Raw genomic sequence first — 56,613 nt, 5'->3', positions numbered from 1 at the left:
GGCTCGGTGGTGATCACCGGCGGGTGCGTGACGTTAACATCGCCTCACGGGCGCATTCAAGTGCATCCCTCCTCATTCCTTTCTAGTGAGTGGTGGGGCGCGGGTAGTGTGGGGCCGGTTTCCCGGTTTGGACGGGCCGGATATTGCTGGTAGAGGGCGTGGAAAGCGGGGGTGACCGGCGTGTTGGTGGGGCGGCGCGGGCGCAGGCCGGCGGGCAGCGGGGTGCAGTTGACGTTCGAGGTCATCGCCGAAGCCGTGCGCGAGCGGATCCGCTCGGGTGGGCTGCGGCCGGGGGACGCGCTGCCGACGCAGGCCGTGCTGATGCAGGAGTTCGGTGCGTCGAGCCTGACCGTGCAGAAGGCCATGGCCCTGCTGAAGCAGGACGGATGGGCGGTCTCCCGCCCCGGGAAGGGCCGACCCTTCACGTGCGTCGCGCAGGCTCACCGAGGGCGCTGGCCGGCACCGCCTCCAGTGGAGAGCTGGACCCCCCGGCGGCCCACCCTCGCGGCGGCCCCCTCCCCGCCCGGCCTCCGCGCTGCCGCACCGGCGGGGCACCGGCACCGCCCCGATGTCCGACGCCAGCGGGGGTGAACCTCTGCCGATCCAGCTGTCCGAGGCCGCGGGGCCGTCCTACACTGCTCGCGTGACCGCTGCATACGACTACGAGGACATGCACCACCTGGTGGACCGGCTTACCCCGACCCAGGTGCGTCGCCTGCGCCTGCTCGTCACCCAGGATGAGGAACTGTCCCAGGTCGTCCAGTCACTGCCGGCAGTCGACGCGAACGAGGGCGAGGAGTCGGTCCCGGCCGGGCTGCTGGCCCTGATCGGCAGCGTGAATGGCCCAGAGGATCTGGCTGAACGGCACGACGACTACATCCGTGAGCGGATGCGCGAGCGCTTCGGCGACTCGGAGTGATCGCCACGGTCTTGGACACCGGACCCCTGACTGCGGCGTTCAACGCGGCCGACCGGCGTCACCCAGAGTGTGCCTCCCTGCTGACGTCACTGACCGGCCGCCGTCTGCTGCCTAGCCCGGTCATGACCGAGGTCTGCTGGCTCCTGGAGCGCTGGCCCCAGGTCGAAGCGGCGTTTCTCGCCGAGGTCGCACGGGGAACATTCGAGCTGGTCCACCTCACTCCCACCGACCTGACGCGCATGGGTGAGCTGGTCCTCCAGTACGCCGACTTCCCGCTCGGCGGGGTCGACGCCTCGGTCATCGCGGTGGCCGAGCGCTTCGGCGTGGACCGGGTAGCCACCCTCGACCGGCGGCATTTCAGCGTCGTCAAGCCCGCCCATGTCCCCGCGCTGACACTCCTGCCGTAGCCCGATCAGTGGTCTATACCGCTGACGGCAGTACTGACGGCAACAAACGCGGACGTCAGGGCACAGCCATGGACGCCAGCGGAGCCCGAAACCGCCGATGACCTGCGAAAACGCAGGTAGAGGGTGCCGCGTAGCACACGTACTATGTGCTGGCGGGGGCAACTCCGGTCCTAGTTCATAACACCGGCGGCAGCGGCCACATGTGCGATATCACCGCGACAGCTCCTGACGGGAGCACGCGTGTCGATGTGAAGCTGGAGAGCGGTGACATGACTCCGGAGGAGGCTGCTCTCGGCTATCCCAATAATTCCGCATTCACGCACACGGAGCACCGGTTCTCGCGTATGGCAGGTGCCTCTACAGGGCCGAAGGTCTCACTTCCGAACGATCCGTTCGCGGGTAAGTACCCGTTGAGTCCTGGTGACGCGGTGACGATGCAAGGCCAGCTTCCGCCCTGCTCAAGATGTAGGGGGGCGATGAACCGCATGGTCAGGGAACTGGGAGTGTCGGTTACGTATACATTCGACGGCGTCAAGGGCGCCGGAACATGGAAGGCTAGGGGCTAGGGGTGAGACTGACCGCCACAGAGGTCGGGTTCTTTGAGGACTACGAGGATGAGGAGGCCCTTGAGGTAGGCGTCAGCGCGATCGACGATGCTGGCGCTCGGAGATCATTCTCGATCCAGCGATCCACCTATGAGCCAGACGAGCAGGAAGTGCAGTCTGGAATGGACTCCTACAACATCTCGAATGAGCAGGGGTTCACGGTTTACGGCTGTCTGCGGCGCGTGCAGCTTAACGGAACACTGCTGTCCCTGGAGTTCACGGCTGAAGACGCGGAGATTCTTGAAATCTCGGCTCTCGTGGAAGTGGACTTGCGCGATTCGGGCGTCGATATCACGAATCTGTCTACGAAGCTTAGCGAGATCTTGGACTGGGGGTCCCCCGAGAAGCGGCCAGAACTGATCGGACTGAACGTTTCCGAGTAGCCGTCTGGTGAGCGATTTTCTCGTCATACGCTGACGCTGGCCATTCAGATCAATGCATATGGGCCCCGCCCGGAAGGACTTCCGGGCGGGGCCCATATGGCGTTTGACGGCAACGTCAGCGGACGACGGCCTCGGAGGGCGGGCCGTCGGGGTCGTTGTCCGTCGGGCTGAGGGCGTTGCCGAGGGTGTCGATGGCTTGGCGTTGAAGGCGGAGTCGCACGTGGGCGTAGACGCCGGCGGTGACGCCGATGTGGGCGTGGCCGAGGAGTTCCTTGAGCACTACGAGGTCGACCCCCTGTTCCAGGAGCAGGGTGGCAGTCGAGTGGCGGAGGTCGTGGAAGCGGATGCGTCGGAGGCCGGCCCGGTCGAGGAAGCTGCGGAAGCGGCGGGTGAGGTTGGCGGGGTCGAGGGGCCGACCCATCGGCGTGGTGAAGACGAGGCCGCTGTCCTGCCAGGCTGACCCTGCTGTCTCTCGCTCCTTGTCCTGCTGCTGTTTGTGCTCCTTGAGGGAGTGCAGGCATTCGGTCGAGAGCGCGATACGGCGCTCGGACGCTCGGGTCTTGGTGGGGAGATGAGTGAGGCCGCCGGTGCGGGTGCGCTGGAGTGAGCGACAGATGGTGGCGGTGCCGGTGTTGAGGTCGAGGTCTTCCCAGTGGAGGCCGAGGAGTTCGCCTTTGCGGAGTCCGGTACGGAGCGCGAGTTCGTACAGCGCGTGGAGCCGGTCGCCGCAGGCCGCGTCGAGGAACTGGCGGGCCTCCGTTGCCGTGAGGGGCTGGAAGTGCCTGGGCCGGGGTGCGGTGGTCTTGACGTTCCGGGCGACGCTGCGGGGCAGTTCGTCTTCGCGGACGGCATGTTCGAGGGCAGACTTGAGGACCGAGTGCACGTGGGTCACGGTCAAGGCGGACAGCCGTTTCTGGCAGCACTCGCCGACCGCGCAGCACCTCTTCCGCTGGGCGTCGAGTACCTGGGTGCAGCACTGGCAGGTGGTGCGGAGCCGGTCGAGGAAGGTGCGTACGTCCTTGGCGGTGAGCCGCGCGACTTTCTTGGTGCCGAGGCCGGGGATGAGGTGGAGGCGGACGCAGGAGGCGTAGCGGGTGTGGGTGTTCTCGCGGAGCCGGTGGACGGCGACGCTGCCGAGCCAATGGGTGAGGTAGTCGCCGACGGTGCTGTCGGCGGTGGCGACGGGTAGCCCGCGGTTGCTGTCGGCGATCTTCTCGGCGAGTTTGTCGGCCGCCTGCTTGCGGGTGGTGCCGTAGACGCGGACGCGTTTGCTGGTGCCGTTGGCGGCGAGGACGTAGCCGGCGGCTTCCCAGCGGCCGTCCTTGCGCTGGTAGATGGTGCCTTCGCCGTTGGCGCGGGCCTTCTTGCGCTTGGGGGCGGTCATCGGGCGGCCTCTTCCAGGTGGCGCTGGACGTAGTCAGCGAAGGCGGGGGCGGGGATGCGGCGGGCGCGACCGATGGCCAGGGAGGCCGTCTGCGGCGGTGGAGATCGACACGATCGGCGGCGACGCCGAAGCCGCCGATCAGGCCTTGGCCTTCCTTGCCTTGGAAAGCCGGGTCAAGAAGGTCCACCAGGCGAGCGGATTCCGCGGGAGATCGCATACCTCGTCGTAGGCGGCGAGTTCGGCACCGAGGTGCCCGTCCCTGTGCAACCGGCAACCATGCCCCGGACGTGCCCACGCAGGAGTTTCCAGCAACTGCCGGGCCCGCCGACCTGCCCACAGGGTCGAACGCGCCCTGAAACGGATCGAAGTGCTCGAAGAACGTGTGGGGCGCCTGAAACGCGGCGATCCCGCGCGGGATGCCGACTGAGACGCTCCGGAAACATGCGAAATCCCCGGATCAGCCGTAGCCTCCCAGGGATTTCTGCTGTGTGGCCCGCTCCGGTCACGATGCGGCAGGCATCCGGCCGGAACAGGAGTTCGCGACGGGCAGGTCAGTCACGCTGGACTGGCTGCGGGGAGTCCAGCCGGTCGTCCTCGTCGTCCGGCTTGTCGAGGGCATCGAGGGCATCGAGGTCTTCGTAGGCCCGTGCGGGCAGGCGTGCGCCTCGGCTCACCGCGATCCGGTGGAGGTTCGTCAGCGCCTCTGTCAACTGGACTGCTAGCAGGTGCAGTTCGCCCGGCGTCCACTGGCGCCCGTCGAGAACGCGCTGTGCCTCCTGAACGAGTTCACCAGCCAGGCCGAGTTGGGCCGACTCCACGTTGTCAGCGAGGCGTGACAGGTATCCGGTCCCGTCGCCCGTGAGATAGCACGGTTTTCCTTCCGGCCCGGCCCAGGGCAACAGGCGTGCCTGATTCGTCAGGCTCATCAAGCCCCGGCCTCCACGCTGTGGATCAGCCGGGGTCCGGTGTCGATGCCGTGCACGGCCAGCCACAGTGCGCGCCGTGGTGCCCGGCGGCGCTGCTGCTGCTGCTGCTGCTGCCGCTCGTGCGCGACCAGGTACGGGCGGTCCAGTCCGATGTCCTCACCACGCAGCACGGGGGCAGCGGGTACGCGAGGTGGACATGCGGTCGATGCCTCCGCACCGGGACTGGTGGAACGGTGATCCGGTGCGCGGTGGCGGCCTGGTGCGGGCCAGAGCGGCCATAGCAGCGGCTCGAAGATACGGGCGATACAGTGCGGCACGTCGGCGCTCCTTGTCAGCGTTGGCCACACCCCCGGACCGTTCGCCCGGTCGCGGGGGTCCTGACTGAGCGTCAGCCTGCTGACTTGCGATGCACAGCAGTTGCACCGAAGGGTGCAACTCCTCTTGCCGGGAACCTGCTATATCCCAACCCACTCCGCGTACTGCGCCAGCGAACTGTTACGCGCCCGTTCCTGCCGCTTGAGGGCGAGCACGGTGTCCCGCACGGTCGGGTGGTAGCGGGTCTGCTGCGGGGCGATGCGCCGAGCCTGGTGCAGGCAGTCCAGCGCTTCCTCCGGGTGGCAGGCCCAGGCATGGGAGCGGCCGAGGTCCATCCAGTGGTGCCCGGCCCGGGAACGGGTCCAGCCCCGCGGGATGCGCACATCCTCGGCGAGTTCGATCGCGCGCCCGAAGTCGTTCATCTCCGAGGCGATGGCCACGGCGTGCACGCCTACGTTCACGGGCCCCCAGGTGACGCCGAAATCGGGCAACTCGCCCGTGGTCCGGGCCAGAGAGCGGGCCTCGGCGAGGCGGGCGTCTGCCTGGTCCCGGTCCTTCATCCGACCCGCGATCACTGCAGCCCGCAGATGCAGCATGCCCCGCATGGCCTCAATGCCTGCCGAGCGGCGTGCATCCTGCCCGTCGAGATCCCGCAGAGCCCGGTCGACCACCCGCAGGCCCACGTCGTACCGGCCGGACGACATCGTGGTCTGCGCGCGGAGGAAGGCATGCATGGCGGCCAGTCCCGGCTCGTCGGCGCGCGGCGCGGTCCACGCCAGCCGGTCCAGCGCGACGGTGGCCAGATCGATGAAGCCGAGCTTCCACGCAACGGTGAACACGCACCTGAACGACTCCGCCAGACACTCGTAGGCCAGCCGCTGCTCTTCCCCGGTACTGGTGTGCACCGCCTGCACCGACTCGTCGATCAACCAGGGCAGATCGCGCACGATGTCCGTGTACTGCGCCTGGCGGCGCTGCTCAAGGGCCCGCTGGACATCGGCCCGGATTAACTCGGCCGGACGTGCAGCCGTCTCCCAGTCGAGAGCGACATCCCAGTTCTCCAGCCCCTCACGGATCGGCTGGATCAAGGCGTCCATGCGGTCGCGCCGCAACTCCTCGGCGTATGGCTGTCCGAGCAGATCGGACGTGGAGACACCCAGCGCACGAGCACAGACAGCAACAAGTGCCGGGGAGGCGGGCTTCTGACCGCACTCGACCTTTGACAGCAGCGACTTGGACACATGGGCGCGCATCGCCAGCCCTTGCTGCGTCAGGCTGCGCTGTTTCCGGATACGGGCGATCCGAGCGCCGGTGTGCTCTTCGATGCTCTGCGGCACGGCGAACTCCGTTCTGCGGCAACACTCAGACGGTACCCCTGCCACCCGGTCCCGGACCGACCGAACAACGATCATCCCCGCTAGCCGCACGACCACACCTGCCAGTCCGACGCTTCGAACCACATTCCAGCCGAACGACCAGTCGGCGGCCACGGCATACCGCCAAGGCGGGATGCGCCTAAACTTTCTACGGTCTTCAAGGCGGCCCGCTGGCACGGCCCGCGCGGCACGGCCGCCCACCCGGCCCGCCCTCGGCTTCGCCACCGCGGGCTGGCCAGCGATCAGGCCGCGCAGAAACGTGCAGCGGACGGCCAGAAGCGCGAGCCCCTGCTGTTGTCGGCCGACGGTCCGTCCGGGAGTTCGTCCTTCGCGTTCAACGGTGACGGGGCGATGACGTCGCGCAGGGACGCGTCGGGCACGTCGACGTACGGCTACGACACTGAACCGTTCCGGGTTCGGTAGAGACTCTTGATTGTGGCTGTGACCTGCTGTTTTGGTTGTTCTGGTAGTGGGTGGTTTCGTATTCGGCGGGTGGGGCGTGGCCGATGTCACCGTGGAGTCGGCGGTGGTTGTACCAATCGACGTACTCAGCGGTGGCCAACTCGACTTCGCTCAGGGCTTTCCAGGGCCGCTGCGGCTTGATGAGCTCGGTTTTGTAGAGACCGATGGTCGACTGGTGGCGGAGGCGCTGCGGGCGGCGTTGCTCGCGATCGGTGAGGCGCCCGACTGCGGCAGTATTCGCGAAGATCTCTACCAGCTGGGCCGACGGCTGCGCGACGCCATGCTCTCCAGGCCCGGAACCGCCCTGCTTTCCGTGCTTCACGAGTGCGACTCGAGCGTCTCCGGACGCTTCCAGGCCGTGATCTTCCAAGGCGTGATCCAGCCGTCCACCGAGCTCTTTCGGAAGGTCGTGAGCCGGGGTGTCGAGCGGGGTGACGTCCGTTCCGATGCGACGAGCGAGTCGGCCCTGGACATGATCCTCGCGATGATGGTGTACCGCAGCAAGGTGTGCGGTAGCGAATGGCCGGATGCATACATCGCCGAATTGATTAATCAGATCATGGTTCCGCTGCTCCGGCCTTCCGGCAGCTGAACGCAACTGGTGGCAGCCGGACCGTGAGGTTCTGTCGGAGCGGCGCCACGGGCCGCACGACGGTCAGGCGCCCCGGGGTGTTCGTGGCGTCTCTGTCGGCGTACCCTGACTGGCGCCATGCCGTACGAACCACCCACGCACACCGTCGAGCGCTCACTGCGCGCTACCACTGGTGCCAAGACCGTCGCCGGTGTCGACGAGGTCGGACGCGGAGCGTGGGCCGGACCGGTCACCGTGTGCGCGGCTGTCACCGGCCTCCGCAAGCCCCCCGCCGGACTCACCGACTCCAAGCTGATCAGCCCGAAGCGCCGCGCCGAGCTGGCGCCGCTGCTCCAGGACTGGGTCACGGCCTACGGCCTCGGTGACGCCTCCCCGCAGGAGATCGACGAGCTCGGGATGACCGCGGCTCTGCGCCTCGCCGCCGTACGCGCCCTCGAAGCGCTGCCCGTGCGCCCCGACGCAGTGATCCTCGACGGCAAACACGACTACCTGGGAAAGCCCTGGACGGTCCGAACCGTCATCAAGGGCGACCGGTCCTGCATCGCGGTCGCGGCTGCCTCGGTGATCGCGAAGGTCCACAGGGACACGATGATGGCCGAACTGGGCGCGGAATCGGGGGAGTATGCCGCTTTCGCGTTCGATGCGAACGCCGGCTACCCGTCCCCCGTGCACAGGGCCGCTCTGGAGGCGCTGGGGCCCACGCCCCTGCACCGCCTCTCGTGGTCCTACCTCGACGCGCTGCCCAGGTGGCAGCACCTGAAGAAGATCCGCATCTCCGCCGAGGCGGCTGCACTGGAAAGCGGGGGCCAACTCGGCTTCGACTTCTGATCGCGCATTTGTGCCTACCCGCCGACGCCCTCTGCGCCGGCGTTTGATAGACAACCACCCATGCCTCTCATCCCCGAGGAGCCTCAGATTCACGAGAGCGCCCAGGGTCCCCGCGTCACTCCGGCCGCAGGCCGCACCGCGCCGACCCCCCGTCCCGTACCCGGCCCGCGTTCCGCGGCCACGCCGCGCCCCGGTCGTCCGGGTCCTGGCCCTGCGAGGCCCGCGCCCCCGGCGCAGCGCCCGCACCCCACCTCCGGTCAGCCTCAGGCGGCCCGGTCGGAGACTCGTTCCGCGCCGCAGTTCCAGTTGATCCCGGCCTCGGCCGGCAGTGCGCTCGACGCCGCCGACGAGGCCGTCGATCTGCTGCTCGACTCCGGACGCGCTCCGGGCGACATCCTGGTGCTCACCACCGGTGAGCAGCACCCTTGGGCGGTGCACGAACTTTCCTTCGGAGAAGCCGCCTACTGGGCCCAGCACGATGCGGGCGACGACGTCTTCTTCGCCGGTGCCGTGGGCGCGGACCGGGTGAAGGCCCGCCCCGTGGTGATCGTCGCGGTCAACGGTGACCTCGATGACGCCACCGCCCGTGTGCTGCCTCTCGCGAGGGAGCGAGCCGGAGCCTTGCTGGTCGTCTGCGGTGACCCGCAGCGGATCAACGCCGTGCTCGGCGCCGGCGTCTGAGCCGAACGACGCGCACGGCCGTGGTGACCCGGCTGCCCGACGGGGTGGCCGGGCCCACGACCCGGGTCAGCGGGCCGCGGTACGTCGCAGTGCCTCCGCCGCACCGCCGCCGGTGCGCAGCGGGAACAGATCATGTTCGGCAACCGTGTCGGCGAGAGCCACAGGCGTCGATATGGAGTTGGGCCGACGGCCGCCCCGGCCCTCGCCCAGCACCTGCCACCCGCCCCGCGTCAGCGTGATGTACGCGCCGCACCGCAGGCCGTGCAGCGTGCAGGCATCCCGAAGACCCCACATCCACGCCCCGTCCTCCTCCGTCCACCGCTCGTCACCCTCGCGGCAGTAGAGCAGCACCGCGGTGCGGACGGGTGTGCGGCGGCGCAGATCGTGCGGGATGACCCGGCGCAAATGCGCCAGCAGTGCGTTCCGGAACTCCCAGCCGTCCGCGGAGACGGAGCGACGGGCGAACGAGGCGCTGGCCGTGAGGCGTTCCTCATGGTCGAGTACGGCGACGACAGCGGTCTGCGGGGTCGGCCGGTGCCGGGTGTGCAGGCCGCTGACCACCTCGCGCGGGCTGCGTAGCAACGGTATGCCCGCGGCGGCCCACTCGGCCGGTTCGAGCATTCTGGCAAGGCGGTTGGCGGAGTCGGCGGACACCGCGGACGCCGACATCGAAGTGGCTGCGGACGGAGCGAATCCGAACGTCACGATCCTCCCTTCGCATACGCGCCCACGGTGCGGGCAGGGTTGGGTGGGGCGCACCGCGGCACAGCCCTTCCGGGCCGCGAAAGGACCGTGCGGGGAGCGAGCTCAATTCTTCCTGGCGTATCGGCAGGCGGCAACGAGCAATTGGCGCGGCTGATGGAAATCGGCCGGAATGACACGGATATCCCTGCCCAAACCGTGGACGGATGACGCCCCTGTCACGCCTGAACGGCGAGGACCAGCGGAAACACCCCCTCCGCACCGGCCTTGCGCAGCAGCCGCGCCGCCCAGATCGCCTCGTTCTCCTTGCCCGGGAGCAGCGGTACCTCGGCGCGCTCGACGCCCCGGCCCGCGCGGCCCACCTGCTGGTAGCAGGCGATGGGGGAGGAGGGAGAGCCGAGGTGCACGACGAAGCCGAGGTCGGGTTTCTCGAATCCCATGCCGAGCGCGGACGGGCAGATCGGCGAGCGTGGTCCGCAGCCGTCGGTAGTCGGGTCGGAAGTCGTGGCCCCAGTAGGAGATTCAGTGCGCCTCGTCGACCACGAGCAGCCCGGTGGCTGCGGCGGGGCGGGGCAGGACCTGGTCCCGGAAGTCGGGATTGTTGAGCCTTTCGGGGCTGCGGGACTGGGAAGGCATTCGAATTCCAGGCGAGTTTGGGGCTTTGACCTGCGTAAATGCGCCGATCGAGGGCGCTCAGGGCCGAGCGCTCGGCCCTGAACGCCGCCGATCCGTGCGTGGCAGGCGCACCCTTCGTAAGCCCTTTGCCACGCTGGGTGGATTCGCTGATTGTCAGTGCTATCGGGTTGCATGGGGGCCATGAACAACCTGGAGCTGCGTACTGAAGCGGATGCCATCCTCGCTGAGCTGGTCGGTGCCCCGGGGGGTTCGGCGCAGCTGCGGGAGGACCAGTGGCAGGCGGTGGCGGCTCTTGTGGAGGAGCGCCGGCGGGCGCTGGTGGTGCAGCGCACCGGCTGGGGCAAGTCGGCGGTGTACTTCGTGGCCACCGCTCTCCTGCGGCGTCGTGGCTCGGGTCCCACGGTGATCATCTCGCCGCTGCTGGCGCTGATGCGTAACCAGGTCGAGTCGGCGGCGCGGGCCGGTATCCACGCGCGCACCATCAACTCGGCCAATCCGGAAGAGTGGGAGACGATCTACGGAGAGGTGGAGCGCGGCGAGACCGACGTTCTTCTTGTGAGCCCGGAACGTCTGAATTCCGTGGATTTTCGCGATCAGGTGCTGCCGAAGCTTGCGGCCACGACTGGTCTGCTGGTGGTCGACGAGGCGCACTGTATTTCCGACTGGGGTCACGACTTCCGGCCCGACTACCGGCGGCTGCGGGCGATGCTGGCCGAGCTGCCCGCAGGCGTGCCGGTGCTCGCCACGACGGCGACCGCCAACGCGCGCGTGACCGCGGACGTGGCCGAACAGCTGGGCACCGGTGCCGGCGAGGCCCTGGTGCTCCGCGGCCCGCTGGAGAGGGAAAGCCTTCGGCTGGGTGTGGTGCAGCTGCCGGATGCCGCGCACCGCCTGGCCTGGCTTGCTGAGCATCTGGACGACCTGCAGGGCTCGGGGATCATCTACACCCTCACTGTCGCCGCGGCCGAGGAGGCCACCGCTTTTCTGCGGCAGCGCGGCTTCCGCGTCGCCTCATACACGGGGAAGACGGAGAACGCCGACCGGCTGCAGGCCGAGGTCGACCTGCAGGAGAACCGAGTGAAGGCACTGGTCGCGACCTCGGCGCTGGGCATGGGCTATGACAAGCCAGACCTGGGGTTCGTGGTGCACATGGGGTCGCCCTCCTCGCCGATCGCCTACTACCAGCAGGTGGGGCGTGCAGGCCGCGGTGTGGCCCACGCCGATGTGCTGTTGCTGCCGGGCAAGGAGGACGAGGCCATCTGGCGATACTTCGCCGACACCGCCTTCCCTCCCGAGGCGCAGGTTCGTCAGACACTCTCGGCCCTCGCCGGTGCGGGACGGCCGCTGTCCGTGCCCGCCCTGGAGGCGGCGGTGGACCTTCGGCGCAGCCGGCTGGAGTCGATGCTGAAGGTGCTGGATGTCGACGGCGCGGTCAAGCGGGTGAAGGGCGGCTGGGCGGCCACGGGAGCCGAGTGGGTGTACGAGGCTGAACGCTACGCGTGGGTCGCCAAGCAGCGGGCGGCCGAGCAGCAGGCCATGCGTGACTACGCGGGCACATCCCAGTGCCGCATGGAGTTTCTGCGCCAGCAGTTGGACGACGAAGGGGCTGCCCCCTGTGGCCGCTGCGACAACTGCGCGGGCGCCTGGGCCGATCCCTCTGTCTCGATGGAGACGCTGACGGGCGCGACGAAGGAACTGGACCGCCCCGGGGTGGAGGTTGAGCCGCGCCGGATGTGGCCGACGGGGATGCCCGCACTGGGCATCGACCTCAAGGGGCGCATCCCGGCCAAGGAACAGTGCTCCACCGGGCGTGCCCTGGGCCGGCTCTCGGACATCGGCTGGGGCAACCGACTGCGCCCGCTGCTGGCGGAGAGCGCGCCCGATGGACGGGTCCCCGACGATGTCCTGCGGGCCGCGGTGGCGGTCCTCGCCGATTGGGCGCGCTCCCCAGGTGGCTGGGCGCCGAACGTCCCGGATGCCTCTGCCCGGCCGGTAGGAGTGGTCGCTGTACCGTCCTTGACCCGGCCTCAACTGGTCGGCTCTCTTGCTCAAGGAATCGCGTCCATCGGCCGCCTGCCCTTCCTGGGGACCTTGACGCACACCGGGCCGAGCGGCGCGCACGCGGCACGCCGCAGCAACTCCGCCCAACGCCTCAGAACGCTGTCCGGCGCCTTCACCGTGCCTGCGGACCTGGCCAGTGCCCTGGCCGGCTGTCCCGGCCCTGTCCTGCTCGTGGACGACTACACCGACTCCGGCTGGACCCTCGCAGTCGCTGCCCGCCTGCTCCGCCAGGCAGGCAGCGAAGAGATCCTGCCGCTGGTCCTCGCCGCAGCGGGCTGACATCGCCTGTTCGGTTCATGCCACCAACTCGTTGCCATGAACGGCGGTGGGCCACACTCGGGCCGGGCCTTTACCCGGCGTACAGTCCGACTCGTCCGCCGCTACCGGCTGTGCCTCCGGAAGGGCCTCCGGTCTGTGCCGGAGACCCTTCCGGGTCTTTCATCAGCTTGCTGCTTCAGGCGTTGCTCCGGTCCTGGTCGAGCCCGTGGCCTCAACAGGTCGGCGTCCTGCACCGGTGGCAGACGTCATGTCAGAGGACCGGGACGCTGTTCCAGGGGCGGACGGCCTCGATCGCTGCTGCAGCGCGGAACACCGTGGCGTCGTCGTAGGTACGTCCGACGACCTGCACCCCTGTCGGTACTCCGGTCGAGGCGAAACCGGACGGCACGCTCAGGACCGGGCAGCGGCTGGCGATGTTGAACACCGTGGTCATTGCGGATTCCAGATAGAAGTCCAGCTCGACGCCGTTGATCACCACCTTGGTCGAGAGGTAGTCGTCATCCGCCTTGAGCGCTGGGATGGCGCTCGTCGGGCACAGCAGGACGTCGTAGCGGTCCAGCAGGGCGCCGAGCGTTGTTTGCACCGCAGCCTCGGTCTCAAGGCCCTGCAGGAAGCTGCCGGGCTCGCGGACGGCCTCGGCGGCCCGCCGGGCGAAGTCGAGCGCGTACGTGGTGAGCTGGTCGCCGTGCTCGGCGGCGACCGACGCGATGTAGGGGCCGAAGATGGAGCCGAAGTGGATCATCGCTGCCCGCATCACGTCCGCCCGCATGATGGGGACCTCTACCTCCTCGACGATGGCTCCGGCCGCGCGCAGCGCCTCCGCGACCGCGCGGGTGTTGGCCTCGACCTCGGGTTCGACCGGCCAGTCCCCGAGGGTGACCGAAAGCGCCACCCGCAGGCCTTCGGCGCCCTTGAACCGCTCGGGCAGGACGAGCTTGGGCCGCAGCGAGACCGCGTCCAACGGGTGGGGTCCCGCGATGACGTTCTCCAGCAGGGCGCAGTCTCCGACGGTGCGCGCCATCGGACCGTCGTGGCAGTACGTGTCGAGGTTGAACGGCGTCATCGCCGGCACGCGCCCGTACGGCGGCTTGAATCCGACCGTGCCCGTGTACGAAGCGGGGATGCGGATCGAGCCGCCGATGTCGGAACCGGTCGCGAGCGTCGCCTCACCCGCCGCGAGCGCGGCGCCTGCGCCGCCCGAGGAGCCGCCCGGAGTGAACTCCAGGTTCCAGGGGTTGCGGGTGACGCCCCACAGCCGTGACTGCGTGTACCCCGCGCAACTGAACTCCGGGGTCGTGGTCCGGGCGTGCACGATGCCGCCGGCAGCCTGGACCCGCTCGATCACCGGGTGCGTCTGCTCGGCGATCTCGTCTTGGTACGCCAGGGAGCCGTCCGTAATGCGGCGGCCCGCGATGGGCTGCTCCTCCTTCGTCGCGACGGCGAGACCCTCCAGCGCGCGGGGTGCCTCGCCCTTGCCCCCGTACCGCGCTTCGGCCTCGCGGGCGGCGGCGAGCGCCTCCTCGAAGGTCCGCTCGGCAAGAGCGTTGACCTTCGGCTCGACGGCTTCGGCGCGCGCGATGACCGCGGTCATCAGCTCGACCGGTGACAAGGAGCGGTCACGGAAACGGCGCAGGGCCTCGGTGGCCGGCAGATAGGCGATGTCGGTCAGGTCGGTCATGTGATGGTCCTTTGCGAGGAATCAGATGGGTCGGGTGGGCGCGCGGTGGCCTTCGGATATGCGGGTCGGTCCCATCCGGGCCGGGGGGCACGGAGTCGAGCAGGAGGCGGGTGCAGGGATGCTGAGGCTGGTCAGGACGGGTGTTGTGGGACCGGATTCGGCGGTCTTTCCGCCCTTGAGCACGACCATCTCGTCGGTGATGTGCCGGACGACCGCGAGTTCGTCGCCGTCCAAGAGGAAGCCGATGCCCTCGTCACGCCGGATGCAGGCGAGCGCGTTGGCGAATCCACGGGTGGAGCCGCGCTCCGAGGGTGCGGTCAGGAGGCGGAGTGCACGAGCGCTCCCCCACGTAGGTCTGCAGAACCCGGGATGTGTGGATCTCCTCGCCCGGGGCGGCGAAGATGTCCCGGTCGAGGACCACTAGGTCGGCGAGGTGGCCCGGCCGCAGGCTGCCGGCGTCGTCCCTGCCGTTGACGTGGGCCGGACCCGCTGTGCAGACCGCGACCGCGGTGGCGAGGTTGAGCCGCTGTTCGGGCAGGAAGACCCGGCCGGCCCGATCAGTCCCCGTACCTCGTCATGGCCGACAGCCGAGATCCGCTCCCCAGCGCCGGTGAGGCTGCTCGCCCGGGTGCTGGCGGGGTCCCCGGTGTGCACTCGGTCTTGGGTGAAGACCCGATCGGCCTTGGTCATGGGAGGTGCTCCTGATGGGGCAGCGGTCCGTGAGCGGGCTGCTGGAGGGAACGACGGGTCGGCGGTCCGTGCCGCGCGCCAGCAGGGCGCTGGTCAGCCGACGCTGATCGGTTCGCTGTCAGCGGCGGCGTCGCGGGTACGGATGAAATAGGGCGACCGGCGGTGCCAGCGGGCCCACGCAGCGGCCAGCAGGCCGGAGCCGATCATCAGCACCGGGACGAGCAGTGCGAACCAGCCGTTGTCGGCGGAGACTTCGAAGTGATCGGTGGAGCGGTAGAAGGCCCAGGCGAGGTAGCCGCCGGTGGCGAGCAGCGCGAGCGCACCCAGCACCGGTGCGACGACCGCGCGCAGGGCCTCCAGCGGTGAGGTGCGCAGCAGGTGGCGGAAGCGCACCGCGGCGGCCACGGCGGTGAGGGCGTAGTAGAGGGCGACGACGATGCCGATCGCGTTGACGGCGGCGAAGATCAAGTCATTGACGGTGGGGATGACCAGCGCCATCGCGGCGAGGACCAGGGCGATCGCGGTGATCAGCAGGGTGCCGACGGCGGGGGTTCCGTGCTTGGGGTGGAGGCGCGTCCAGACGGAGCCGAGGACGCCGTCACGGCCCATCGCGTACATCCCGCGGGCGGTGGGGATGACTGCGGCCTGCAGCGACGCTACCGCGGAGAACATGAGGGCGATGAGCGGCAGTGCGGCCAGCGGCTGCTCGGCGAGCTTCATGCCGAAGTAGGCGAGCCCTTGCGCGCCGTTGTCGGCCAGTTCGTCCAGCGGCAGGACCCGCTGGAAGGCGGTGCCGGCCAGCAGGAAGAGGAGCAGCATGACGGACAGGGCGATGAACCCGCCGCGAGAGGCGTCCCGCGGGTCACTGACCTCTTCACCGACGCTGAAGACCGACTCGAAACCCCAGTAGCAGAAGACCGCGAGCACCATGCCCTGGGCGAGGGCTTCGGCTGAGGGGATGTCGAAGGGGTTGTACCACTGGAGTGAGAACGGCTGGTCCCCGGCGAACAGGCCGTAGACGCAGAAGGCGAGCAGCACGCCGTACTCGAAGATCAGCAGGTACTTCTGGATACGCGCCGCGAGGTCGAGCCCGCGGACGGCGACCAGCGCGGCGGCGACCAGGACGGCCATGCCGAGGAGCGTGGACTGGAGGGTGGAGTCCGGATCGAGGGAGAGGCCGGCAACGCTGTGGACGGTGGCCTGCCCGAGGAGCTGGATGATCGCCGAGCCGGTCACCGTGGTGGTGTAGGCCATGAACACGATGGTGCCAACGACGTTGACCCATCCGGTCAGGAAGCCCAGCCAGGGGCTGAAGATACTGCCGACCCACTTGTAGCTGCTGCCGGCGTTGGGTTCGACACGGTTGAGCCGCCCGAATCCGCCGGCTATGCCGAGCACGGGCAGGAAGGCCAACAGCATGATCGCCGGTAGGTGCAGGCCGACGATGCTCGCCATCAGCCCCAGTCCGATGCCGATACTGCTGGTGGCCGCGGTGCTCGATGCGGCGAGAACGATGCTGTCGACGACGCCTATGGACTTCCGCATCGCGGACTGAGGGGCCTGGGCGCTTCTTCTCGGCGCGGTGCTTGCATTTTTCACTGGTATCACCAACGATCGCCGCCTTCTCGGGGGAGGGTGGCCGGAGAGCTCGGATGGCAGGCCATGAAACCGGTGACCCCTTCACACGTCAATCGTGTTGTCATAAGCCCAGGGTCATGACTGAACGTGTGGTTCCGGAGCCGTGGCGACGGCGCGGAAGGCCGACGAAGCAGGGCGCAGTGCTGTCCGAACGGGTCATTGTGGAGACGGTCCTGCACATGGTCGGCCAGCATGGCGCGGATGTGTTGACGGTCCGGCGGCTGGGAGCCGCACTGGACGCCGACCCCAGTGCGCTCCACCAGTACTCCCGCAACGCCGACGACCTGCTGCTGGCGGTCGCCGACGAGTTCATCGGCCGTGCCCAGCCCGGCAGGAAGCCCACCAGCGAGTGGCGTACCGGCCTGTGCGAGCTGGGGCTGCGCGTCCATGCCTCGCACCAGGCGCACCCGCAGGCCGCCCTGTTGGCGGCGTACCGGACGACCGGGCGGGACAACGAGATCCGGGCCGTGGAGACGATCCTCGGCGTGCTGCGGTCGACGGACTTTCCCGATCGGGAAGCGGTGCGGATTTATCACGCCTGCGTGGACCAGGCGCTCGCCTTCGCGGCCCTGGACGCGGCCGCGCTTGCCCTGCCTGCTCCCGCGCAGGCGGCCGATCTCCAGGTGTAGCAGGACCGCTGCGGGTGCCTGGAGGCGAACGCGTGCCCCTACATCGCCGCCACTGTGCGCCTGCTGGCCGCCGACATGATGCTCAGTGGCCTATCCGTTCGCGCTCGAGTTGCTGCTCGACGCCGTCGAAGCCAGGCTGTCCGGGGCAGGTGGGGAGGCCGGCTGAGACTGGATCAGGCGCTCTCGCCCTCGGCCCCGCCAGGGCCTGGGCCGGACGGATCGCGGCCGAGAACCTGACCGCGGCCTCGAATCCGGGTGAGCGCGCTGCCTTCGGTCAACACTGTTGACGCTTCTGGGGGGTGGAGTCTGATGGCGGGATCCGCAAGCCCAGCCGTTCCACGCACCATCCGAGGAGGCTTCCATGGATCCCGCCCACGCGCTCCAGGACACCAGGTGAACCCCGTTCTAGTGCCGTGACCGGCCATGTATGCCCCATGAGGAGCGTCGTCCGGTGCGTGCGATCGCAAGGCGGCCGGACGTCCTTGGCTGGGCCTCCCCTGCTCGAACGGAGCTGAGAGGGAGCTACCAGGGCTTTCGGCCAACGCGGCGAGCGGGCGTACTGGGCGGCGCGACGGGGCAAAGCTTGCCGGGAGGGGCACTGGCTGGACGACTCCGGCTGCCCTGCCCCAGCCGGTCCGCTGGACGACCAATGCTCTGAGCTTGTCCGCGATGAGCGCCCCAATGGTGGCCCGCCGCTGGTCCTCGCGCAGCCGGGCAGTGCCGGTGGTGTCCCCGACGAGTCGGGACAGCACGGAATCGCCAAAGCCCTGAGCGGTCTGCGTTGGTCATGCCCCCATGCAACCCGATGGCTACGACACACGGCGAACGCCCCCGCACCCCTGTGGACAAGTTATCCACAGGGGGTCGCGGATTTCTGCTGCCCGCGGGACGGTCATGCCATGAACAAGCACCACGAATCCACCGGACCGGCCGACGAGCAGCGGATCACTCTGCGCGGGCCCGCCGAACTCGCCGATGCCCTTCCATATCTCATGGGCTTCTATCCGAACGACAGCGTGGTCATGGTCGCTCTGCACGGCGGCCGAGGCCGCTTCGGCGGGCGGCTCAGGCTCGGAATTCCGCAGTCGCCGCAGGAATGGCCGCACGTCGCCGAGCAACTCGCCGAGTGCCTGGTCAAGGGGAGCGAGCGACGCGGTGAGCACCCTGATGCGATCGTCGTATTCCTCTGCCAGGATCCTGCCGACGGGGAGACCCCGGGCCAGACGATGGAGCGGCTGCGGCCGTTGGCCCAGCGTCTGCGTACGGCCTGCGGGGCTCTCGATGTACCCGTTCTCGAAGCACTCTGCATCTCCGGCGGACGCTACTGGTCCTACTGCTGTCCGGACGCGCGCTGTTGCCCGAGCGAGGGCAACGGCTTGTCCCTGCCGGGCACTTCGGTGATGGCGGCCGCCGCCGCTTACGCGGGTATTCAGGTCCGGGGATCTCTGAGGGAGATGGAGGCCAGACTGGCGCCTCTGAAGACCCCGGCCGTGGCAGAGCAACCGCAGGCCCTCGACTCGGCCGGCGCTGCATTGGTGCCGAGGATCCTCGACGAGGAGGGACGCAAGGAAGTGGCTCGCGAGACCCTCGGGCTCGCGCGCGTCCTGATGAGACGCCTCCGGGAGGCGCCGGCGACCGCGCCCTCCGCGGCCGACGGCCAAGACGACTCGCTGATCAGCAATGACGAGGCGGCCGCTGTGATCCTGGGTCTCCAGGACCGGGAGACCCGGGACAAGGCCGCGGAATGGATGGAAGGGCCCGTAGCTCAATCCGCCCTGCGGCTGTGGCAGGCGCTCTCACGCCGTTGCGTCGGGCCGTACGAGGAGCATGCTGCTGCGCCGCTCACCCTGGCCGGCTGGGTCTCCTGGTCGACAGGCGACGAGCCGGGCGCCCGGGTCGCACTGGGGCTGGCCCTCCGGGCGGACCCCGACTACACCTTCGCTCAACTGCTCCATCAGGCATGCAACGAAGGACTCGATCCGGAGGCTCTGCGCCGCTGCCTGCGCGGGGAGAGCAGCGAGCAGAAGGAGCGCGGTCATCATCGTGCCGAGCGAGTCGTCCGGCCTCGCACGGTACGCCCGTCCGCGGTGAGGCGGAACAAGACGCAGCCCGGCCAGGCCCGGCCAAGGGCGGTCGCGCGACGCCGTGACCGTGAGCCGCGGGCCCACGGTCACGGCCGGGCACGGGGCGGGCGATGACCATGGATCCCGATCGTCCGGTGTCGGGCGGGGGAGCGGGGGCGCGGCGCAGGGCATCGAGTTGAGCGGGCACAGACAGCGGGACCGACAAGAGCGACGAGGGGGAGCCGCCGGTGCGCAGCTTCTGCGCACCGGAACACGACGGTCTACGGGGTGCTGCCGCGGTGTGCCCCGGAGAACGACTCTCGTTGCGCGGCCCGCGAGCCGGCCAGTTTCTGGGGCCGGACTGGATGAAGATCATGACGAAGGGAGTGTTTATCGTCAGGCAGACGACTATGATCACGGCATGCCGCCCTACGACCCGTCGACCTTTCCGCCGTTCGCTGTCACCGTCGACCTGGTTGTGCTCACCGTGCGCCGTCATGCGCTCTGTGCGCTGGTGGTTCGCCGTGGCGAGTCCCCGTTCCAGGGCAGGTGGGCACTTCCCGGTGGCTTCGTCAGAGCCGATGAGGACCTCGGAGCCGCTGCGGCGCGTGAGCTCGTCGAGGAGACCGGACTGTGCGCGCAGGACCCGGTGGCCCCGGCAGTCGGCAACGGTGCCCATCTCGAACAGCTCGCCACCTACGGCGACCCCAGGCGCGACCCCCGGATGCGAGTCGTCAGCGTGGCTCACCTCGCACTCGCCCCCGACCTGCCCGCTCCCCGCGCGGGTGGCGACGCGAACAGTGCACGGTGGGCACCCGTCGAGGATCTGCTCGGGCCGGAGGGCGGTTTCGGCCGCGAGGGTGAACAGCACGCCCCGCTCGCCTTCGATCATGCGCAGATCCTTGCCGACGGCGTCGAGCGGGCACGTTCCAAGATCGAGTACTCCTCGCTGGCCACCGCTTTCTGCCCTCCTGCGTTCACGGTCGGAGAGCTGCGGCGGGTGTACGAAGCGGTCTGGGGGGTGGTTCTGGACCCGCGGAACTTCCATCGCAAGGTGACGGGCACCCCCGGCTTCCTGGTGCCTGCCGGAGGAACGACCACCCGCCAGGGCGGGCGCCCCGCCCAGCTCTTCCGGGCCGGCGCGGCCACCGTGCTCAACCCGCCGATGCTGAGGCCCGAGGTCTGATCTCGCGGAACGCCCGCAGAACTGATGATGCGCTAAAAGTCCGATATGCCGGGTTATCGTGCTGCGGTATTCGCCCTGCCGCCGAGCGGTCTCACCTTCCGCGAGAGAAGCGATGCTCCAGGCCATCGGACTCACCAGCGCCCCCCACCGCGGCCGTCCGCCCGCCGTGGACGACCTCACCTTCGAAGCCGGACCCGGCCGCGTCACGGCACTCCTCGGCGCCCCCGGTTCCGGCAAGACCACAGCCCTCCGTCTGATGCTCGAAATCGAGGCGGGTCGCGGTGTCACCTACTTCCGTGGCAGGCTGCTGCACCGCATCCCGCATCCCGCCCGTGAAGTGGGAGTGCTCCTCGGGGACGTGCCCGGCCATCCCGTCCGCACCGTCCGTGGCCAGCTCCGCATGCTCAGCGCCGCAGCAGGGGTACCCGCCGCCCGGGCCGACGAGCTGCTCGACACCGTCGGCCTCGCCGGGCTCGGCGACCAGCGCATCGGAGCGCTCTCGCTCGGCATGGACCGCAGGCTGGGCCTCGCGTCGGCGCTGCTCGGAGACCCCCATGCGCTGATCCTCGACGATCCCGGAGAAGGGCTCTCGCCACGCGAGAAAGCTTGGTTGCACGGGTTCCTGCGTGCCCATGCCGCGCAGGGAGGAACGGTCCTCTACACCACCTGTGACCCCAAGGAGGCGGCCCGCGCGGCCGACCACGTGGTCACTGTCGATGCCGGACGGCTGGTCTCCGACCAGAACGTCATCGACTTCTCACGTACCCGCCTGCGCCCCCGCGTCGCAGTCCGGACTCCGCACGCCGCACGGCTTGCCGCAGTCGTGAGCCGTGAGGCGCGCGCGGCCCGGCGTTCCGTTGAGGTGGTCACCGAAGCGGGCAGCCGCCTCTCGGTGTACGGCAGCACGTGTGCGGAGATTGGCGACACGGCATTCCGTCACGGTGTTCCCGTTCACCAACTCGCCGACGAGATCGCCGACACCGGCCCCGCGACGGCCATCGCTTCCGATGTGGAAGTCGCGTCGCCGGGGCGGGCGTCACTCGCGTCAGGCCCGGAGGCGGCACGGGCGCAACCGGAGCCGACTGCCGCCGAGCCGGAAGCTGTGCCGCAAACGGCATCGCCCGTCCCGGGTCCGGAACACGCGCCGTCGATCCGCCGGCGGCCGGCTCGTAGTCCGCACCGGCCACTCCGCTACGAACTGCGCCGTCTCTTCGGCGTCAGAACAACGACGTTGATCATGGCGGCCGTTCTCGTCGTCTCGGTCGGACTCTCCGTCCTTCTCGCCCGCACCGGCCATGCCCCACTGCCGAACCTGCTCGCAGCTTGGCCCACGGCGCTGCCCCTGCCGCCTGCTGCTGCCGGTGCCGGACTGCTCGGCGCGCTCTCCTTCGGCGACGAGTTCCGCTACCCCGCGCTTGCGGCCGGCCGCGGCACCGTGCCCCACCGTCTCCGTCTGCTCCTGGCCAAGCTGGCGGTCTCCGCGGGTGTCGCGCTGCTCCTCGCTCTGATCGTTGTGGCGGCCTCCGCCGAGGCACTCCGCCTCGTGTATGGAGGCGACTTGGTCAGCGTTCCGTCGAATACAGCTTTTCTCGCGGCGAGTTGGGTGGGCCTGAACGTGGGCTGCGCCTGGGCGGGTCTGCTGGCCGCTGGAATCTTCCGAGTGACCGCCGCCGGAGTCGCCGCAGTGCTCGCTGTGCCCGCTCTCGTCGTTCCGCTTGTCCGAAGAGTGCTGTCGGGGCCGGCCGGCCACTCGGTACTCGGGCTCCCCGGCAGGCTCCGTGAACTGGCTTGGGCGCAGTGGCCGGACGGCATGGACACCTGGGTGATGGCGGGGGTGCGCGTGGTCGTGCACCCCGTGGGGGCGGCGCTGACGTTGTTGCTCTCGGTCCTCATCTGCGCGTATGTGTTCACCAGCCTTCGCGGCAGGGTCCGTTGGTGATCACGGAGCGGCCACCCGGTCAAGAGGCCTGCAATTCCCTTGAGGGTGCCCGTTTTGTGTAGATAAGGCGTCAATTGGGGGGTGGGCGCCGATCACCCTTTCGTGTGCTTTTCAGCAAAGACCTCAAGGGGTGGGCGAGCCGCGCCGACAAAGGATGCGTGAGTACCCTTGCGCACACCATGATGACCGCCGCCCGCTCCGTCGATTCCGGCCTCGCCGGCTCGGGTGAACTCGACCGCTACCCCTATACGGAGGCGCCGGCCGGCGAGCGCGCCGCCATCCGTTCGTGGGACGGCACCGATGCAGAGCTGGGGCGAGCGGGCCGGCGGGGTTCGGCCAGCCGCGGCCGTGGCCTCCACGGACAACTCGTTCAGCAGCTCGGTCAGATGATCGTCTCCGGTGATCTGGGTGCCGATCGCCCGCTCGTGCCGGAGGAGATCGGCCAGCGTTTCGAGGTCTCCCGCACTGTCGTCCGTGAGTCTCTGCGCGTTCTTGAGGCCAAGGGCCTGGTCAGCGCCCGGCCCAATGTGGGTACCCGGGTCCGTCCGGTCAGCGACTGGAATCTGCTGGATCCCGACATCATCGAATGGCGAGCCTTCGGTCCGCAGCGCGACGACCAGCGTCGTGAGCTGGGTGAGCTCCGCTGGACGATCGAACCGCTCGCCGCTCGCCTCGCCGCCGGCCACGGCCGGGAGGACCTTCAGCAGCGGCTCGGCGACATGATCGAGATCATGGGGCACGCGCTCGCGCAGGGCGACGTGATGACTTACTCGCGGGCCGACGCCGAATTTCATTCCCTGCTGATCCAGGCCGCCGGCAACCGCATGCTCGAACATCTCTCCGGCATCGTCTCTGCCGCCCTCCAGGTCTCGGGTGGTCCGGTCACCGGCTGTGACCGCCCCGGCGAGGCGTCCCTCGGCCACCACGTCCGGATCGTCGATGCCCTCGCGGCCGGCGACGCGGCGGGTGCCGAGGCGGCCATGCGTCAATTGCTCGTCGTCCACCCCGAGGTGGAGCGGGTGGTGCCGGCGCCGCGCGAGCACTGACCGCGGTGCGGCCAGGGTGTACGAACCATGTGTCGCCGGACCCTCGCGGTCCGGCGGCTCAATTGTTGAAAGATGTCGCTCTTGGCCGCGTTCGCCGTAAATGGGGTGTGACTCGGGCCACGCGGATTGGGCGTAACACTCCTTGAGGCGGTGCGATGACTTAAGAGGTGACCGCCGCGGAAGGAATACAGCAGCCATTGACGGCGCTGTGCAGTTCTGAGGCCAAACCCGCGCCGTCGGTACATTCCCAGCCCGACGGTCGTCGGTTCCAGCCCTCTCCTGGGCCGGGCCGGAAGCCGTTTTCCATCGTTCCGAGAGGTTGTTCGTGTCGGCCAGCACATCCCGTACGCTCCCGCCGGAGATCGTCGAGTCCGAGTCTGTGATGGCGCTCATCGAGCGGGGAAAGGCTGATGGGCAGATCGCCGGCGATGACGTGCGTCGGGCCTTCGAGGCTGACCAGATTCCGCCAACCCAGTGGAAGAATGTTCTGCGCAGCCTCAACCAGATCCTCGAGGAAGAGGGTGTGACGCTGATGGTCAGTGCCGCGGAGTCGCCGAAGCGCGCCCGCAAGAGCGTCGCAGCGAAGAGCCCGGTCAAGCGCACCGCCACCAAGACTGTCGCGGCCAAGACGACCGTGACGAGGACCGTCGCGGCCACCGCCGCCACGTCGGCCGAGACCGTGGACGTGGTGGCCGACGACGCTGCCGCGGCCAGCCCTGCGAAGAAGGCGGCAGCCAAGAAGGCAGCTGCCAAGAAGACCGCCGTGAAGAAGACGGTGGCCAAGAAGACTGCAACGAAGAAGGCCGGTAAGAAGGACGCCGACGAGCTTCTCGATGGCGACGAGGTTGTCGAGGAAGTACCGGTCGGCAAGGGCGACGAGGAGGAGGGCGAGGGCGAGAACAAGGGATTCGTCCTCTCCGACGACGACGAGGACGACGCGCCCGCGCAGCAGGTCGCCGTCGCAGGCGCCACGGCCGACCCGGTCAAGGACTACCTGAAGCAGATCGGCAAGGTCCCGCTCCTCAACGCCGAGCAGGAGGTCGAGCTCGCCAAGCGCATCGAAGCGGGCCTGTTCGCCGAGGACAAGCTGGCGAACTCCGACAAGCTCGCGCCGAAGCTCAAGCGCGAGCTGGAGATCATCGCCGAGGACGGGCGCCGCGCCAAGAACCACCTGCTGGAGGCCAACCTCCGCCTCGTGGTCTCGCTGGCCAAGCGTTACACCGGCCGCGGCATGCTCTTCCTGGACCTGATCCAGGAGGGCAACCTCGGTCTGATCCGCGCGGTCGAGAAGTTCGACTACACCAAGGGCTACAAGTTCTCCACGTACGCCACCTGGTGGATCCGTCAGGCGATCACCCGCGCCATGGCCGACCAGGCCCGCACCATCCGTATCCCGGTGCACATGGTCGAGGTCATCAACAAGCTTGCGCGTGTGCAGCGTCAGATGCTCCAGGATCTGGGCCGTGAGCCCACCCCGGAGGAGCTGGCCAAGGAGCTCGACATGACCCCCGAGAAGGTCATCGAGGTCCAGAAGTACGGTCGTGAGCCGATCTCCCTCCACACGCCGCTGGGTGAGGACGGGGACAGTGAGTTCGGTGACCTGATCGAGGACTCCGAGGCAGTCGTCCCGGCCGACGCAGTCAGCTTCACGCTCCTCCAGGAGCAGCTGCACTCGGTGCTCGACACCCTCTCCGAGCGTGAGGCCGGCGTGGTCTCGATGCGCTTCGGTCTTACCGACGGTCAGCCGAAGACTCTCGACGAGATCGGCAAGGTCTACGGCGTGACGCGTGAGCGCATCCGTCAGATCGAGTCGAAGACCATGTCGAAGCTGCGTCACCCGTCGCGTTCGCAGGTGCTGCGCGACTACCTCGACTGAGTCGCGGGAGTAGGCAGGCCGAGGGCCCGGTTCCGAGGAACCGGGCCCTCGGCGCATGTGCGGGTGCGGCTGCCGACATGGTGGATGACTCTGAGTGGGCATGATCCACCGCAGAGTCAGGAGTGCGCATGTTCCGTACCGTCGTCCGCGCCATGACCGGGCCGTTCGCCCTGGTTTCCGCGGCAGCTGTGATACCGCTCGGGTCCCCGGTTCCGGCGGCTGCCGACAGCATCGTCATCGGTGGGCAGCCGGCACATGTCAAGGACAGCCCGTGGGTCGTGGCGCTGTCCAGCCGTAACCGATTCGGAGGTACCCGTGCGGGCCAGTTCTGCGGTGCCGTGCTGGTAGGGCCGACGAAGGTGCTGACCGCTGCCCACTGCCTGAGCCGGGAGGCGCTCGGCACCGATGTGGGCCAGGTGCGCGACCTGCGGATCATTGCCGGGCGGGATGAGCTGACCGGCTCCGGCGGCCGGGAGGTCGTGGTCAAGAGGACATGGATCAACCCAGGGTACGACCCCACCACCAACTCCGGCGATCTGGCGGTGCTCACGCTTGCCGATACGCTCCCCGGAGAAAGCGTGATCCCGATGGTCACAGCCGGTGACCAGGCCGATGAGCCGGGTAGCTCAGCCCTCGTCTACGGCTGGGGGGACATCTCCGGGAAGGGTGACTACGTGACGTCGCTCCGCTCCGCCCAGGTGAGGGTTCTGCCGGACAGCACGTGCCAGCGGGCCTACCCGGGCGGCAGAGGCGCCGCGTACGAGGCCTCGACGATGCTCTGTGCGGGTCAACCGCAGGGCGGGCACGATGCATGCCAGGGGGACAGCGGAGGGCCGCTGGTGGCCGGTGGGCGGCTCATCGGCCTGGTGTCCTGGGGGAATGGCTGTGGGGTTGTGGGCAGCCCCGGCGTCTACACGAGGATCTCCGCGGCTGCGGGCTGGATGGCAGGCAGTAGCTGATCGGCGTCGATCCGTGGGTACGAGAACGGGCGGTTCCCCCCTCGGTGGGGGAGCCGCCCGTCGGCCGGTACGGAGCCGGACCCTGGCTCGTCGTGGATGCGAGGTGTCAGTGTTGTTCCTCTTCGACGGCATTGGCCTGTACGGCCGTCAGTCGGTCCGTCTCATCCTGTATCTCCGCGGCGATCTTCTTGAGTTCCGGCTCGAACTTGCGACCGTGGTGGGCGCAGAAGAGCAGTTCACCGCCGCTGATCAGGACGACGCGCAGATATGCCTGGGCGCCGCAACGGTCACAGCGGTCTGCTGCGGTCAGCGGGCTCGCGGGGGTCAGAACAGTAGTCACGTCGCCTCTTCTCTAGCTCGACGAGCTGTCGTACCAGGGTCAACATCCAACCAGGCCGAAAACGTTCCCGCTCGTGGCTTTTCTTCGAAACTTCTTCTCAAGATGGCTGTCTGTTGCCGGTTGGCGGCGAATGTGCCGTATTGCGTAGCGCTACGGTTTCGCGTTGCTTGTATTGGTCGGTCGGTCCGTCCGGCCGGCTTGCCGGTTTGTTCATGAGGACGTGCCCGGAGCCTAAATGGTTCATGCCTCGAAGGGAACGTGATGTGCGCGTCACTCCCACGAGGGATCGAACGCGTATGCGAGGCTGGTCTAGTGTGAGCATTCCCTGAGGGCGGCGGTACAACCGCTCTACCAGGCCTCGGTAGGCTCTCAGCGGCAACCGAAGCCGAGCCCGTTACCCACCTGGACCCCAAATGAAATTCAGCGAGGAGCGAACCGCGTGACCGCCGATACGTCCGTGCCGTCCACTGCGCTGCTGACCGGAGCAGACCGAGACGGCTCCAACTACACCGCGCGGCACCTTCTCGTACTTGAGGGGCTTGAGGCGGTTCGCAAGCGTCCCGGGATGTACATCGGGTCGACCGACAGCCGTGGCCTCATGCACTGCCTCTGGGAGATCATCGACAACTCCGTCGACGAGGCCCTCGGCGGTTACTGTGACCACATCGAGGTCGTCCTTCACGAGGACAACTCCGTCGAGGTCCGGGACAACGGCCGGGGCATCCCCGTCGACGTGGAGCCCAAGACCGGACTGTCCGGCGTCGAGGTCGTCATGACCAAGCTGCACGCCGGCGGCAAGTTCGGCGGCGGCTCGTACGCCGCGTCCGGTGGTCTGCACGGTGTGGGAGCCTCCGTGGTCAACGCGCTCTCGGCCCGACTCGACGTCGAGGTCGACCGCAACAGCGCGACCCACTCGATCAGCTTCCGGCGCGGGGTGCCGGGCATCTTCACCGAGCAGGGGCCGGACAGCCCGTTCGACCCGGCCAACGGCCTCCGCAAGGGGAAGCGGGTCCCGAAGGCACGCACCGGAACCAGGGTGCGCTACTGGGCCGACCGGCAGATCTTCCTCAAGGACGCCAAGCTCAGCCTGGAGACGCTCCACCAGCGGGCCCGGCAGACGGCATTCCTTGTCCCCGGACTCACGATCGTCGTACGCGACGAACGTGGTCTCGACGGTGAGGGCAAGACCGAGGAGACGTTCCGCTTCGACGGCGGAATCAGTGAATTCTGCGAGTACCTCGCCCAGGACAAGGCCGTCTGCGACGTGCTGCGGCTGACCGGGCAGGGCACCTTCAAGGAGACCGTGCCGGTCCTGGACGAGCGCGGGCACATGACGGCGACCGAGGTCACGCGTGAGCTGGCTGTCGACATCGCCATGCGCTGGGGCACGGGATACGACACCAACCTCAAGTCCTTCGTCAACATCATCGCCACCCCCAAGGGCGGCACACATGTGACCGGGTTCGAACGCTCCGTGACCAAGACGGTCAATGAGGTGCTCCGCTCCGCGAAGCTCCTGCGGGTTGCCGAGGACGACATCGTCAAGGACGATGCCCTGGAGGGCCTCACCGCAGTCGTCACCGTACGGCTGGCGGAGCCGCAGTTCGAGGGCCAGACCAAGGAGGTCCTCGGCACCTCGGCGGCCAACCGGATCGTCGCCAATGTCGTCGCCAAGGAGCTCAAGGCATTCCTCACCTCCAGCAAGCGTGATGCCAAGGCGCAGGCCCGGGCGGTCCTGGACAAGGCCGTCGCCGCCGCGCGCACCCGCATCGCGGCCCGGCAGCACAAGGACGCGCAGCGTCGCAAGACGGCGCTGGAGTCCTCCTCGCTGCCCGCCAAGCTCGCGGACTGCCGCAGCGACGACGTGGACCGCAGCGAGCTCTTCATCGTGGAAGGGGACTCCGCGCTCGGCACGGCCAAGCTCGCCCGGAACAGTGAGTTCCAGGCGCTGCTGCCGATCCGGGGCAAGATCCTCAATGTCCAGAAGGCGTCCGTCTCGGACATGCTGAAGAATGCCGAGTGCGGCGCGATCATCCAGGTCATAGGGGCAGGGTCCGGGCGGACCTTCGACATCGACGCCGCCCGTTACGGCAAGATCGTTCTCCTGGTGGACGCCGATGTCGACGGCGCGCACATCCGGATCCTGCTGCTCACGCTCTTCCAGCGGTACATGCGGCCCATGGTCGAGGCGGGACGCGTCTTCGCCGCCGTGCCCCCGCTCCACCGGATCGAGCTGGTCCAGCCGAAGAAGGGCCAGGACAAGTACATCTACACGTACTCCGACGGCGAGCTGCGCCAGACGCTGCTGGAGCTGCGGCGCAAGAACGTCCGGTACAAGGACTCGATCCAGCGGTACAAGGGTTTGGGCGAGATGGACGCCGACCAGCTGGCCGAGACCACGATGGATCCGCGCCACCGCACACTGCGGCGAATCAACATCGGCGACCTCGAATCCTCCGAGCAGGTCTTCGATCTGCTGATGGGCAACGAGGTCGCGCCCCGCAAGGAATTCATCACCAGTTCGGCGGCCACACTGGACCGCTCCCGCATCGACGCGTGACCGGCAGACGGCGTCTCCACCCACGGGTGGAGACGGCGTCTCCACCCACGATCAACCCCTGAGCCGATCCTCTGACCTGGCATTTTCCGTAGCGTCGAAGGTGTTGAACCTTTCCGCGCCTCGGAGGCCGCCATGTCAGGGCTCATCAATGTCCTGGTGATCATTGCCGTCATCGCGCTCGTCGTGGTCCGCCAGTGCTCGGCACGACGGAACTCGGACGATCGGCGCTGGTGGGTCCTGCCCGGCATTCTCATCCTCTTGTCCCTGCGCCAGTCCGGCCTGACCGACCCGCGCGACGAAGCGCTGTCTTTGGTGGTCCTCGGCGCCGAACTGCTGGTCGGGCTGGTCGTCGGTGTCGGCTGGGGCCGGACGACCCGGCTGTGGCGCGAGTCTGACGGATCGATGTGGAGCAGGGGCACCAAGGCCACCGTCCTGGTCTGGACGGGAGGTCTGGCGCTGAGAACCGCACTGTCCGGGACAACAGTGCCGATGGGCATACGTCAGGGCAGTGCCGCCCCCATAGCAGCTCTCGCGCTGACGCTGCTCGCGCGCAGCGGTGTGCTGACCTGGCGGGCCCGGGGGATGAGCCCGGCGTACGGTGATGCTGTCGGCGGCCTGTCGTCGCAGCCCGCGTGGAAGGGCCGTGTATGACACGCGCTACCTGGACGAGTTGGCCGTCCCGGGAGGCACTCTCCCGGCAGGAGCGCACGCGCCCACGGGCGGTCATTGCCTGGTCCGTACGCGCGCTCCTGCTGGCCCTCGTGCTCTGGGGCAGCGTCACCGCCGGGAAGTTAAGTCCCTGGGAAGTCGCGGTCGGACTGCTGGGTGTATTGGGCTGCGCCTGGACCGGAAGCAGGGCGCGACGCTGCAGCGATGCGAGTCGACGACCCGTGGTACGACGCTCTGGCCTCCGGATGGGGAGAGCTGGACGGTGCGGGGGGCTTTGTGTCCGTCCGGCCACTCGGGCCCGTGGCCCCGCAGCGCAGCCACAGCGCGGCCGACATCTATCTGGAGGTGCAGCGCAGCGCGGCCTTCCAGGAAGTGCGCCGTCGGTACCGGCGGTTCGTCGGCCCCGCCACCCTGGCCTTCGTCGTCTGGTATCTCGCCTATGTTGTCACGGCGGTCACCGCACCCGGGCTGATGGCCCGTCCGGTTGCCGGGGCAGTCAACGTAGCGATGGTCGCAGGGCTCGGGCAGTTCCTCACCACGTTCCTGCTCACCGGGGCGTACACGCGTCATGCGCGGCTGCGCAGGGACCGGACCGCGCTTGACCTGCGCTGGGAGACTCAGGAGATGACGCGGGGGATCGGGCGTTGAGCGGGAATCACCAGACCCTGGCGTTGCTTCTGTTCAGCGTATTCATCGCCGTGACGCTCGCCATCACCACCTGGGTGAGCCGCAACCGGCACGGCTCGGCGGAGGAGTTCTACGCCGGCGGTCGGTTGTTCTCCCCCATGGAGAACGGTTTCGCGATCGCCGGTGACTACATGTCGGCCGCATCCTTTCTCGGAATCTCCGGCCTGATCGCGCTGTTCGGATACGACGGCATGCTGTACTCGGTCGGCTTCCTCGTTGCCTGGCTCGTCGTCCTGCTGCTGGTGGCCGAACTCGTCCGTAACTGCGGCCGATTCACCCTCGCCGACGTGGTGGCCGCGCGGATGTCGGAACGTCCGGTACGGATCGCGGCGGGCACCTCCTCCGTCACCGTCTCCGTGCTCTACCTGGTGGCGCAGATGGTGGGTGCGGGCAGTCTGGTCGCCCTGCTCCTCGGCGGTACGAGTAGCGCCGCCCGCTCCTGGACCGTCATCGGGGTCGGGGCGCTCATGGTGATCTATGTGTCCCTCGGAGGGATGCGCGCCACGACCTGGATCCAGATCGTCAAGGCCGTCCTGCTGATCGTGGGCGCGACTGTGCTCACCGTGCTCGTTCTGGTCCATTTCCACGGCAATGTCAACGCGCTCCTCACCTCCGCCGCCGAGCGGAGCGGGCACGGACTGAAGTTCCTCTCGCCCGGACTCAAGTACGGCGGCAGCTGGACCGCCAAATTCGACTTCATCAGCCTCGGGCTGGCCCTGGTGCTCGGTACGGCCGGACTGCCCCACATCCTGTCGCGCTTCTACACCGTGCCCACCGCCCGCGCCGCCCGCCGCTCGGTCGTCTGGTCGATCGGCCTCATCGGCAGCTTTTACCTGATGACGATCGTGCTCGGGTTCGGTGCGGCAGCGCTGGTCGGTTCGGCGGACGTACGGGCGTCGAGTCCCGCCGGGAACACGGCCGTCCCACTGCTGGCCCTGGTGCTCGGCGGTGGCGAAGGATCCACCGGGGGAGCGATTCTGTTCGCCGTGGTCGCCGCCGTGGCCTTCGCGACCATTCTCGCCGTCGTCGCCGGGATCACGCTTGCCTCCTCCGCCTCCGTGGCTCATGACCTCTACGCCTCGCTCAGGCGCCCGGGCTCCAAGCAACACAGCGAAGTCACCGTGGCCAGGGTCGCCGTGGCCGGGGTCGGGGTGGCCGCCATCGGGCTGGGCCTGGTCGCCCAGGATCTGAATGTGGCGTTCCTGGTCGGGCTCGCCTTCGCCGTCGCCGCCTCGGCCAATCTGCCGGTGCTGCTCTACTCGCTGTTCTGGCGGAATTTCACCACGCGGGGAGCGGTCTGGTCGGTCTACGGCGGGCTGATCCCCGCGGTGCTGCTCGTCCTGCTTTCACCGGTCGTCTCCGGCAGCCCCACCTCGCTCTTCCCTGGCGTCGACGTCCAGTTCTTCCCGCTGGAGAACCCCGGACTGGTCTCCGTCCTGCTCGGCTTCCTGGCCGGCTGGATCGGCACAGTCACCTCACCCGAGCCACCCGACGACGCCAAGCATGCGGAGACCGAGGTCCACGCGCTGACCGGGGCGGGGGCGGTGTAGCCGGTCCGGTCAGCGGACGGCGGAGGAGCCGGTCCGGGAAAACGGGACCGGTTGTGGCTGCCGCGGGCCGCTGGTCCGTCACAGCGGGATTCCCTGGTGCCGTGACCGGCAGGGTTGGCCCCGTGAGGAGCGTTGTCCGGTGCGTGCGATCACAAGGCGGCCGGACGTCTTGGCAGTGGAGCTGCCAGGGCTTGTGGCCAACGCGGCGAGCCGGCGTGCTGGGCGGCGCGGTGGGGTTCGCCCGCCGCCCACAGGGCGCCGAAGAGCCGGTCCACGCCTCCCTGCTCGGTCTCGCCGCGCCCTCCAGGGTGTGATGCAGCGCTGCGTACGTCTCCAGCTTGGTACGCAGCCCCGCGTACGTGAACGCCTTCACCAGGTACTGGAGCGTGCCGCGCCGCATGGCCTCCTGGCCACTCTTTCCGGCCTTCGCCGAGGTCGTCGGCGATGCGCCCACCCAGCAGGGACTGACGGTTGTGGTGGCCACGTCGCGCGCCGCGGCCGGCGCGCGCCGCCTGCGGAACGCGCGCGACGTGGAGTTCCATGCCGGGGCCGTCATGGAGCTGTGTGGGGTGCCGCGCGAGATGTTCACGCCGACCTTCTGTGCGACGCGTGTGGCCGGCTGGAACGCTCATATCCTGGAGCAGGCGGAGGACTCGAAGATCATCCGCCCGGCGGCCCGCTCCATCGGTCCACCCCCGCCGCAGCCGGTACCGGCGCCCTGAGGTTCCCCCGAGGAAGGCCACCGTTGAGCCCGTCATCCCCGCCCCGCAGGCACCAGATCCCGGTCATCGTCCTGGCAGGGTTCCTGGGTTCCGGCAAGACGACCCTGCTCAATCACCTGCTTCGCCACCGCGCGGGGAACCGGATCGGCGTGATCGTCAACGATTTCGGTTCGATCGAGATCGACGCCATGACCGTCTCGGGGCAGGTCGGCTCGACTGTTTCATTGGGCAACGGATGTCTGTGCTGCGCCGTCGACGCGAGCGAACTCGATACCTTCCTGGAGACGCTGACCCGCCCCGCCCTCGGCCTCGACGTGATCGTCATCGAGGCCAGCGGACTCGCGGAACCCCAGGAGCTCGTGCGCATGCTGCTGGCCAGCGACAACCCGCGCATCGTGTACGGGGGCCTGGTCGAGCTCGTCGACGCCGCCGAGTTCGACGCCGTCCGGGAGCGCCATCCGGAGATCGACCGGCACCTCGACGTTGCCGATCTTGTCGTGCTGAACAAGACGGACCGGGTCACGGACGAGGAGCAGGACCGCATCCGGGACGCCGTCGCGGCGACCGGCAGCAGGGCGGCCGTTGTCTCCGCCGAGTACGGACGCATCGACCCGGAGCTGCTCTTCGACCCGGCGCTGCGGCCGGACGGCGAGGAGCGGATGCGTCAGCTCTCCTTCGAGGATCTCCTGCTGGACGAGGAGGGTGACGAGACGCACGCCGGGCATCTGCACACCACGTACGAGAGTGTCTCGTTCAGCGCCGGTGTACCCATGAACCCCCGCCGAACGATGGAGTTTCTCGACTCCCGGCCGGAGGGCCTCTACCGGATCAAGGGGTACGTCGACTTCGGCGCGGGAGACCGCGGAAACAAGTACGAGGTGCATGCGGTCGGCCGGTTCCTGCGGTTCGCCCCGCAGTCCTGGAAGCGCGACGAACCACGCCTCACCCAGCTGGTGCTGATCGGCTCCGGCATCGACCCGGATGCCCTGCACAAGGAGCTGGACGAATGCCGCGAGAGCACCGAACCACCGGTGGAAGCAGGGCCGGCGCCGGACATGACGCAGGACGCCGCACATGAGCAGAGCATGTGGGGCGTCCTGCGCTACGTGCAACAGCCGGCTGACTGAAACCGACCGACGCATGCGGCCGACGGTATCCCGCCGGCTACACCGGTCCGGCGACCACCGCGACCGGCTTGGCCAGCGGCGTCCCCGAACCGTCGCGCCGCGGATCCGGCTCCGGCAGTTCGGACGGGGTGCCGTTCTTCTGCGCCGCCCGCGCCGGGACCGCACCCGCCCAGGCGAACACCAGGACGTCCTCGCCCTTGAGGAAGCGCTGACAACGCACCCCGCCGGTGGCCCGGCCCTTGCGCGGATACTGGTCGAAGGGCGTGAGCTTCGCCGTCAGCACCGAGTCGTCCAGCGTGCCGTGCGAGCCCGCCACCGTGAACACCATCGCGTCCGTCGCCGGGTCCACCGCGCCGAACGAGAGCACCTCGGCGCCCTCCGCCAGCTTCACGCCCGCCATGCCGCCCGCCGGCCGGCCCTGCGGCCGTACCTGGGCCGCCGGGTAGCGCAGCAGCTGTGCGTCGGACGTGATGAAGACGAGGTCCTCCTCGCCCGTCCGCAGTTCGGCGGCGCCGACGATCCGGTCACCGTCCTTGAGGGTGATGACCTCCAGCTCGTCCTTGTTGGCCGGATAGTCCGGCACCACCCGCTTGACGACGCCCTGCAGGGTGCCGATCGCCAGGCCGGGGGAGGACTCGTCGAGCGTGGTGAGGCAGATGACCTCCTCACCGGTCTCCAGCGTGAGGAACTCCGAGACCTGTGCCCCGCCCGAAAGATTGGGTGCGGCATGGGTGTCCGGAAGCTGGGGCAGGTCGATCACCGCGAGCCGCAGCAGCCGCCCTGTCGACGTCACCACGCCGACATCGCCACGCGCCGTCGCCGGCACGGCCGACACGATCACGTCGTGCTTGGCGCGCTTGGTGTCCTCGGTGACGACGATCGGGTCGCCGGTGGCCGTACGGGCCAGGAGACCGGTCGAGGACAGCAGCACCCGGCAGGGGTCGTCCGCGACCTCCAGCGGCACCGAAGCGACCTGCGAACCGGCCGACTCCAGCAGCACCGTACGCCGGTCGGTGCCGAACTTCTTCGCGACCGCGGCCAGTTCGGTGGAGACCAGCTTGCGCAGCGCGGCGTCCGATTCGAGGATCGTCGTCAGCTCGTCGATCTCGGCGTTGAGCCGGTCCCGCTCGCTCTCCAGCTCGATCCGGTCGAACCGGGTCAGCCGGCGCAGCGGGGTGTCCAGGATGTACTGCGTCTGGATCTCGCTCAGCGAGAAGTGCTCGATGAGCCGCTCCTTCGCCTGCGCGGAATTGTCGCTGGACCGGATGAGCCGGATGACCTCGTCGATGTCGATCAGCGCGACGAGCAGACCCTCGACCAGGTGCAGCCGGTCCCGGCGCTTGGTCCGGCGGAACTCGCTGCGGCGGCGCACCACGTCGAAGCGGTGGTCGAGGTAGACCTCGAGGAGCTCCTTGAGACCCAGCGTGAGCGGCTGTCCGTCGACCAGCGCCACATTGTTGATGCCGAAGGACTCCTCCATCGGCGTCAGCTTGTAGAGCTGTTCCAGTACGGCCTCGGGCACGAAGCCGTTCTTGACCTCGATGACCAGCCGCAGGCCGTGCTCGCGGTCGGTGAGGTCCTTGACATCGGCGATGCCCTGGAGCTTCTTCACCGAGACCAGGTCCTTGATCTTGGCGATCACCTTCTCCGGGCCGACGGAGAAGGGTAGTTCGGTGACGACCAGGCCCTTGCGGCGGGCCGTCACGCTCTCCACGGCAACCGTCGCACGGATCTTGAACGTGCCACGCCCGGCCGCGTACGCGTCCTTGATCCCGCCGAGGCCTACGATCCGGCCACCGGTCGGGAGGTCGGGTCCGGGCACGAACCGCATCAGGGTCTCCAGGTCCGCGCCCGGATGCCTGATCAGATGGCGGGCGGCGGCGATGACCTCGCCCAGGTTGTGCGGCGGCATATTGGTCGCCATGCCGACCGCGATCCCGGATGATCCGTTGACCAGGAGGTTCGGATAGGCGGCGGGGAGTGCGACCGGTTCCTGTTCCTGGCCGTCGTAATTCGACTGGAAATCGACGGTGTCCTCGTCGATCGACTCCGTCATCAGCGACGTGGCGTCGGCCATCCGGCACTCGGTGTACCGCATGGCGGCCGGCGGGTCGTCGTTGCCGAGCGAGCCGAAGTTGCCGTGCCCGTCGACGAGGGGGAGCCGCATCGAGAACGGTTGCGCCATCCGGACCAGCGCGTCGTAGATCGACGCGTCGCCGTGCGGATGCAGCTTGCCCATCACCTCGCCGACGACGCGGGCACACTTCACGTAGCCGCGGTCGGGGCGCAGCCCCATCTCGTTCATCTGGTACACGATGCGGCGGTGCACCGGCTTCATGCCGTCGCGGGCGTCCGGCAGGGCCCGTGAGTAGATCACCGAGTACGCGTACTCGAGGAAGGAGCCCTGCATTTCGTCGACGACGTCGATGTCGAGGATCTTCTCCTCGAAGTCGTCCGGCGGCGGGGTCTTCGTACTGCGGCGGGCCATCGCTGCTGCGACTCCTTCACAGATCTGTTCGGGCAACCTCTGGTTCTGACGCGGACCATTGTGGACCGCCGCACTGACAACGCTGACCTCGACCCGTCCCAAGCGCTCTTTCACGCGAACTTCCACGACACGGGAACTTCGCCAGGTGTCCGTGCGCTTGCTTACAGTGGCAGGTCTCGCAGGAAATCCAGTATCGCGATCGAAGGGACGTACATGCCCATGGGTCACACGGCCACAGCCCAGGCCGGCTCCGGCGGCTTGACAGCGACCGAGCACCGTCTGGCCAACGGCCTGCGCGTGGTGCTCTCCGAGGACCATCTGACCCCGGTCGCCGCGGTGTGCCTCTGGTACGACGTCGGGTCGCGCCACGAGGTCAAGGGGCGCACGGGGCTGGCTCACCTCTTCGAGCACCTGATGTTCCAGGGCTCCGGACAGGTCAAGGGGAACGGACACTTCGAGCTGGTGCAGGGCGCCGGAGGCTCCCTCAACGGAACGACCAGCTTCGAACGCACCAACTACTTCGAGACGATGCCCACGCATCAGCTGGAACTGGCCCTGTGGCTCGAAGCCGACCGGATGGGCTCGCTGCTCGCCGCGCTCGACGACGAGTCCATGGAGAACCAGCGGGACGTCGTCAAGAACGAGCGCCGCCAGCGGTACGACAACGTTCCGTACGGCACGGCGTTCGAGAGGCTGACCGCCCTCGCCTACCCCGAGGGTCACCCGTACCACCACACCCCGATCGGCTCGATGGCCGACCTGGACGCGGCGACGCTCGAAGACGCGCGGACCTTCTTCCGTACGTACTACGCGCCCAACAACGCGGTGCTGTCGGTCGTCGGCGACATCGACCCCGAGCAGACGCTCGCCTGGATCGAGAAGTACTTCGGCTCCATCCCGTCCCACGACGGCAAGCAGCCGCCGCGCGACGGCACGCTCCCCGAGATCATCGGCGAGCAGCTGCGCGAAGAGGTCCACGAGGAGGTCCCGGCGCGGGCGCTGATGGCCGCCTACCGGCTGCCGCACGACGGCACCAGGGAGTGCGACGCCGCGGATCTCGCGCTGACCGTGCTCGGCGGAGGCGAGTCCTCCCGGCTGCACAACCGCCTGGTCCGCCGCGACCGCACAGCCGTTGCGGCAGGTTTCGGGCTGCTGCGGCTGGCCGGCGCGCCCTCGCTCGGCTGGCTGGACGTGAAGGCGTCCGGCGGTGTCGAGGTGGCGCAGATCGAGGCCGCGGTCGACGAGGAGCTGGCCCGATTCGCCGCCGAGGGCCCCACGCCCGAGGAAATGGAGCGTGCTCAGGCACAGTTGGAGCGCGAGTGGCTGGACCGGCTCGGTACGGTCGCGGGCCGCGCCGATGAACTCTGCCGGTTCGCCGTGCTGTTCGGCGACCCGCAGCTCGCCCTGACCGCCGTCCAGCGGGTCCTCGACGTCACCGCGGACGAGGTCCAGGCGGCGGCCAGGGCCCAGCTGCGCCCCGACAACCGGGCGGTGCTCGTCTACGAGCCGGTCGAGCCGGCCGAATCCGCCGACGCGGAAGCCGATGAGACGGACACCGACACCGACGCGCACGAAGGGGCGGACAAGTGACCGACGCTGCCGCGACTGGAGTATCGATGGAGTACCACCCGCAGCCGACCCCCGGCACGGCCAGGCCCTGGGCCTTTCCCGCACCCGAGCGCGGCGCCCTGCCCAATGGGCTGACGGTGCTGCGCTGCCACCGTCCCGGCCAGCAGGTCGTCGCGGTCGAGATCTTCCTCGACGCCCCGCTGGACGCCGAGCCCGAGGGCCTCGACGGCGTGGCCACGATCATGGCGCGGGCCCTTTCCGAGGGCACCGACAAGCACTCCGCCGAGGAGTTCGCCGCTGAGCTGGAGCGTTGCGGCGCCACTCTCGACGCGCACGCCGACCATCCCGGCATGCGGGTCTCCCTGGAGGTTCCGGCCTCCCGGCTGGCCAAGGCGCTGGGTCTGGTCGCCGAGGCGCTGCGGGCGCCCGCGTTCGCCGACAGCGAGATCGAGCGACTGGTGAACAACCGGCTCGACGAGATTCCGCACGAGCAGGCCAACCCCGCCCGGCGTGCCGCCAAGCAGCTCTCCAAGGAGCTCTTCCCGGCCACGTCGCGGATGTCACGCCCGCGCCAGGGCACCGAGGAGACGGTGGAGCGGATCGACTCCGCGGCGGTGCGCGCCTTCTACGAGGCCCATGTCCGGCCGTCCACCGCGACCGTCGTCGTCGTCGGCGACCTCACCGGTATCGACCTGGACGCCCTGCTCGCCGACACCATCGGCGACTGGACCGGGAACACTGTGGAGCCCCGTCCGGTCCCGCCGATCACCGCCGACGACACCGGCCGCGTGGTGATCGTCGACCGTCCGGGCGCCGTGCAGACGCAGCTGCTGATCGGCCGCATCGGCGCCGACCGGCACGACAGTGTGTGGCCGGCCCAGGTCCTCGGCACCTACTGCCTGGGCGGCACACTCACCTCCCGGCTGGACCGGGTGCTGCGCGAGGAGAAGGGCTACACCTATGGCGTGCGGGCCTTCGGGCAGGTCCTGCGCTCGACGGCCCCGGACTCCGCCTCCGGGGCGACCGGTGCGGCGATGCTGGCGATCAGCGGCTCAGTGGACACAGAGTCCACCGGACCGGCGCTCGACGACCTGTGGAAGGTCCTGCGGACCCTGGTGGCCGAGGGGCTGACCGACGCCGAACGCGAGACCGCTGTGCAGAACCTCGTGGGTGTCGCCCCGCTGAAGTTCGAGACGGCTGCCTCCGTCGCCGGTACGCTCGCCGACCAGGTCGAGCAGCACCTCCCGGACGACTACCAGGCGCAGTTGTACGCCCGCCTGGCCGAGACCGGCACGGTCGAGGCGACCTCAGCCGTGGTCAACGCCTTCCCGGTGGACCGGCTGGTCACGATTCTCGTCGGCGACGCCGCGCAGATCGAGGAGCCGGTCAGGGCGTTGGGAATCGGAGAGGTGTCGGTCGTCACCGGCTGATGCATCAAGCCCCGCAAAGAGGGGCGAAGAGGGGCCCTGGCGAGTCGCTTCCCGCCAGGGTCTTCCCTTTTGCCTGATTCGAGACGAAAGGTTCTTGCTTGCCCTGTGGGATGCGCTACAAAGCGCCCTGTCCGTTTGGTGAATGAAAGTACCCCCGCCTAGCGTCGGCTCCGCTGTCCGTCACTCGAATGCCGCATCCGTGGCGCCGGGCAGTGATCGCCGAGTCCCCATCAGGCGCGAGCCTGGGGAGCCGGGGACCCACACAGTCCCTGGGGTGAATCGGATGCCGCGACCTCCTCTGAGGCCCGGGATCCGTAGGAGACCTTCCTGCTCCGAACCCGTCAGCTAACCCGGTAGGCGAGAAGGAAGGAAAGGACCAGCTACTTCATGGCGTTCCCCCGCCCCACCGGGAAGCACCGTGCCCCGAGCCGCCTGAAGCGCCGGAGTGCACGCGTCGCCGGAGTCGCAACGCTGGCGACCACCGGTGTCATCGGCGGACTGGCCTCTCCGGCCCTCGCCACGGATGCCGAGGTCCCTTCCGGCGATGAAACCGGTCTGACCCAGATCGTCGCCATCGAGGATGCCCTCGCCGACCAGGTGGCCACCCAGGCCGAGGTGCAGAAGCGCCAGGCCGACGTCGCTGCGAAGGCTGCCGAGGCTGCCAGGGCCGAGGCGGCGGCGAAGGCCAAGGCCGAGGCCCGCGCCAAGGCGGCCCGTGACGCGAAGGCCCGCGCCGCCCGTTCCGCCGAGCGCACCCGCCTGGGATCCTTCCAGCTCCCGGTCGCCGGTTCGTACGTCACCACCGGCTACAAGTCGAGCGGATCCCTCTGGTCCTCCGGCCGCCACTCGGGCATCGACTTCCATGCCGCCTCCGGCAGCTCCGTCGTCGCCGTCGGCGCCGGCACGGTCGTCGAGGCGGGCTGGGGCGGCGCATACGGCAACAACATCGTGCTGCGGATGACGGACGGCACGTACACCCAGTACGGCCACCTCTCGTCGATCGGCGTCTCCGTCGGCCAGAGCGTCGGCGCAGGTCAGCAGATCGGCCTCTCCGGCTCGACCGGCAACTCCACCGGACCGCACCTCCACTTCGAGGCCCGCACCACGCCTTCGTACGGCTCCGACATGGACCCCGTGGCGTACCTGCGCGCCCATGGCGTGAACGTCTGACCGACGTCCCATCCACAACATGCCGAAGGCCCCGGCTTCCGCCGGGGCCTTCGGCATGTCCGTTCCTGCCGAACCGCCCCGCGGAACCGCCACCGGGCCAAAGGATATTCATGGTTTTCGGTCCGGCTTCGGAAATGCGGTCGCCTTGCAATAGAGTCACGGAACAGGCGTCGATCGGTCGCGTTTCGCGGGGGATTAAGGCGGAGGGGTTCGGACATGCGCATTCCGGCGCAATCGGTATGCACGGCAATCCGTGACGACATCGTCTCCGGTGTCTTCGAGCGCGGCGGCAGACTCACCGAGGAGCTGCTCGCGCGCCGTTACGGGGTCTCCCGGGTCCCGGTGCGGGAAGCGCTGCGCACCCTGGAGTCCGAGGGCTTCGTGGTCACCCGCCGACATGCCGGTGCCTGTGTCGCCGAGCCCACCGAGCAGGAGGCCGCCGACCTTCTGGAGGTACGGATGCTGCTGGAGCCGCTGGGTGCGGCCCGCGCCGCTCAACGCCGCACCGAGGCGCACCTCAAGGTGCTGCGCGGCCTGGTCAGGCTGGGGCAGGACAGAGCGCGGCGGGGTACGGGGGAGGATCTGCGCTCCCTGGGCGGCTGGTTCCACGAGACGCTCGCCCAGGCGTCCGGCAGCCCCGGGCTCATCGCGCTGCTCACCCAGCTACGCCACAAGATCGCCTGGATGTACGCGGTCGAGCAGCCGGCCCGCCTGGCCGGTTGCTGGGGCGACCGTGCAGCCATCGTGGACGCCGTGGCGCGCGGCGACGCGGAACGGGCCAGGGCGCTGGCCGCTCAGCACGCCGCGCGGGCCGCCGCCGCGCACCGGCTGCGTCGCGCGGACGGTGCTTCGGGCCGTGATGCCGGCGCCCCCTGTTCCGGCGGTCGGGTGAGGACTTCGCAACATGCCGTAAACACCGCGAGCGACCGGCATTAACACCTGCGCTGTATAAAAAGTGAATTAAGTGCGCAGGGATTTCTTTGGGCTGCACAAAATTCGCTCCAGAGGTATTGCCGGTATCAGAAAACGCAGGAGTCACGGCCCCGGTTGGGGGTGTCGCGGCTCCGGCGCAGAAATGCGCCCGACAGGAACCGGCCGGAAAGGCTTCCCCCTGATCGGAACCCTGCAATCAGACGGTCTCCGGGAGTTCCTCGAGTCCTTCGGTGACCAGCTTCGCCAGCCGGTCGAGCGTCGCCTCCGCGTCGTCCGCCTCGGAGGCGAGTACGATCTCCTCGCCGCCGTGCGCGCCGAGACCGAGCACCGCGAGGATGGAGGCGGCGTTCACCGGGGGGCCGTCGGACTTGGCGATCGTCACGGGGATACCGGACGCCGTGGCGGCACGAACGAAGATGGAGGCGGGGCGGGCGTGCAGGCCCTCGGCCCAACCGACATTGACGCGACGCTCAGCCATGGTTCTGCCCTTCACGAATCAATGGTTGTCTAGACCAGCCTCTCACGCAGTGCGCCGTCGGCCGCCGACCCGCGACCCGGCCCCAGCCCGTGCTGCACGGCTGATCGGAGCTCTCAGACTGCCCCGGCCCCGGGCCCTACGCGACCGCTGACCGCGCCGTAGGCTTTGCCCATGCAGCCCACGCCGGAGCAGAGTCCGCACCACGCGTACCCCGACCACTGGGAAGCGGATGTGGTGCTCCGCGACGGCGGTACGGCCCGTATCAGGCCCATCACCACGGACGATGCCGAGCGCCTGGTCAGCTTCTACGAGCAGGTCTCCGACGAGTCGAAGTACTACCGGTTCTTCGCTCCTTACCCCCGTCTGTCCGCCAAGGACGTCCATCGCTTCACCCATCACGACTACGTCGACCGGGTGGGCCTCGCCGCCACGGTCGGCGGTGAGTTCATCGCCACCGTCCGCTACGACCGGATCGACGCGAACGGCCGGCCGGCCTCCGTCCCCGCCGACGAGGCAGAGGTCGCTTTTCTCGTCCAGGACGCGCACCAGGGCCGTGGCGTGGCATCGGCGCTCCTCGAGCACATCGCAGCAGTGGCGCGTGAGCGCGGCATCCGGCGCTTCGCCGCCGAGGTGCTGCCCGCCAACACCAAGATGATCAAGGTGTTCCGTGACGCCGGGTACACCCAGCAGCGCAGCTTCGAGGAAGGCGCCGTCCATCTCACCCTCGACCTCGAACCGACCGCCGAGTCCCTCGCCGTCCAGCGCGCCCGTGAGCAGCGGGCGGAGGCGCGGTCGGTGCAGCGGCTGCTCGCACCGGGGTCCGTCGCCGTCATCGGCACCGGGCGTACCCCCGGCGGGGTCGGCCGCACGGTTCTGCGCAACCTCCTCGGCGCGGGCTTCACCGGCCGTGCGTACGCCGTGAACAGCTCGTTCGCCGCAGACCAGGGAACGATCGACGGCGTCCCCGCGCACCGCTCCATCGGCGAGATCGGTGAACCGGTGGACCTCGCGGTCGTCGCCGTGCCCGCGGACCGGGTCCCGGAGGCCGTCGCCGACTGCGGCGAACAAGGCGTCCAGGGCCTCGTGGTCCTCTCCGCCGGATATGCCGAATGGGGTGCCGAAGGCAGGGAAAGACAGCGCGAACTGGTCCGCCAGGCCCGCTCGTACGGCATGCGCATCATCGGCCCGAACGCCTTCGGGATCATCAACAACGCGGACGCCGTACGGCTGAACGCCTCCCTCGCCCCCGAGCCGCCCGCCCCGGGGCGCATCGGTCTGTTCACGCAGTCGGGCGCTATCGGCATCGCCCTGCTCTCCGGGCTCTACCGGCGCGGCGCGGGTCTGTCGACGTTCATCTCCGCGGGCAACCGCGCCGACATCTCGGGCAACGACTTCCTCCAGTACTGGTACGAGGACCCGGACACCGACGTCGCCCTGCTCTACCTCGAATCCCTCGGCAATCCGCGGAAGTTCACCCGCCTCGCGCGGCGCACCGCGGCGGTGAAGCCGGTCGTCGTGGTGAAGGGAGCCCGGCACAGCGGCAGCACCCCGCCCGGTCATGCGGTGCCGATCAGCCGGATCCCGGACGCGACCGTCTCCGCGCTCATGCGGCAGGCGGGCGTGATCCGCGTCGACACGGTGACGGAGATGGTCGACGCGGGCCTGCTCCTCGCCGACCAGCCCCTCCCGGCGGGTCCCCGGGTCGCGATCCTCGGCAACTCCGAGTCCCTGGGCCTCCTCACGTACGACGCCTGCCTGGCCGAGGGGCTGCGCCCGCGCCCGCCCCGCGACCTCACCACCGCGGCCACCCCGCAGGACTTCCGGGATGCGCTGGCGGAGGCACTTGCCGACCGGAGCTGCGACGCGGTGATCGTGACAGCGATCCCGTGGGTCGGCGAGAACGGCCAGGCGGAAACAGGTGACGGCGAGGTCCTGGCAGCCGCGCTGCGCGCGGCGGCGGCCACGGGGCCGGCCAAGCCGGTGGCCGTGGTCCACGTGGAGATCGGCGGCCTGGCGGAGGCGCTCGCGGCCGCCAGCAGCACGGTCGCGGCGCCGCGGGCGGCCGCGACGGCTGCCCCGGGTGCTTCGGCCGCGGCAGTCGGCAAGGGCACCCCGCGCGTCACGAGCCCCACAGGCGCTTCAGCCACGCCGAGCATCACCGGCGCCCCAGCCGGCTCAGCTCCGCCGGATCCCCCGGCCCAGCCGAACGCCCCCGGCTCCGGTGCCCCCACGCCGTCTGCTCCCTCCACCGGCCGGATCCCCGCCTACCCCGCCGCCGAGCGTGCCGTCCGTGCCCTCGCCGAGGTGGTGAAGTACGCGCAGTGGCGACGGCAGGCCGCGGTGCCCGGCAAGGTGCCCGAGTTCCTTGAGGACACCATCGACGAGGCAGGCGCCGCCGAACGTATCGACGCACTCCTCGGGCCCGACCCCGATCCCCGGGGCCGTCAGCTCAGCCACGACGAGGCGCGCGAACTCCTGGGCCGCTACGGCATCTCCGTGCGGCCGACGCTCCCCGCCCCCGACCCGGACGCCGCCGTCGCCGCGGCTGCCCGGCTCGGCTTTCCGGTGGCGCTCAAGACCACCGCGCCTCATCTGCGCCACCGTGCCGACCTCGGCGGCGTCCGGCTCGACCTCGCGAACGAGACCGCGCTGCGCCGGGCGTACGGCGAGCTGACCGACTTGCTCGGCAAGCCCACCGAGCTGCAGCCGGTCGTCCAGTCCATGGCACCGCGCGGCGTGGACACCGTCGTGCGGGCCACGATCGACCCGGCGGCGGGCGCCGTCCTCTCCTTCGGCCTCGCGGGCGCGCCCTCCGAACTCCTCGGGGACACCGCCCACCGCCTCGTGCCGGCCACTGACCGCGACGCCGCCGAACTGATCCGGTCCATCCGGGCGGCCCCGGTTCTCTTCGGCTGGCGGGGCTCGGCGCCCGTCGACACCGCGGCGCTCGAGGAACTGCTGCTGAGGGTGTCCCGGCTCGTCGACGATCACCCCGAAGTGGTCTCCGTCGCACTGGAACCGGTCGTGGTCGCCACGCAGGGGCTGACTGTCCTCGGCGCGACCGTCCGACTGTCGCCGCCACCGGTCCGTACCGACCTCGGCCCCCGTCGCCTGCCCAACTACTGAATCCACCGACGATCCGCCGCAGGCCCTGTCCACTGCGTCCCCGGCAGTCATCCACCCCCCGTAGGATGGTCCGTATGGCGAAGACCGGTACGACGACCCAGGGGCTGCGCGCAGCGATCGAGCGCAGCGGCTACTACCCGGCCCTTGTGGCCGAGGCGGTGGAGGCCGCCGTCGGGGGTGAGCCGGTCGCTTCGTACCTGGTGCACCAGGAGACGACCTTCGACTCCAACGAGGTGCGCAGGCACGTCACGGTCCTGGTCCTGACGGACAACCGTTTCATCGTCAGCCACACCGACGAGCAGAACGCGGACACCAGTTCCCCGTCGCCGTACGCCACCACCTCCACCGAGTCCGTCAAGCTGGACCGGATCTCGTCGGTGGTGGTCAGTCGCGTCGTGGCCGACCCGGAGAAGTACGTCCCGGGCACACTGCCCCGCGAGGTCGTCCTGACCATCGGCTGGGGCGCGGTCTCCCGCATCGACCTGGAGCCCGCCGCCTGCGGCGACCCCAACTGCGAGGCGGACCACGGCTACACCGGCAGCTCCACCGCCGACGACCTGAGCCTGCGGGTCAGCGAGGCCGGTGACGGCCCGGACACGGTGCGGCAGACCCTTGCCTTCGCCCAGTCCCTCTCCGAGGCGACGGCCGCGACCGCGGCTACCGGCCGCTGATGGCCCAGCCGGCCTGGCAGGACCCCGTTCTGCTCCCTCTCGACACCGCTCCCGTCCCCGCGTACGGCAGCGGTTCGCTCGCCGATCTGCTGCCGACGCTCGTCGCCGGACAGGGCGTGCCCGGCTTCACGGCGGCGATACCGGAGCTCACCCCCGCCGACCGGAACTGCGTCTTCCTGATCGACGGACTCGGCTGGGAGCAGATCAAGGCCCATCCGGACGAGGCGCCGTATCTGCACTCGTTGCTCCCCACCTCCCGTGGGGGCACGGGCCGTCCCATCACGGCGGGCTTCCCGGCCACCACCGCGACCTCGCTCGCCTCGGTCGGTACGGGGCTGCCGCCCGGCGCACACGGCCTGCCCGGCTACACCGCCCGCAATCCGGAAACCGGCGAGCTGATGAACCAGCTCCGCTGGAAGCCCTGGACCTCGCCGGCGGTCTGGCAGCCGTATCCCACCGTCTTCCGGCTCGCCGACGAGGCCGGTGTGGCGACCGCGCAGGTCTCCGCCCCGACCTTCCAGCACACCCCGCTCACCGAGGTCGCGCTGAGCGGCGGCACGTTCCACGGCAGGCTCTCCGGCGAGGACCGGATGGACCTGGCCGCGGACCGGCTCGCCGCCGGTGACCGGTCGCTCGTCTACACGTACTACAGCGAGATCGACGGCAAGGGGCACCGCTTCGGCGTCGACTCCGACGCCTGGCGCGGCCAGCTGATGTACGTGGACGGTCTCGTGCAGCGCCTCGCCGAGCAGCTCCCGCCCCGCTCGGCGCTGTACATCACCGCCGACCACGGCATGATCGACATCCCGTTCGACGAACAGTCCCGGATCGATTTCGACGAGGACTGGGAGCTGCGCGCGGGCGTCGCCCTGCTCGGCGGCGAGGGCCGGGCCCGCCATGTGTACGCCGTCCCCGGCGCCGAGGCCGATGTGCTGGCTGTCTGGCAGGAAGTGCTCGGCGAGCAGTTCTGGGTGGCGAGCCGGGACGAGGCGATCGCGGCCGGCTGGTTCGGTCCGAAGGTCGACGAGCGGGTGTACGGCAGGGTCGGCGACGTGGTGGCGGCCGCCCGCGACGACGTGGTGGTCACCGCGTCCGTCCAGGAGCCGCACGAATCGGCGATGGTGGGCATGCACGGCTCGATGACCCCCGTCGAGCAGCTCGTCCCGCTCCTCGAAGTACGTTCGTAACCCGTTTTTCTCCCTCCCGCCCTTGCTGAACCGAAAGGTGTTCACCCCCTCATGCCCGAGCTTGTGTTCTTCTCCGGAACGATGGACTGCGGAAAGAGCACGCTGGCGCTGCAGATCGGCCACAACCGGTCGGCCCGCGGGCTGCAGGGCGTCATCTTCACCCGTGACGACCGGGCGGGCGAGGGCAAGCTCTCCTCGCGGCTGGGGCTCGTCACGGAGGCCGTCGAGGCCGACGAGGGCATGGATGTGTACGCCCATCTCGTCGACCACGTCACCCGTGGCGGCCGGGCGGACTACGTGATCGTGGACGAGGCGCAGTTCCTCGCCCCTGTACAGATCGACCAGCTCGCCCGGATCGTCGACGACCTCGGCCTGGACGTCTTCGCGTTCGGTATCACCACCGATTTCCGGACGAAGCTGTTCCCCGGGTCTCAGCGCCTCATGGAACTGGCCGACCGGGTCGAGACCCTTCAGGTCGAAGCGCTCTGCTGGTGCGGTGCACGGGCGACGCACAACGCCCGGACGGTGGGCGGCGAGATGGTCGTCGAAGGCGCCCAGGTCGTGGTGGGGGATGTCAACCAGCAGACGGACGAGGTCGGTTACGAGGTGCTGTGCAGGCGCCACCATCAGCGAAGGATGACCAGTGCGACGGCCCGCGCGGGTGTGCTGTCGCCGGACGTCCTTCCGGTGACATCCGGCTGAGGCGCCGGACCCGCGGAGCCCCTCCTTCCATATCTCGTCTCCGCGCGCTTGACGTGTCGGAAATTTCCGACGCATGATGGTGGGCATGGCGGAAGCAGATGTTTTCGGCGCTCTGGCCAACCCGGTCCGGCGCACACTCCTGGAAGCTCTCCGTGACGGCCCACGCGCGGCCGGCGATCTCGCCGGCGCGTTCGAACTGAGCAGGCCTGCGGTCTCCGAGCATCTGGCGGTGCTCAGGGGTGCGGGGCTGGTGCGTGAGGAGCCGCGCGGACGGTACCGCTACTACCACCTGGAAGCAGCTCCACTGGCCGAGGCGGCCGAGTGGCTGCATCCCTTCGAACGCTACTGGCGGGCCCGGATGGGCGCGCTGAGCGATCTGATCGACGAGGAGAACCGATGACCAGCACAGACCCGGCCGTCATCCATGGCGACCAGTTCATCGCCCATCCGCCGGCGGCGGTCTGGCGGGCGCTGACCGATCCTGAACTGCACGCGCGGTGGTGGGCCGCCGGTGATGTGCGGCCTGTTGTGGGGCACCGCTTCACCCTGGACATGGGGCCCTGGGGCCGGCAGGCGTGCGAGGTGCTCGCAGTCGAGCCTGAGCGTCTTCTGCGCTACAGCTTCGCCCCTGGCTCGCTGGACACCACCATCACCTGGCGGCTTCACCCCGAGGGGACGGGCACCCGGCTGTTTCTGGAACATGCCGGGTTCGACGTCGACTCGCCCCTGGGCAAAGCGGCGTTCCACGGCATGGGCGACGGGTGGCCGGACGTCCTGCGGCGCATCGAACCGGTGCTCGCCGGTGAGAGCCGCTAGGAGGACGTGCCCCCCACGGCGTGAGGGATCACTGTTCGTCGGGCCGTACGATCGCGAAGGCGGCGCCCTCCGGGTCCGCGACCGTCGCCACGCGCCCGTTTGTCCCGTCCCGCGGGGGCTGCAGCACATGCCCGCCGAGATTCACCACCCGTGCGGCCGCCTCATCGGTGTCGGCGACCTCGAAGTACGTCATCCAGTGCGGGCCCCGGTCGCGCGGCAAGGCGCGGCCGACGCCGTGCAGCGAGGCCACCGGGCGGCCGTTCAGGTGCAGGGTCTGGTGGTCGAAGTCGGCCGAGACCACCGCCTCTGCGTCGTAGCCGAAGACCGCCTGGTAGAACTTGGCGACCGTCGAGGTCTCGCGGGTCACCAGCTCGTTCCAGACCGGGGTGCCGGGGACCCGTGCCAGCGCCGTACCGAGATGCGCGGCGGCCTGCCAGATCCCGAAGACCGCACCGCTCGGGTCGGAGGCGATGGCGAGCCGGCCGGCCTCACTGGCGTCCAGCGGCCCCACGGCGACGGTTCCGCCGCAGGAGCGGATGGTCTCCGCCGTGACGTCGGCGTCGTCGGTGGCCAGATAGGTCGTCCAGGCGACCGGCAGGTGCCGTTCCGGCGGCAACTGCCCGATGCCCGCAACCTCCTGCCCGTCGATCAGCGCCCGCACGTACGGTCCCAGTTGCTGCGGGCCGGGCCTGAACTCCCAGCCGAACAGCTCCGCGTAGAACGTCTGGGTCGTGGACAGGCCGTGCACGATCAGACTCACCCAGCAAGGTGTTCCGGGTGTGCGCCGAACGGCAGCCTCGGTCATCGTCACTCTCTCCTCGGACCATCGTGGTGGCCGTACGGGGGAACGGGGCCGACGCGCCGTCTGGCGGTGCGGGATGTGCGCGCCCCGTGCAGATGCTTGCACCACCCGGCGCGCGATGCGCCCCGGCCGCGCCGCATGTTCCCGGATCTCGACAGAGGAAGTCCGGTTTGATGCGGTACATCCGTTTAAGTGTTATTACACGTGGGCGGGCTTCTGCGCGAGGATGGCACCCATGAAGCCCATCATCTCCGCATTCGAATGTGCGAGCGAGTCGGCGGGGCCACGTCCGCCGGTGCTCTTGGACGTGCGCTGGCAGCTCGGTGGACCGCACGGCCGTCCCGACTACGAGGCCGGGCACATCCCCGGTGCGGTCTTTGTCGATCTGGACGCGGAACTCGCCGGTCCGGCAGGCAGCGGCGGCCGTCATCCACTGCCCGACCCCGAGGAATTCGGCGCCGTGATGCGCCGCGCCGGGGTCTCTCGCGACACTCCGGTCGTGGTGTACGACGGCGGTCAGGGCTGGGCCGCGGCACGCGCCTGGTGGCTGCTGCGCTGGACGGGCCACCCGGACGTCCGCGTACTGGACGGCGGTCTCGCCGCCTGGGGCGGCGAACTCTCCAGCGAGTCGCCCACCCCGGCCGAGGGCGACTTCAGGCCCGAACCGGGTGCGCTGCCCCTGCTGGACGCGGACGGCGCGGCAGCGCTGGCCCGCTCCGGACTGCTGCTCGACGCACGGGCCGCGGAGCGCTACCGCGGCGACGTGGAGCCGATCGACCGGGTCGGCGGCCACATTCCCGGTGCGGTCTCGGCCCCGACGTCCGAGAACACGGGTGGTGACGGGCGGTTCCTGCCCGCGGAGGAGTTGGCAGCCCGATTCAAGGAACTCGGCACGGACGGGGCGCCGGAGGTCGGCGTCTACTGCGGCTCCGGGGTCTCCGGCGCGCACGAGGTGCTGGCCCTGGCCGTCGCGGGAATCCCCGCCGCGCTGTACGCGGGCTCCTGGTCCGAGTGGTCCGCCGACGAGTCCCGGCCGGTGGCCACGGGCCCCGACCCCCAGTAGCGGCGCCACCCGGAACTGCGGTGACCGGTTCCGGAAGCAGACCGCACGAGGGCCCGTACGCAGCGGCGTACGGGCCCTCGTCATGCCACGGTCACCCGGGTCAGTCCTGCTTCTTGCGGCGGGTGCCGAAGACGATCTCGTCCCAGCTCGGCACTGCGGCCCGGCGGCCCGGACGGACACCGTCCGCCTCCGCCTGGCGGTCGGTCGTTCCGGTCAATCGGTCGCGGTGGCCGGCCACCGCGCGCGGCATCAGCACATCCGCATAAGCGGAACCGGCGCCCGCGGAGGCTGCCGCGGCCGGCGGCTCGTCCGCCTCCGGCTCCTGCGCGGCGGGCTCGGTCGTCGGCGGCTCGGGCCGCTCCGGCACCACCATGTCGCCACGGAAGCTCGGTACTGCCTCCAGCAGGCTGGTCAGCGAGTCACGCTCACCGGCCGAGACCCCGACGATGTGCTCCTCCGGTTCGGGCGGAGGCGGCGGAGTGGGCCGTTCCATCTGACGGTCGAGCGCACGGTCCAGCGGCCGGTCGCGCGGCAGTCGGGCGATCCGGGGCACGAACGGGAAGCTCGGCTCGGGCGCGGCGACATCGTCGGTCTCGCCGATCAGTGAACGCGCCTCGTCGTCCACGGCCTGGACCAGCCGTCGCGGCGGGTCGTACGTCCAGCTCGCCGAGTGCGGCTCGCCCGCGACCCGGTACACCAGCAGGACCTCCCAGGTGCCGTCGTCACGACGCCAGGAGTCCCACTGGACGGTTTCCTTGTCGGCGCCGCGCAGCAGGAGGCGCTCCTGCACCGCCTCGCCGAGCTGGGGGCCGGTGTTCTCGCCGGGACGGCGCACGGGAGTCTTCCGGGCCCGCTCGGCCATGAAGGCGCGCTCCGCGAGCACGGGGCCCTCGAAGCGGCGGACGCGGTCGACCGGAATTCCGGCGAACTGAGCGACCTCCTCCGCGGAGGCACCGGCTCGTATCCGCGCCTGGATGTCGCGGGGGCGGAGGTGGCTCTCCACCTCGATCTCGATCTGGCCGAGCCGCGCGCGGTCGTTGCGCACAGCGGCGCGCAGCCGCTCGTCGATCGGAAGCGTGTACTCCGTGCTGTCCGCAGCCTTGAGCACCAGTCGTGTGCCGTCGTTGGAGACGGCCACGACACGCAGTTCGGGCATGGGGACCTCCCGGGTGGTGCCTGCCGACGTCACGTGCGTCGCTGCTTCCGCTAGTCGAGTGTGGCCTGCCCGGGTGCAGCCTGCCACAACATTGCCGTGTTGCCCGGCGTGTCGGGCGTGAACCCTGGATCGCCGGTATGACACGGTGACCTTTGCGCAACGCTGAGTGACCAAATGTCACCCCGCGTAGCTGGCCCCCGTGCGATGCCGTGGCGCCGCCGGATCGAGTGCCTCCTTCGGCCCCGTCCCGAAGGTCCCGGACCCCACGTGGGAGTCCGGCCCCAGGGCTCGCCACAGTACTCCATTCGGGCCACGTGGGTGGACCGGCGCGCCGTCGAAGTTCTCAGCGGATGCGGGAGTCCAACTACCCAACTGGACGCGAAATGCCCATGACGCGTGTCCTGCTTCACAGAATCACCTGAAGTGGAACTATTCACTTCGCCCGATTGTCCCTTCCTGTTGCATGGTGGGAGAGATGTCAATCAAGGGCTGGAAATGGTGCGGAAGCCGGAAAGTGACACAGAACCCAGAGAGAGGCGTATCGATCTGAGCCTGCCGCAGGTGGCCGGCAGTGCAGTGGCAGCGGTCGCGGCGGCAGTGGCGGCCTCGCAACTGGGTGTGTACGGAACGATTCTCGGCGCCGGAGTGATGAGCATCGTCGCCACCTGCGGCGGCTCGGTCTTCCAGCACTTCTTCCGTCGAACGGGTGAGCAGATCCGCGAGGTCACGGGCCACGCGAAGCTCACGGGCCGGGAGACCCGCAGGGCGAGCGGGACGCGTGAGGTGCGGGACGCGTACGGAGCGGCGGATCCGCAGGAGGCGCGCGCGGCACGCGACGTGGCGGAGCGTGAGACGTGGGGTGCTCACCGGCCGCCCGAAGGATCCGCGGACGCGACGGCGGTGCTGCGCACGGTCGCAGCCGACCCGGACCGTACGCAGCTGCTGGAGCCGCTCGCCGATCAGGAGACCCGACCGCTGAGGCCCCTCGACACGGACGGGACCCAGCTGCTCACGTCTCCCGACACGGATGGGACACGGCTGTTCGAGCCACGTCCCGGGGACGGGGCCCGGCGGCCGGTGCCGCACGGCCCGGTTCCGGACGAGGAGTTCTCCGCGTCGACCACCCACGGCACCCGCATCCGCGGCTGGAAGCGGTCGGCCGTCGGGGCCGCTGCGGTCTTCGCCGTGTCGATGGCCGGGATCACCACGTACGAGCTCGTCTCCGGCGGCGATCTGAGCGGTGGTCACGGAACGACCGTGGGATCCGTCGTACGCGGCGGCGAGCGGGGCTCGGAGCCCGCCGACCCGGCTCCGTCCGTCAGTACGGACCCGGGCCAGGGGCGGACGCCAGGTCAGGAGAGCGGCGGGACGCCGGGCGCGGACTCGCAGGGCGGGCAGAGCCCGAGTCCAGGCACCGGCCAGGGCGACCGCTCCACGGCCGAGCCGACGCCCGCGCCCACACCGCCGAGCTCGGGCGGCAGCCCGGCGGCTCCGGCTCCCACGCCCACTCCGACGGCCCCCGGCGACTCCAGCAGCGTCGCCCCGGACCCCACCGGTGCGGGTGTCGCACCGGGGCAGGAGGCACCGGCCACGACCGGGACGGGCACCGGCCTGTGACCGTCCCGGTCGTAGCGGTCAGTCGCCCAGGACCCGGCGCAGATAGTCGTTGGCGAAGAGCCGGTCCGGGTCCAGGCGGTCGCGCACGGCGGTGAACTCGCCGAATCGCGGGTAGACCCCGGCCAGGTACTCCGCATCGCGGGTGTTGACCTTGCCCCAGTGCGGGCGGCCGTCGTGCGCGGTCATGATCCGCTCGACCGCGGTGAAGTACGCCTGGTAGGGCGTGCCCTTGTACAGATGGACGGCGATGTACGCGCTCTCCCGGCCCGAGGCCGTGGAGAGTGCGATGTCGTCCGCGGGGGCCGTGCGGACCTCGACCGGGAAGCTGATCCGCAACGGCGACCGGTCGACCATCGCCCTGACCTCGCGCAGCGCCTCCGTCGCGGCCTCGCGCGGCAGGGCGTACTCCATCTCCACGAAGCGGACCCGGCGCGGGCTGGTGAAGACCTTGTACGGGATGTCCGTGTACGTACGGGCCGACAGGGCACGGCTGGAGAGCTTGGCGATCGACGGGATGGTGGCGGGGACCGCCCGCCCGAGCGAACAGGCCACCTGGAAGATCCCGTTGGAGAGGAGCTCGTCCTCGATCCAGCCGCTGACCCTTCCGGGCGGAGCGGCGGGGCCCGCGCTGCGGTTGTTGCGCTTGGTGTTGCAGTTGCCGGTGTGCGGGAACCAGTAGAACTCGAAGTGCTCGTTCTCGGCGACCAGTTCGTCGAAGTCGGCCGTGACCTTGTCGAAGGTCATCGGCTCCTCGCGGGCCGTCAACAGGAAGACCGGCTCCACGGCGAACGTGATCGCGGTGATGACACCGAGTGCGCCGAGCCCGATCCGGGCGACGGCGAAGATGTCGGCGTTCTCCTTCTCGGAGCAGGTCAGCACCGTGCCGTCCGCCGTGACCAGTTCGAGGGCGCGGATCTGGGCGGATATGGACGCCGAGTCGCGGCCGGTGCCGTGGGTGCCGGTCGAGGTGGCCCCGGCGACCGTCTGCTCCATGATGTCGCCCATGTTGGTGAGCGACAGGCCCTCCCGGGCGAGCGCGACGTTGAGCCGCTTCAGCGGGGTGCCGGCGTCGATGGTCACCGTCATCGCCGTGCGGTCGATCTCGCGGATGCCGGTGAGCAGATCGGGGCGGATCAACAGACCGTCGGTGGCGGCGGTCGCGGTGAAGGAGTGTCCGGTGCCGACGGGCTTCACCTTCAGGCCGTCCTCGGACGCCCGCCGCAGCGCCTCGGCGAGCTCGTCCACGGAGGCGGGGGAGACGGCCCGGGCCGGACGCGCGGTGACATTCCCCGCCCAGTTACGCCACGCGCTCGTCGTCGTCCGTGCGTAGGTGTCGGTCATCTTCCCCGCGCCTTCCCGTAGGAACCGGCTTGGCAAGCCGGCGATGCCCCAGGAACGCCACCGCGGCCGCGAGCGCTCCCGCCGCGATGGGCACCGCGTACCCCGCCTTCGCCCCGGACGCGTCGACGACCCAGCCGGCGGCCGAGGAGCCGAGCGCCACGCCGACCGCGAGCCCGGTACTGGTCCAGGTCATGCCCTCGGTCAGCTTGGTGCGCGGTACGTGCTGCTCGACGAGGGCCATGGTGGTGACCATCGTCGGTGCGATGGCGAGACCCGCGACAAAGAGCGCCACGGCCAGGAACGGCAGGCTCCCGGCCAGTTGGAGGGGGATCATACTCACGGCCAAGGCGCACACCCCCATCAGCCACCTGGTGGACGCCCTCCCCTTGAGACGGAGCAGTCCGAAGACGGCTCCGGCGAGGCAGGACCCCAGCGCGTACACGGCCAGCACCAGGCTCGCCGCGGCCTTGTGCCCCTGGTCCTCGGCGAAGGCCACGGTCACCACATCGACCGCGCCGAAGATCGCGCCGGCCGCCACGAAGGTGCCCACGAGCACCTGGAGACCGGGGGAGCGCAGCGCCGAGCCGTCGGTGTGCTGCTCGCGCGGATGCGGGACCGGCTCGGTGGCGCGCTGGGCGGTCAGCCAGACGACGCCGACCAGCAGGAACCCGGCGGCCAGCAGGGGACCCGCCTCCGGGAACCAGGCGGTGGACAGACCGATCGAGATGATCGGCCCGAAGATGAAGCACACCTCGTCGACGATCGACTCCCACGAGTACGCCGTGTGCAACTGCTGCGGCGAGCCCCGGTAGATCTCCGCCCAGCGGGCCCGGATCATCGACCCCACACTGGGCACGCAGCCGGCCCCGGCGGCGAACACGAAGAGTGTCCAGTCCGGCAGCCGCTGCTGTGCGCAGATCAGCAGCCCGGCCACCGCCGCCAGCGCGACGACGAGGACGGGGCGCAGGATGCGGCGCTGCCCGTGCCGGTCGACCAGCCGGGAGACCTGCGGTCCCAGCACTGCCGCCGACATCGCCAGCGTCGCGGAGAGCGCGCCCGCGAGACCGTAACGGCCGGTGATCTGGGAAACCATGGTCACCACACCGATGCCCATCATGGACAGCGGCATCCGGCCGAGGAATCCGGCAGCCGAGAACCGCTTGGTGCCGGGGGCGGCGAAGATCGCGCGGTAGGGACTGGGCAAGGAGGGCTCCGGTACGGCGAGGTCACACGGGGTGGCAGGGATGGTGTCAGGCGCGAAGGTGGCCGATACAGCTTACGGGCGGCGCACGGCGTCCGGCGCCGGGGCGCTGGTACGCCGATGGATGTCGGCTGGAGCGCTGTCACAGGCGGGTGGCAGGATCGTTCCCATGTCCGAACTGCGCGCTCCCGCCCCCTACGACGCCCTGCTGCTGCTCTCCTTCGGCGGACCCGAGGGCCCGGACGACGTGGTCCCGTTCCTCGCGAACGTGACCCGCGGCCGCGGCATCCCCGAGGAGCGGCTGAAGGAGGTCGGAAAGCACTACTTCCTGTTCGGCGGCGTCAGCCCGATCAACGCCCAGAACAGGGCCCTGCTGGACGCCCTGCGCAAGGACTTCGCGGACCACGGACTCGATCTGCCGGTGTACTGGGGCAACCGCAACTGGGCGCCCTACCTCACCGACACCCTGCGCGAGATGGTTGCCGACGGACACCGCCGCATCGCCGTCCTCGCCACCAGCGCCTACGCCTCGTACTCCGGCTGCCGCCAGTACCGCGAGAACCTCGCCGAGTCGCTGGCCGTGCTGGAGGCCGAAGGGCTGCCGGTGCCGCGCGTGGACAAGCTCCGGCACTACTTCAACCATCCGGGCTTCGTCCGGCCCATGGTGGAGGGTGTCCTCACGTCGCTCGCCGAGCTTCCCGAAGAGGCCAGGGCCGGGGCACACCTCGCCTTCACCACACACTCCATCCCCACCTCCGCCGCCGACACCTCCGGCCCCGAGGAGGCGCATGGCGACGGCGGCGCGTATGTCGCCGAGCATCTCGATGTCGCCCGGGTGATCGTCGACGCGGTGCGCGAGGAGACCGGTGTCGCGTATCCCTGGCAGCTCGTCTACCAGTCGCGCAGCGGTGCCCCGCACATCCCCTGGCTGGAGCCCGACATCTGCGA

50 protein-coding genes, 4 pseudogenes and 1 riboswitch (1 of these 55 only partly in view) are annotated in these 56,613 nt (G+C 69.6%); of the genes and pseudogenes, 36 read left to right on the top strand and 18 right to left on the bottom strand.

All coding sequences use genetic code 11. From position 1 onward, the window contains the following. The first annotated feature begins 171 nt into the window (after positions 1-171). From ACIBB8_RS06805 to ACIBB8_RS06785, 5 genes are all read left to right on the top strand, one after another. The gene (locus ACIBB8_RS06805) at positions 172-591 is read left to right on the top strand and encodes a winged helix-turn-helix domain-containing protein (protein WP_398949351.1); all 420 of its coding nucleotides are present in this window, start codon (positions 172-174) and stop codon (positions 589-591) included. 52 nt (positions 592-643) lie between these two features. Then, a complete protein-coding gene (locus ACIBB8_RS06800) occupies positions 644-919 on the top strand; it encodes a hypothetical protein (RefSeq protein WP_398949350.1) in 276 nt (91 codons plus the stop codon). Positions 920-930: 11 nt separating this feature from the next. Further along, the gene (locus tag ACIBB8_RS06795; RefSeq protein ID WP_398949349.1) at positions 931-1,326 is read left to right on the top strand and encodes a type II toxin-antitoxin system VapC family toxin; all 396 of its coding nucleotides are present in this window, start codon (positions 931-933) and stop codon (positions 1,324-1,326) included. A gap of 146 nt (positions 1,327-1,472) precedes the next feature. Next, positions 1,473-1,892, top strand: a complete 420-nt coding sequence (locus ACIBB8_RS06790; RefSeq protein ID WP_398949348.1) for a hypothetical protein — start codon at positions 1,473-1,475, stop codon at positions 1,890-1,892. Between the two features lie 2 nt (positions 1,893-1,894). Further along, the gene (locus ACIBB8_RS06785) at positions 1,895-2,314 is read left to right on the top strand and encodes an Imm10 family immunity protein (protein WP_398949347.1); all 420 of its coding nucleotides are present in this window, start codon (positions 1,895-1,897) and stop codon (positions 2,312-2,314) included. A gap of 115 nt (positions 2,315-2,429) precedes the next feature. On the opposite strand, the gene ACIBB8_RS06780 is transcribed toward ACIBB8_RS06785, so the two are convergent. Continuing rightward, the gene (locus ACIBB8_RS06780; protein ID WP_398949346.1) at positions 2,430-3,698 is read right to left on the bottom strand and encodes a tyrosine-type recombinase/integrase; all 1,269 of its coding nucleotides are present in this window, start codon (positions 3,696-3,698) and stop codon (positions 2,430-2,432) included. A 97-nt stretch (positions 3,699-3,795) separates the two neighbouring features. On the opposite strand from ACIBB8_RS06780, the gene ACIBB8_RS06775 reads away from it, so the two are divergent. Continuing rightward, positions 3,796-3,927, top strand: a complete 132-nt coding sequence (locus tag ACIBB8_RS06775) for a hypothetical protein (RefSeq protein WP_398949345.1) — start codon at positions 3,796-3,798, stop codon at positions 3,925-3,927. A gap of 322 nt (positions 3,928-4,249) precedes the next feature. On the opposite strand, the gene ACIBB8_RS06770 is transcribed toward ACIBB8_RS06775, so the two are convergent. The 4 genes from ACIBB8_RS06770 to ACIBB8_RS06755 all read right to left on the bottom strand — a co-directional run bounded on the left by ACIBB8_RS06770 (position 4,250) and on the right by ACIBB8_RS06755 (position 6,919). Beyond that, a complete protein-coding gene (locus ACIBB8_RS06770) occupies positions 4,250-4,624 on the bottom strand; it encodes a hypothetical protein (RefSeq protein WP_398949344.1) in 375 nt (124 codons plus the stop codon). Next, complete coding sequence (locus tag ACIBB8_RS06765; protein ID WP_398949343.1) at positions 4,624-4,794, bottom strand: hypothetical protein; 171 nt, start codon at positions 4,792-4,794, stop codon at positions 4,624-4,626. The genes ACIBB8_RS06770 and ACIBB8_RS06765 overlap by 1 nt, the downstream gene beginning before the upstream one ends. 285 nt (positions 4,795-5,079) lie before the next feature. Then, on the bottom strand, positions 5,080-6,276 hold the full coding sequence (locus tag ACIBB8_RS06760; RefSeq protein WP_398949342.1) for a helix-turn-helix domain-containing protein: 1,197 nt from the start codon (positions 6,274-6,276) through the stop codon (positions 5,080-5,082). Between the two features lie 373 nt (positions 6,277-6,649). Next, entirely contained in the window at positions 6,650-6,919 is a 270-nt protein-coding gene (locus ACIBB8_RS06755) for an IS3 family transposase (RefSeq protein ID WP_398949418.1), read from the bottom strand. Here ACIBB8_RS06755 and ACIBB8_RS06750 point away from each other — a divergent pair. From ACIBB8_RS06750 to ACIBB8_RS06740, 3 genes are all read left to right on the top strand, one after another. Beyond that, the gene (locus ACIBB8_RS06750; RefSeq protein WP_398949341.1) at positions 6,815-7,369 is read left to right on the top strand and encodes a TetR-like C-terminal domain-containing protein; all 555 of its coding nucleotides are present in this window, start codon (positions 6,815-6,817) and stop codon (positions 7,367-7,369) included. The genes ACIBB8_RS06755 and ACIBB8_RS06750 overlap by 105 nt on opposite strands. Positions 7,370-7,486: 117 nt before the next feature. Next, positions 7,487-8,197 carry a ribonuclease HII gene (locus tag ACIBB8_RS06745; RefSeq protein WP_398949340.1) on the top strand — a complete coding sequence of 237 codons (711 nt, stop codon included), beginning with the start codon at positions 7,487-7,489 and terminating at the stop codon, positions 8,195-8,197. Positions 8,198-8,257: 60 nt separating this feature from the next. Further along, positions 8,258-8,878 carry a hypothetical protein gene (locus ACIBB8_RS06740; protein WP_398949339.1) on the top strand — a complete coding sequence of 207 codons (621 nt, stop codon included), beginning with the start codon at positions 8,258-8,260 and terminating at the stop codon, positions 8,876-8,878. 66 nt (positions 8,879-8,944) lie between these two features. On the opposite strand, the gene ACIBB8_RS06735 is transcribed toward ACIBB8_RS06740, so the two are convergent. After that, the gene (locus ACIBB8_RS06735; protein ID WP_398949338.1) at positions 8,945-9,583 is read right to left on the bottom strand and encodes a hypothetical protein; all 639 of its coding nucleotides are present in this window, start codon (positions 9,581-9,583) and stop codon (positions 8,945-8,947) included. A gap of 284 nt (positions 9,584-9,867) precedes the next feature. Further along, a pseudogene (locus ACIBB8_RS06730) lies at positions 9,868-10,198 on the bottom strand (hypothetical protein); the annotation flags it as partial. A gap of 198 nt (positions 10,199-10,396) precedes the next feature. Between ACIBB8_RS06730 and ACIBB8_RS06725 the strand changes: the two are divergent. Further along, positions 10,397-12,556 (top strand): RecQ family ATP-dependent DNA helicase, encoded by a 2,160-nt coding sequence (locus ACIBB8_RS06725; protein ID WP_398949337.1) that lies wholly within the window; start codon positions 10,397-10,399, stop codon positions 12,554-12,556. Positions 12,557-12,806: 250 nt separating this feature from the next. On the opposite strand, the gene ACIBB8_RS06720 is transcribed toward ACIBB8_RS06725, so the two are convergent. The 3 genes and pseudogenes from ACIBB8_RS06720 to ACIBB8_RS06710 form a co-directional block, all read right to left on the bottom strand. Further along, complete coding sequence (locus ACIBB8_RS06720; RefSeq protein ID WP_398949335.1) at positions 12,807-14,234, bottom strand: amidase; 1,428 nt, start codon at positions 14,232-14,234, stop codon at positions 12,807-12,809. Positions 14,235-14,577: 343 nt separating this feature from the next. Then, positions 14,578-14,781: pseudogene (locus ACIBB8_RS06715) on the bottom strand (amidohydrolase family protein); the annotation flags it as partial. A 236-nt stretch (positions 14,782-15,017) separates the two neighbouring features. Then, positions 15,018-16,469, bottom strand: coding sequence for an APC family permease (locus ACIBB8_RS06710; RefSeq protein ID WP_398949334.1), 1,452 nt, complete (start codon positions 16,467-16,469; stop codon positions 15,018-15,020). Positions 16,470-16,639: 170 nt separating this feature from the next. Here ACIBB8_RS06710 and ACIBB8_RS06705 point away from each other — a divergent pair, with 170 nt between their 5' ends. The 7 genes from ACIBB8_RS06705 to ACIBB8_RS06675 all read left to right on the top strand — a co-directional run bounded on the left by ACIBB8_RS06705 (position 16,640) and on the right by ACIBB8_RS06675 (position 26,260). After that, the gene (locus tag ACIBB8_RS06705) at positions 16,640-17,191 is read left to right on the top strand and encodes a TetR/AcrR family transcriptional regulator C-terminal domain-containing protein (RefSeq protein WP_398949333.1); all 552 of its coding nucleotides are present in this window, start codon (positions 16,640-16,642) and stop codon (positions 17,189-17,191) included. Positions 17,192-18,090: 899 nt separating this feature from the next. Continuing rightward, positions 18,091-19,389, top strand: coding sequence for a DUF4192 domain-containing protein (locus ACIBB8_RS06700; RefSeq protein ID WP_398949332.1), 1,299 nt, complete (start codon positions 18,091-18,093; stop codon positions 19,387-19,389). 286 nt (positions 19,390-19,675) lie between these two features. Continuing rightward, the gene (locus ACIBB8_RS06695) at positions 19,676-20,440 is read left to right on the top strand and encodes an NUDIX domain-containing protein (RefSeq protein ID WP_398949331.1); all 765 of its coding nucleotides are present in this window, start codon (positions 19,676-19,678) and stop codon (positions 20,438-20,440) included. Positions 20,441-20,552: 112 nt separating this feature from the next. Next, the gene (locus ACIBB8_RS06690; protein WP_398949330.1) at positions 20,553-22,379 is read left to right on the top strand and encodes an ATP-binding cassette domain-containing protein; all 1,827 of its coding nucleotides are present in this window, start codon (positions 20,553-20,555) and stop codon (positions 22,377-22,379) included. 179 nt (positions 22,380-22,558) lie between these two features. Beyond that, the gene (locus tag ACIBB8_RS06685; protein WP_398949417.1) at positions 22,559-23,425 is read left to right on the top strand and encodes a FadR/GntR family transcriptional regulator; all 867 of its coding nucleotides are present in this window, start codon (positions 22,559-22,561) and stop codon (positions 23,423-23,425) included. A 325-nt stretch (positions 23,426-23,750) separates the two neighbouring features. Continuing rightward, the gene (locus tag ACIBB8_RS06680) at positions 23,751-25,301 is read left to right on the top strand and encodes an RNA polymerase sigma factor (RefSeq protein ID WP_398949329.1); all 1,551 of its coding nucleotides are present in this window, start codon (positions 23,751-23,753) and stop codon (positions 25,299-25,301) included. Between the two features lie 128 nt (positions 25,302-25,429). Next, positions 25,430-26,260, top strand: coding sequence for a S1 family peptidase (locus tag ACIBB8_RS06675; RefSeq protein WP_398949328.1), 831 nt, complete (start codon positions 25,430-25,432; stop codon positions 26,258-26,260). 106 nt (positions 26,261-26,366) lie between these two features. On the opposite strand, the gene ACIBB8_RS06670 is transcribed toward ACIBB8_RS06675, so the two are convergent. Beyond that, positions 26,367-26,600 (bottom strand): hypothetical protein, encoded by a 234-nt coding sequence (locus ACIBB8_RS06670; RefSeq protein WP_037701300.1) that lies wholly within the window; start codon positions 26,598-26,600, stop codon positions 26,367-26,369. A gap of 439 nt (positions 26,601-27,039) precedes the next feature. Between ACIBB8_RS06670 and ACIBB8_RS06665 the strand changes: the two genes are divergently transcribed. The 4 genes from ACIBB8_RS06665 to ACIBB8_RS06650 all read left to right on the top strand — a co-directional run bounded on the left by ACIBB8_RS06665 (position 27,040) and on the right by ACIBB8_RS06650 (position 32,066). Continuing rightward, a complete protein-coding gene (locus tag ACIBB8_RS06665) occupies positions 27,040-29,160 on the top strand; it encodes a type IIA DNA topoisomerase subunit B (protein WP_398949327.1) in 2,121 nt (706 codons plus the stop codon). A 132-nt stretch (positions 29,161-29,292) separates the two neighbouring features. Next, complete coding sequence (locus ACIBB8_RS06660) at positions 29,293-29,811, top strand: DUF1453 domain-containing protein (RefSeq protein ID WP_398949326.1); 519 nt, start codon at positions 29,293-29,295, stop codon at positions 29,809-29,811. 222 nt (positions 29,812-30,033) lie between these two features. Then, positions 30,034-30,477 carry a DUF485 domain-containing protein gene (locus tag ACIBB8_RS06655; RefSeq protein ID WP_398949325.1) on the top strand — a complete coding sequence of 148 codons (444 nt, stop codon included), beginning with the start codon at positions 30,034-30,036 and terminating at the stop codon, positions 30,475-30,477. Further along, a complete protein-coding gene (locus tag ACIBB8_RS06650; protein ID WP_398949324.1) occupies positions 30,474-32,066 on the top strand; it encodes a cation acetate symporter in 1,593 nt (530 codons plus the stop codon). The genes ACIBB8_RS06655 and ACIBB8_RS06650 overlap by 4 nt, the downstream gene beginning before the upstream one ends. 212 nt (positions 32,067-32,278) lie before the next feature. Here ACIBB8_RS06650 and ACIBB8_RS06645 read toward each other — a convergent pair. Then, positions 32,279-32,475, bottom strand: a pseudogene (locus tag ACIBB8_RS06645) (two-component system response regulator); the annotation flags it as partial. A gap of 118 nt (positions 32,476-32,593) precedes the next feature. Here ACIBB8_RS06645 and ACIBB8_RS06640 point away from each other — a divergent pair. Together ACIBB8_RS06640 and ACIBB8_RS06635 are read left to right on the top strand one after the other, a co-directional pair. Beyond that, positions 32,594-32,788, top strand: a pseudogene (locus ACIBB8_RS06640) (citrate/2-methylcitrate synthase); the annotation flags it as partial. Positions 32,789-32,811: 23 nt separating this feature from the next. Further along, the gene (locus ACIBB8_RS06635) at positions 32,812-33,915 is read left to right on the top strand and encodes a CobW family GTP-binding protein (protein WP_398949323.1); all 1,104 of its coding nucleotides are present in this window, start codon (positions 32,812-32,814) and stop codon (positions 33,913-33,915) included. A gap of 37 nt (positions 33,916-33,952) precedes the next feature. On the opposite strand, the gene ACIBB8_RS06630 is transcribed toward ACIBB8_RS06635, so the two are convergent. Beyond that, positions 33,953-36,403: a DNA topoisomerase (ATP-hydrolyzing) subunit A gene (locus ACIBB8_RS06630; protein WP_398949322.1), complete on the bottom strand. Its 2,451-nt coding sequence runs from the start codon at positions 36,401-36,403 to the stop codon at positions 33,953-33,955. A 213-nt stretch (positions 36,404-36,616) separates the two neighbouring features. Between ACIBB8_RS06630 and ACIBB8_RS06625 the strand changes: the two genes are divergently transcribed. From ACIBB8_RS06625 to ACIBB8_RS06610, 4 genes are all read left to right on the top strand, one after another. Then, complete coding sequence (locus tag ACIBB8_RS06625) at positions 36,617-37,993, top strand: M16 family metallopeptidase (protein ID WP_398949321.1); 1,377 nt, start codon at positions 36,617-36,619, stop codon at positions 37,991-37,993. Between the two features lie 26 nt (positions 37,994-38,019). Further along, a complete protein-coding gene (locus ACIBB8_RS06620) occupies positions 38,020-39,402 on the top strand; it encodes a M16 family metallopeptidase (protein WP_398949416.1) in 1,383 nt (460 codons plus the stop codon). A 207-nt stretch (positions 39,403-39,609) separates the two neighbouring features. Beyond that, positions 39,610-39,777: riboswitch (cyclic di-AMP (ydaO/yuaA leader) on the top strand. Positions 39,778-39,789: 12 nt separating this feature from the next. Next, positions 39,790-40,572, top strand: coding sequence for a M23 family metallopeptidase (locus tag ACIBB8_RS06615; RefSeq protein ID WP_398949320.1), 783 nt, complete (start codon positions 39,790-39,792; stop codon positions 40,570-40,572). A gap of 216 nt (positions 40,573-40,788) precedes the next feature. Then, entirely contained in the window at positions 40,789-41,508 is a 720-nt protein-coding gene (locus tag ACIBB8_RS06610; protein WP_398949319.1) for a GntR family transcriptional regulator, read from the top strand. Positions 41,509-41,701: 193 nt separating this feature from the next. Here ACIBB8_RS06610 and ACIBB8_RS06605 read toward each other — a convergent pair whose 3' ends face one another. After that, a complete protein-coding gene (locus ACIBB8_RS06605; protein WP_398949318.1) occupies positions 41,702-41,983 on the bottom strand; it encodes an HPr family phosphocarrier protein in 282 nt (93 codons plus the stop codon). A gap of 171 nt (positions 41,984-42,154) precedes the next feature. Between ACIBB8_RS06605 and ACIBB8_RS06600 the strand changes: the two genes are divergently transcribed. From ACIBB8_RS06600 to ACIBB8_RS06575, 6 genes are all read left to right on the top strand, one after another. Further along, entirely contained in the window at positions 42,155-45,109 is a 2,955-nt protein-coding gene (locus ACIBB8_RS06600) for a GNAT family N-acetyltransferase (RefSeq protein ID WP_398949317.1), read from the top strand. Between the two features lie 74 nt (positions 45,110-45,183). After that, complete coding sequence (locus tag ACIBB8_RS06595) at positions 45,184-45,780, top strand: DUF5998 family protein (protein WP_037701269.1); 597 nt, start codon at positions 45,184-45,186, stop codon at positions 45,778-45,780. Further along, positions 45,780-46,967, top strand: a complete 1,188-nt coding sequence (locus ACIBB8_RS06590; protein WP_398949316.1) for an alkaline phosphatase family protein — start codon at positions 45,780-45,782, stop codon at positions 46,965-46,967. Before ACIBB8_RS06595 ends, ACIBB8_RS06590 begins: the two co-directional genes overlap by 1 nt. 51 nt (positions 46,968-47,018) lie before the next feature. Then, the gene (locus ACIBB8_RS06585; RefSeq protein ID WP_398949315.1) at positions 47,019-47,669 is read left to right on the top strand and encodes a thymidine kinase; all 651 of its coding nucleotides are present in this window, start codon (positions 47,019-47,021) and stop codon (positions 47,667-47,669) included. A gap of 76 nt (positions 47,670-47,745) precedes the next feature. Beyond that, the gene (locus tag ACIBB8_RS06580; RefSeq protein ID WP_398949415.1) at positions 47,746-48,069 is read left to right on the top strand and encodes an ArsR/SmtB family transcription factor; all 324 of its coding nucleotides are present in this window, start codon (positions 47,746-47,748) and stop codon (positions 48,067-48,069) included. Next, entirely contained in the window at positions 48,066-48,485 is a 420-nt protein-coding gene (locus ACIBB8_RS06575) for an SRPBCC domain-containing protein (protein ID WP_398949314.1), read from the top strand. Before ACIBB8_RS06580 ends, ACIBB8_RS06575 begins: the two co-directional genes overlap by 4 nt. 28 nt (positions 48,486-48,513) lie before the next feature. Here the strand turns inward: ACIBB8_RS06575 and ACIBB8_RS06570 are convergent, their stop codons facing one another. Next, on the bottom strand, positions 48,514-49,290 hold the full coding sequence (locus ACIBB8_RS06570) for a VOC family protein (protein ID WP_398949313.1): 777 nt from the start codon (positions 49,288-49,290) through the stop codon (positions 48,514-48,516). Between the two features lie 232 nt (positions 49,291-49,522). Here ACIBB8_RS06570 and ACIBB8_RS06565 point away from each other — a divergent pair, with 232 nt between their 5' ends. After that, positions 49,523-50,350: a sulfurtransferase gene (locus ACIBB8_RS06565; RefSeq protein WP_398949312.1), complete on the top strand. Its 828-nt coding sequence runs from the start codon at positions 49,523-49,525 to the stop codon at positions 50,348-50,350. Between the two features lie 100 nt (positions 50,351-50,450). Here the strand turns inward: ACIBB8_RS06565 and sepH are convergent, their stop codons facing one another. Next, the gene (gene sepH, locus ACIBB8_RS06560; RefSeq protein ID WP_398949311.1) at positions 50,451-51,506 is read right to left on the bottom strand and encodes a septation protein SepH; all 1,056 of its coding nucleotides are present in this window, start codon (positions 51,504-51,506) and stop codon (positions 50,451-50,453) included. Between the two features lie 495 nt (positions 51,507-52,001). On the opposite strand from sepH, the gene ACIBB8_RS06555 reads away from it, so the two are divergent. After that, positions 52,002-53,123, top strand: a complete 1,122-nt coding sequence (locus ACIBB8_RS06555) for a hypothetical protein (RefSeq protein ID WP_398949310.1) — start codon at positions 52,002-52,004, stop codon at positions 53,121-53,123. An 18-nt stretch (positions 53,124-53,141) separates the two neighbouring features. Here ACIBB8_RS06555 and ACIBB8_RS06550 read toward each other — a convergent pair whose 3' ends face one another. Both ACIBB8_RS06550 and ACIBB8_RS06545 read right to left on the bottom strand, forming a co-directional pair. Continuing rightward, positions 53,142-54,464, bottom strand: coding sequence for a D-arabinono-1,4-lactone oxidase (locus ACIBB8_RS06550; RefSeq protein WP_398949309.1), 1,323 nt, complete (start codon positions 54,462-54,464; stop codon positions 53,142-53,144). Further along, positions 54,421-55,668, bottom strand: a complete 1,248-nt coding sequence (locus ACIBB8_RS06545) for an MFS transporter (protein WP_398949308.1) — start codon at positions 55,666-55,668, stop codon at positions 54,421-54,423. The genes ACIBB8_RS06550 and ACIBB8_RS06545 overlap by 44 nt, the downstream gene beginning before the upstream one ends. A gap of 166 nt (positions 55,669-55,834) precedes the next feature. Between ACIBB8_RS06545 and ACIBB8_RS06540 the strand changes: the two genes are divergently transcribed. Further along, positions 55,835-56,613: the 5' portion of a ferrochelatase gene (locus ACIBB8_RS06540; RefSeq protein WP_398949307.1), read on the top strand. It continues 349 nt past the right edge of the window; only the first 779 of its 1,128 coding nucleotides appear in the window; its start codon is at positions 55,835-55,837; its stop codon lies off the right edge, out of view.

The sequence above is a fragment of the Streptomyces sp. NPDC051286 genome (assembly GCF_044455345.1).
Classification (GTDB): Bacteria; Actinomycetota; Actinomycetes; order Streptomycetales; family Streptomycetaceae; genus Streptomyces.
Note: the sequence above shows the minus strand (reverse complement) of the source record. Positions and strands in the feature narration are given on the sequence as shown.

What these genes read in the sequence shown, in the direction of transcription:
- ACIBB8_RS06700 (WP_398949332.1), top strand. Translation starts at nt 18,091, where the DNA reads ATGAACAAGCACCACGAATCCACCGGACCGGCCGACGAGCAGCGGATC.
- ACIBB8_RS06780 (WP_398949346.1), bottom strand. Translation starts at nt 3,698, where the DNA reads ATGACCGCCCCCAAGCGCAAGAAGGCCCGCGCCAACGGCGAAGGCACC.
- ACIBB8_RS06740 (WP_398949339.1), top strand. Translation starts at nt 8,258, where the DNA reads ATGCCTCTCATCCCCGAGGAGCCTCAGATTCACGAGAGCGCCCAGGGT.
- ACIBB8_RS06605 (WP_398949318.1), bottom strand. Translation starts at nt 41,983, where the DNA reads ATGGCTGAGCGTCGCGTCAATGTCGGTTGGGCCGAGGGCCTGCACGCC.
- ACIBB8_RS06695 (WP_398949331.1), top strand. Translation starts at nt 19,676, where the DNA reads ATGCCGCCCTACGACCCGTCGACCTTTCCGCCGTTCGCTGTCACCGTC.
- ACIBB8_RS06675 (WP_398949328.1), top strand. Translation starts at nt 25,430, where the DNA reads ATGTTCCGTACCGTCGTCCGCGCCATGACCGGGCCGTTCGCCCTGGTT.
- sepH (WP_398949311.1), bottom strand. Translation starts at nt 51,506, where the DNA reads ATGCCCGAACTGCGTGTCGTGGCCGTCTCCAACGACGGCACACGACTG.
- ACIBB8_RS06620 (WP_398949416.1), top strand. Translation starts at nt 38,020, where the DNA reads ATGGAGTACCACCCGCAGCCGACCCCCGGCACGGCCAGGCCCTGGGCC.
- ACIBB8_RS06770 (WP_398949344.1), bottom strand. Translation starts at nt 4,624, where the DNA reads ATGAGCCTGACGAATCAGGCACGCCTGTTGCCCTGGGCCGGGCCGGAA.
- ACIBB8_RS06590 (WP_398949316.1), top strand. Translation starts at nt 45,780, where the DNA reads ATGGCCCAGCCGGCCTGGCAGGACCCCGTTCTGCTCCCTCTCGACACC.
- ACIBB8_RS06565 (WP_398949312.1), top strand. Translation starts at nt 49,523, where the DNA reads ATGAAGCCCATCATCTCCGCATTCGAATGTGCGAGCGAGTCGGCGGGG.
- ACIBB8_RS06570 (WP_398949313.1), bottom strand. Translation starts at nt 49,290, where the DNA reads ATGACCGAGGCTGCCGTTCGGCGCACACCCGGAACACCTTGCTGGGTG.
- ACIBB8_RS06685 (WP_398949417.1), top strand. Translation starts at nt 22,559, where the DNA reads ATGATGACCGCCGCCCGCTCCGTCGATTCCGGCCTCGCCGGCTCGGGT.
- ACIBB8_RS06575 (WP_398949314.1), top strand. Translation starts at nt 48,066, where the DNA reads ATGACCAGCACAGACCCGGCCGTCATCCATGGCGACCAGTTCATCGCC.
- ACIBB8_RS06710 (WP_398949334.1), bottom strand. Translation starts at nt 16,469, where the DNA reads ATGCGGAAGTCCATAGGCGTCGTCGACAGCATCGTTCTCGCCGCATCG.
- ACIBB8_RS06610 (WP_398949319.1), top strand. Translation starts at nt 40,789, where the DNA reads ATGCGCATTCCGGCGCAATCGGTATGCACGGCAATCCGTGACGACATC.
- ACIBB8_RS06660 (WP_398949326.1), top strand. Translation starts at nt 29,293, where the DNA reads ATGTCAGGGCTCATCAATGTCCTGGTGATCATTGCCGTCATCGCGCTC.
- ACIBB8_RS06625 (WP_398949321.1), top strand. Translation starts at nt 36,617, where the DNA reads ATGCCCATGGGTCACACGGCCACAGCCCAGGCCGGCTCCGGCGGCTTG.
- ACIBB8_RS06690 (WP_398949330.1), top strand. Translation starts at nt 20,553, where the DNA reads ATGCTCCAGGCCATCGGACTCACCAGCGCCCCCCACCGCGGCCGTCCG.
- ACIBB8_RS06555 (WP_398949310.1), top strand. Translation starts at nt 52,002, where the DNA reads ATGGTGCGGAAGCCGGAAAGTGACACAGAACCCAGAGAGAGGCGTATC.
- ACIBB8_RS06725 (WP_398949337.1), top strand. Translation starts at nt 10,397, where the DNA reads ATGAACAACCTGGAGCTGCGTACTGAAGCGGATGCCATCCTCGCTGAG.
- ACIBB8_RS06600 (WP_398949317.1), top strand. Translation starts at nt 42,155, where the DNA reads ATGCAGCCCACGCCGGAGCAGAGTCCGCACCACGCGTACCCCGACCAC.
- ACIBB8_RS06615 (WP_398949320.1), top strand. Translation starts at nt 39,790, where the DNA reads ATGGCGTTCCCCCGCCCCACCGGGAAGCACCGTGCCCCGAGCCGCCTG.
- ACIBB8_RS06720 (WP_398949335.1), bottom strand. Translation starts at nt 14,234, where the DNA reads ATGACCGACCTGACCGACATCGCCTATCTGCCGGCCACCGAGGCCCTG.
- ACIBB8_RS06745 (WP_398949340.1), top strand. Translation starts at nt 7,487, where the DNA reads ATGCCGTACGAACCACCCACGCACACCGTCGAGCGCTCACTGCGCGCT.
- ACIBB8_RS06630 (WP_398949322.1), bottom strand. Translation starts at nt 36,403, where the DNA reads ATGGCCCGCCGCAGTACGAAGACCCCGCCGCCGGACGACTTCGAGGAG.
- ACIBB8_RS06580 (WP_398949415.1), top strand. Translation starts at nt 47,746, where the DNA reads ATGGTGGGCATGGCGGAAGCAGATGTTTTCGGCGCTCTGGCCAACCCG.
- ACIBB8_RS06705 (WP_398949333.1), top strand. Translation starts at nt 16,640, where the DNA reads ATGACTGAACGTGTGGTTCCGGAGCCGTGGCGACGGCGCGGAAGGCCG.
- ACIBB8_RS06595 (WP_037701269.1), top strand. Translation starts at nt 45,184, where the DNA reads ATGGCGAAGACCGGTACGACGACCCAGGGGCTGCGCGCAGCGATCGAG.
- ACIBB8_RS06655 (WP_398949325.1), top strand. Translation starts at nt 30,034, where the DNA reads ATGCGAGTCGACGACCCGTGGTACGACGCTCTGGCCTCCGGATGGGGA.
- ACIBB8_RS06585 (WP_398949315.1), top strand. Translation starts at nt 47,019, where the DNA reads ATGCCCGAGCTTGTGTTCTTCTCCGGAACGATGGACTGCGGAAAGAGC.
- ACIBB8_RS06550 (WP_398949309.1), bottom strand. Translation starts at nt 54,464, where the DNA reads ATGACCGACACCTACGCACGGACGACGACGAGCGCGTGGCGTAACTGG.